This window comes from Porphyrobacter sp. TH134 (assembly GCF_002855495.1).
Classification (GTDB): Bacteria; Pseudomonadota; Alphaproteobacteria; order Sphingomonadales; family Sphingomonadaceae; genus Erythrobacter.
Genome location: NZ_PKRO01000013.1, coordinates 1 through 55932, shown reverse-complemented (window position 1 = coordinate 55932; position 55932 = coordinate 1). Strand labels below are relative to the sequence as shown.

General features: G+C 65.3%; 56 protein-coding genes (1 of these 56 only partly in view). 28 read left to right on the top strand and 28 right to left on the bottom strand.

Annotated features, from left to right (window positions below):
• Positions 1–968 carry the final stretch of a sensor histidine kinase gene (locus C0V72_RS07930; RefSeq protein WP_101793223.1) on the top strand. 1276 nt of this gene lie to the left of the window's left edge, so 968 of the gene's 2244 nt are visible here — the last part of the coding sequence; the start codon falls outside the window, past its left edge; its stop codon occupies positions 966–968.
• Here C0V72_RS07930 and C0V72_RS07925 read toward each other — a convergent pair.
• Together C0V72_RS07925 and C0V72_RS07920 are read right to left on the bottom strand one after the other, a co-directional pair.
• Positions 954–1589, bottom strand: a complete 636-nt coding sequence (locus C0V72_RS07925; protein ID WP_172438957.1) for a response regulator — start codon at positions 1587–1589, stop codon at positions 954–956. The genes C0V72_RS07930 and C0V72_RS07925 overlap by 15 nt on opposite strands.
• A gap of 105 nt (positions 1590–1694) precedes the next feature.
• The gene (locus C0V72_RS07920; protein ID WP_101793217.1) at positions 1695–1937 is read right to left on the bottom strand and encodes a hypothetical protein; all 243 of its coding nucleotides are present in this window, start codon (positions 1935–1937) and stop codon (positions 1695–1697) included.
• A 225-nt stretch (positions 1938–2162) separates the two neighbouring features.
• On the opposite strand from C0V72_RS07920, the gene C0V72_RS07915 reads away from it, so the two are divergent.
• Together C0V72_RS07915 and C0V72_RS07910 are read left to right on the top strand one after the other, a co-directional pair.
• Complete coding sequence (locus C0V72_RS07915; RefSeq protein ID WP_101793215.1) at positions 2163–4319, top strand: PAS domain-containing sensor histidine kinase; 2157 nt, start codon at positions 2163–2165, stop codon at positions 4317–4319.
• Entirely contained in the window at positions 4316–4693 is a 378-nt protein-coding gene (locus tag C0V72_RS07910; protein ID WP_101793212.1) for a response regulator, read from the top strand. Before C0V72_RS07915 ends, C0V72_RS07910 begins: the two co-directional genes overlap by 4 nt.
• Positions 4694–4738: 45 nt before the next feature.
• Here the strand turns inward: C0V72_RS07910 and C0V72_RS07905 are convergent, their stop codons facing one another.
• The 4 genes from C0V72_RS07905 to C0V72_RS07890 all read right to left on the bottom strand — a co-directional run bounded on the left by C0V72_RS07905 (position 4739) and on the right by C0V72_RS07890 (position 8446).
• On the bottom strand, positions 4739–5458 hold the full coding sequence (locus C0V72_RS07905; RefSeq protein WP_172438956.1) for a Crp/Fnr family transcriptional regulator: 720 nt from the start codon (positions 5456–5458) through the stop codon (positions 4739–4741).
• Positions 5459–5962: 504 nt separating this feature from the next.
• Positions 5963–6538, bottom strand: a complete 576-nt coding sequence (locus tag C0V72_RS07900) for a Smr/MutS family protein (protein ID WP_101793206.1) — start codon at positions 6536–6538, stop codon at positions 5963–5965.
• Positions 6535–7722 carry a murein transglycosylase A gene (gene mltA, locus C0V72_RS07895; protein WP_101793203.1) on the bottom strand — a complete coding sequence of 396 codons (1188 nt, stop codon included), beginning with the start codon at positions 7720–7722 and terminating at the stop codon, positions 6535–6537. The genes C0V72_RS07900 and mltA overlap by 4 nt, the downstream gene beginning before the upstream one ends.
• Before the next feature lie 37 nt (positions 7723–7759).
• Complete coding sequence (locus C0V72_RS07890) at positions 7760–8446, bottom strand: Tim44/TimA family putative adaptor protein (RefSeq protein WP_143704547.1); 687 nt, start codon at positions 8444–8446, stop codon at positions 7760–7762.
• Positions 8447–8689: 243 nt separating this feature from the next.
• On the opposite strand from C0V72_RS07890, the gene secB reads away from it, so the two are divergent.
• The 4 genes from secB to C0V72_RS07870 all read left to right on the top strand — a co-directional run bounded on the left by secB (position 8690) and on the right by C0V72_RS07870 (position 12704).
• Positions 8690–9235, top strand: a complete 546-nt coding sequence (secB, locus tag C0V72_RS07885; protein WP_101793200.1) for a protein-export chaperone SecB — start codon at positions 8690–8692, stop codon at positions 9233–9235.
• Positions 9236–9263: 28 nt separating this feature from the next.
• Entirely contained in the window at positions 9264–10829 is a 1566-nt protein-coding gene (gene murJ / locus C0V72_RS07880; RefSeq protein WP_101793197.1) for a murein biosynthesis integral membrane protein MurJ, read from the top strand.
• A 17-nt stretch (positions 10830–10846) separates the two neighbouring features.
• Entirely contained in the window at positions 10847–11881 is a 1035-nt protein-coding gene (trpS, locus tag C0V72_RS07875) for a tryptophan--tRNA ligase (protein WP_101793194.1), read from the top strand.
• A 148-nt stretch (positions 11882–12029) separates the two neighbouring features.
• Positions 12030–12704 carry a DUF4136 domain-containing protein gene (locus tag C0V72_RS07870; RefSeq protein WP_101793192.1) on the top strand — a complete coding sequence of 225 codons (675 nt, stop codon included), beginning with the start codon at positions 12030–12032 and terminating at the stop codon, positions 12702–12704.
• Between the two features lie 99 nt (positions 12705–12803).
• Here the strand turns inward: C0V72_RS07870 and C0V72_RS07865 are convergent, their stop codons facing one another.
• From C0V72_RS07865 to C0V72_RS07840, 6 genes are all read right to left on the bottom strand, one after another.
• A complete protein-coding gene (locus C0V72_RS07865) occupies positions 12804–13529 on the bottom strand; it encodes an RBBP9/YdeN family alpha/beta hydrolase (protein ID WP_101793189.1) in 726 nt (241 codons plus the stop codon).
• Positions 13530–13654: 125 nt separating this feature from the next.
• Complete coding sequence (gene dut / locus C0V72_RS07860; RefSeq protein WP_101793187.1) at positions 13655–14107, bottom strand: dUTP diphosphatase; 453 nt, start codon at positions 14105–14107, stop codon at positions 13655–13657.
• On the bottom strand, positions 14104–15801 hold the full coding sequence (locus tag C0V72_RS07855; protein ID WP_101793273.1) for a bifunctional phosphopantothenoylcysteine decarboxylase/phosphopantothenate synthase: 1698 nt from the start codon (positions 15799–15801) through the stop codon (positions 14104–14106). The genes dut and C0V72_RS07855 overlap by 4 nt, the downstream gene beginning before the upstream one ends.
• A gap of 71 nt (positions 15802–15872) precedes the next feature.
• Entirely contained in the window at positions 15873–17024 is a 1152-nt protein-coding gene (locus C0V72_RS07850) for a hypothetical protein (RefSeq protein ID WP_143704546.1), read from the bottom strand.
• Complete coding sequence (ubiB, locus tag C0V72_RS07845; RefSeq protein ID WP_101793181.1) at positions 17021–18577, bottom strand: 2-polyprenylphenol 6-hydroxylase; 1557 nt, start codon at positions 18575–18577, stop codon at positions 17021–17023. Before ubiB ends, C0V72_RS07850 begins: the two co-directional genes overlap by 4 nt.
• A gap of 4 nt (positions 18578–18581) precedes the next feature.
• A complete protein-coding gene (locus C0V72_RS07840) occupies positions 18582–19337 on the bottom strand; it encodes a class I SAM-dependent methyltransferase (RefSeq protein ID WP_101793270.1) in 756 nt (251 codons plus the stop codon).
• A 125-nt stretch (positions 19338–19462) separates the two neighbouring features.
• Between C0V72_RS07840 and mutM the strand changes: the two genes are divergently transcribed.
• The 5 genes from mutM (at position 19463) to C0V72_RS07815 (ending at position 24062) form a co-directional block, all read left to right on the top strand.
• Entirely contained in the window at positions 19463–20278 is an 816-nt protein-coding gene (mutM, locus tag C0V72_RS07835) for a bifunctional DNA-formamidopyrimidine glycosylase/DNA-(apurinic or apyrimidinic site) lyase (RefSeq protein WP_101793179.1), read from the top strand.
• A 168-nt stretch (positions 20279–20446) separates the two neighbouring features.
• A complete protein-coding gene (gene rpsT, locus C0V72_RS07830) occupies positions 20447–20707 on the top strand; it encodes a 30S ribosomal protein S20 (RefSeq protein ID WP_101793176.1) in 261 nt (86 codons plus the stop codon).
• 514 nt (positions 20708–21221) lie between these two features.
• The gene (gene dnaA / locus C0V72_RS07825; protein ID WP_101793268.1) at positions 21222–22625 is read left to right on the top strand and encodes a chromosomal replication initiator protein DnaA; all 1404 of its coding nucleotides are present in this window, start codon (positions 21222–21224) and stop codon (positions 22623–22625) included.
• Positions 22626–22872: 247 nt separating this feature from the next.
• Positions 22873–23292 (top strand): DUF983 domain-containing protein, encoded by a 420-nt coding sequence (locus C0V72_RS07820; protein ID WP_101793173.1) that lies wholly within the window; start codon positions 22873–22875, stop codon positions 23290–23292.
• Positions 23289–24062: a HesA/MoeB/ThiF family protein gene (locus C0V72_RS07815; RefSeq protein ID WP_101793171.1), complete on the top strand. Its 774-nt coding sequence runs from the start codon at positions 23289–23291 to the stop codon at positions 24060–24062. Before C0V72_RS07820 ends, C0V72_RS07815 begins: the two co-directional genes overlap by 4 nt.
• Here the strand turns inward: C0V72_RS07815 and C0V72_RS07810 are convergent.
• A complete protein-coding gene (locus C0V72_RS07810; protein WP_101793168.1) occupies positions 24051–24761 on the bottom strand; it encodes an NAD-dependent deacylase in 711 nt (236 codons plus the stop codon). The two genes, C0V72_RS07815 and C0V72_RS07810, sit on opposite strands and share 12 nt — an antisense overlap.
• Before the next feature lie 100 nt (positions 24762–24861).
• Here C0V72_RS07810 and dapB point away from each other — a divergent pair, with 100 nt between their 5' ends.
• From dapB to C0V72_RS07785, 4 genes are read left to right on the top strand one after another with little or no spacing between them, the layout of a single operon-like run.
• Positions 24862–25590, top strand: coding sequence for a 4-hydroxy-tetrahydrodipicolinate reductase (gene dapB, locus C0V72_RS07805; protein WP_101793165.1), 729 nt, complete (start codon positions 24862–24864; stop codon positions 25588–25590).
• A 10-nt stretch (positions 25591–25600) separates the two neighbouring features.
• Positions 25601–26275: an endonuclease III gene (nth, locus tag C0V72_RS07800; protein WP_101793162.1), complete on the top strand. Its 675-nt coding sequence runs from the start codon at positions 25601–25603 to the stop codon at positions 26273–26275.
• 58 nt (positions 26276–26333) lie between these two features.
• Positions 26334–26747, top strand: coding sequence for a hypothetical protein (locus C0V72_RS16395; protein WP_172438955.1), 414 nt, complete (start codon positions 26334–26336; stop codon positions 26745–26747).
• An 18-nt stretch (positions 26748–26765) separates the two neighbouring features.
• Positions 26766–27320 (top strand): hypothetical protein, encoded by a 555-nt coding sequence (locus C0V72_RS07785; protein WP_101793156.1) that lies wholly within the window; start codon positions 26766–26768, stop codon positions 27318–27320.
• Here C0V72_RS07785 and C0V72_RS07780 read toward each other — a convergent pair.
• Positions 27317–28645, bottom strand: a complete 1329-nt coding sequence (locus C0V72_RS07780) for a dicarboxylate/amino acid:cation symporter (RefSeq protein WP_101793153.1) — start codon at positions 28643–28645, stop codon at positions 27317–27319. The two genes, C0V72_RS07785 and C0V72_RS07780, sit on opposite strands and share 4 nt — an antisense overlap.
• A gap of 26 nt (positions 28646–28671) precedes the next feature.
• Positions 28672–29823 carry a succinyl-diaminopimelate desuccinylase gene (gene dapE, locus C0V72_RS07775; RefSeq protein WP_101793150.1) on the bottom strand — a complete coding sequence of 384 codons (1152 nt, stop codon included), beginning with the start codon at positions 29821–29823 and terminating at the stop codon, positions 28672–28674.
• A gap of 29 nt (positions 29824–29852) precedes the next feature.
• Between dapE and C0V72_RS07770 the strand changes: the two genes are divergently transcribed.
• On the top strand, positions 29853–30320 hold the full coding sequence (locus tag C0V72_RS07770; RefSeq protein WP_101793147.1) for a cupin domain-containing protein: 468 nt from the start codon (positions 29853–29855) through the stop codon (positions 30318–30320).
• Positions 30317–30952, top strand: coding sequence for a LysE family translocator (locus C0V72_RS07765; RefSeq protein WP_101793144.1), 636 nt, complete (start codon positions 30317–30319; stop codon positions 30950–30952). Before C0V72_RS07770 ends, C0V72_RS07765 begins: the two co-directional genes overlap by 4 nt.
• Positions 30953–30997: 45 nt before the next feature.
• On the opposite strand, the gene C0V72_RS07760 is transcribed toward C0V72_RS07765, so the two are convergent.
• The gene (locus tag C0V72_RS07760) at positions 30998–31660 is read right to left on the bottom strand and encodes a glutathione S-transferase family protein (protein WP_101793141.1); all 663 of its coding nucleotides are present in this window, start codon (positions 31658–31660) and stop codon (positions 30998–31000) included.
• A 109-nt stretch (positions 31661–31769) separates the two neighbouring features.
• On the opposite strand from C0V72_RS07760, the gene C0V72_RS07755 reads away from it, so the two are divergent.
• The 6 genes from C0V72_RS07755 (at position 31770) to C0V72_RS07730 (ending at position 42063) form a co-directional block, all read left to right on the top strand.
• A complete protein-coding gene (locus C0V72_RS07755; protein ID WP_101793138.1) occupies positions 31770–32189 on the top strand; it encodes a VOC family protein in 420 nt (139 codons plus the stop codon).
• Between the two features lie 98 nt (positions 32190–32287).
• Positions 32288–33283, top strand: coding sequence for a DUF11 domain-containing protein (locus C0V72_RS07750; protein WP_101793135.1), 996 nt, complete (start codon positions 32288–32290; stop codon positions 33281–33283).
• 56 nt (positions 33284–33339) lie between these two features.
• Positions 33340–33831 carry a hypothetical protein gene (locus tag C0V72_RS07745; protein WP_101793132.1) on the top strand — a complete coding sequence of 164 codons (492 nt, stop codon included), beginning with the start codon at positions 33340–33342 and terminating at the stop codon, positions 33829–33831.
• A 71-nt stretch (positions 33832–33902) separates the two neighbouring features.
• On the top strand, positions 33903–34937 hold the full coding sequence (locus tag C0V72_RS07740) for a DUF11 domain-containing protein (RefSeq protein ID WP_101793129.1): 1035 nt from the start codon (positions 33903–33905) through the stop codon (positions 34935–34937).
• A gap of 44 nt (positions 34938–34981) precedes the next feature.
• Complete coding sequence (locus C0V72_RS07735) at positions 34982–40111, top strand: hypothetical protein (protein ID WP_233999841.1); 5130 nt, start codon at positions 34982–34984, stop codon at positions 40109–40111.
• Positions 40112–40113: 2 nt separating this feature from the next.
• A complete protein-coding gene (locus C0V72_RS07730) occupies positions 40114–42063 on the top strand; it encodes a CshA/CshB family fibrillar adhesin-related protein (protein WP_172438954.1) in 1950 nt (649 codons plus the stop codon).
• 303 nt (positions 42064–42366) lie between these two features.
• On the opposite strand, the gene C0V72_RS16390 is transcribed toward C0V72_RS07730, so the two are convergent.
• Positions 42367–42519 (bottom strand): hypothetical protein, encoded by a 153-nt coding sequence (locus C0V72_RS16390; RefSeq protein ID WP_172438953.1) that lies wholly within the window; start codon positions 42517–42519, stop codon positions 42367–42369.
• Between the two features lie 306 nt (positions 42520–42825).
• On the opposite strand from C0V72_RS16390, the gene C0V72_RS16200 reads away from it, so the two are divergent.
• A complete protein-coding gene (locus C0V72_RS16200; protein ID WP_143704545.1) occupies positions 42826–43242 on the top strand; it encodes a hypothetical protein in 417 nt (138 codons plus the stop codon).
• 63 nt (positions 43243–43305) lie between these two features.
• Here C0V72_RS16200 and yihA read toward each other — a convergent pair whose 3' ends face one another.
• The 6 genes from yihA to C0V72_RS16775 all read right to left on the bottom strand — a co-directional run bounded on the left by yihA (position 43306) and on the right by C0V72_RS16775 (position 48102).
• Complete coding sequence (gene yihA / locus C0V72_RS07720; RefSeq protein WP_101793121.1) at positions 43306–43983, bottom strand: ribosome biogenesis GTP-binding protein YihA/YsxC; 678 nt, start codon at positions 43981–43983, stop codon at positions 43306–43308.
• A gap of 135 nt (positions 43984–44118) precedes the next feature.
• Positions 44119–45861 (bottom strand): membrane protein insertase YidC, encoded by a 1743-nt coding sequence (gene yidC, locus C0V72_RS07715; RefSeq protein ID WP_101793118.1) that lies wholly within the window; start codon positions 45859–45861, stop codon positions 44119–44121.
• Between the two features lie 65 nt (positions 45862–45926).
• Positions 45927–46136, bottom strand: a complete 210-nt coding sequence (gene yidD, locus C0V72_RS07710) for a membrane protein insertion efficiency factor YidD (protein WP_101793116.1) — start codon at positions 46134–46136, stop codon at positions 45927–45929.
• Positions 46133–46525, bottom strand: coding sequence for a ribonuclease P protein component (gene rnpA, locus C0V72_RS07705; RefSeq protein WP_101793113.1), 393 nt, complete (start codon positions 46523–46525; stop codon positions 46133–46135). The genes yidD and rnpA overlap by 4 nt, the downstream gene beginning before the upstream one ends.
• A gap of 286 nt (positions 46526–46811) precedes the next feature.
• Positions 46812–46946 carry a 50S ribosomal protein L34 gene (gene rpmH / locus C0V72_RS07700; RefSeq protein WP_036801591.1) on the bottom strand — a complete coding sequence of 45 codons (135 nt, stop codon included), beginning with the start codon at positions 46944–46946 and terminating at the stop codon, positions 46812–46814.
• A 94-nt stretch (positions 46947–47040) separates the two neighbouring features.
• Positions 47041–48102 (bottom strand): hypothetical protein, encoded by a 1062-nt coding sequence (locus C0V72_RS16775; RefSeq protein WP_101793110.1) that lies wholly within the window; start codon positions 48100–48102, stop codon positions 47041–47043.
• 242 nt (positions 48103–48344) lie between these two features.
• On the opposite strand from C0V72_RS16775, the gene C0V72_RS07690 reads away from it, so the two are divergent.
• Both C0V72_RS07690 and C0V72_RS07685 read left to right on the top strand, forming a co-directional pair.
• A complete protein-coding gene (locus C0V72_RS07690) occupies positions 48345–49835 on the top strand; it encodes a YifB family Mg chelatase-like AAA ATPase (RefSeq protein ID WP_101793107.1) in 1491 nt (496 codons plus the stop codon).
• A gap of 125 nt (positions 49836–49960) precedes the next feature.
• Positions 49961–50755 carry a hypothetical protein gene (locus C0V72_RS07685; protein WP_101793104.1) on the top strand — a complete coding sequence of 265 codons (795 nt, stop codon included), beginning with the start codon at positions 49961–49963 and terminating at the stop codon, positions 50753–50755.
• Here C0V72_RS07685 and recQ read toward each other — a convergent pair.
• The gene (gene recQ / locus C0V72_RS07680) at positions 50752–52548 is read right to left on the bottom strand and encodes a DNA helicase RecQ (protein WP_101793101.1); all 1797 of its coding nucleotides are present in this window, start codon (positions 52546–52548) and stop codon (positions 50752–50754) included. The genes C0V72_RS07685 and recQ overlap by 4 nt on opposite strands.
• Before the next feature lie 62 nt (positions 52549–52610).
• Entirely contained in the window at positions 52611–53177 is a 567-nt protein-coding gene (locus tag C0V72_RS07675) for a winged helix-turn-helix transcriptional regulator (protein WP_101793098.1), read from the bottom strand.
• 206 nt (positions 53178–53383) lie between these two features.
• On the opposite strand from C0V72_RS07675, the gene C0V72_RS07670 reads away from it, so the two are divergent.
• Positions 53384–53728 (top strand): CC_3452 family protein, encoded by a 345-nt coding sequence (locus tag C0V72_RS07670; protein WP_101793095.1) that lies wholly within the window; start codon positions 53384–53386, stop codon positions 53726–53728.
• A 123-nt stretch (positions 53729–53851) separates the two neighbouring features.
• On the opposite strand, the gene C0V72_RS07665 is transcribed toward C0V72_RS07670, so the two are convergent.
• The 3 genes from C0V72_RS07665 to galE form a co-directional block, all read right to left on the bottom strand.
• Positions 53852–54454: an HAD-IA family hydrolase gene (locus C0V72_RS07665; RefSeq protein ID WP_101793092.1), complete on the bottom strand. Its 603-nt coding sequence runs from the start codon at positions 54452–54454 to the stop codon at positions 53852–53854.
• 99 nt (positions 54455–54553) lie between these two features.
• Positions 54554–54679, bottom strand: coding sequence for a type B 50S ribosomal protein L36 (gene ykgO / locus C0V72_RS07660; RefSeq protein WP_017666014.1), 126 nt, complete (start codon positions 54677–54679; stop codon positions 54554–54556).
• Between the two features lie 104 nt (positions 54680–54783).
• Entirely contained in the window at positions 54784–55797 is a 1014-nt protein-coding gene (galE, locus tag C0V72_RS07655; protein ID WP_101793089.1) for a UDP-glucose 4-epimerase GalE, read from the bottom strand.
• Between the last annotated feature and the right edge of the window lie 135 nt (positions 55798–55932).

The following is a 55932-nucleotide window of genomic DNA, read 5'->3' as shown; positions in this document are numbered from 1 at the left end:
AAGACCGCAAGATCGCGCTGGCCGCCGTCGACAACCAGAACGCCCTGCTGCACGCATCGGGACATGACAGCAAACAGGTAATCCTGGCGCTGAATAGCGCAATTACGGTCCTGAAACGGCAGGATACCGCCGGCGCGCATCACGATTTGACCGCAATGCTGCAAAGCTCGGTCGATTATCTGAGCGAAATTGCCGCCACCACCATGTCGGGCGCTGCGATGGTCGGCAGCGGGCGCCATTTCCATGCGCTCAGCGCGTTCCGGGGCGAGAACCTGCTGGAACCGCTGCTGATGATGTTCAAGGCACCGTTTGCCGGCAAGGGGCTGACGCTGACGGCTGAGACCGACCGCGAGGTGACGATCATCTCCGACCGCCCCTTGCTGATGCGCGCGCTGGCCAATCTGCTCAGCAACAGCCACCGCCACACGCTGGCAGGCGGCGCGCGGATGATGCTGGGGATTGATGGGGGCGCGGCGGTCATCACCATCGCCGACACCGGCACCGGCATCCCGGATGCGGTGGCGCGCGAACTGCTGCGCGCCGATCCGCCGCGTCTGCGCGCCGGAGACAGCAGCGCCGGGACCGGATCGGGGTTCCGGTCAGCGCGGCGGATCATCGAAGGTCTGGGCGGCACGCTCACCATCCCATCCACCGGCCCCTCGGGCACCACCCTGCGGATAAGCCTGCCATGCGCCCACCATACGGTCGCGCCCTGCACGCCCGCCGATCTGGCTGCGCTGCTGAACGGTCAGAACATCGCCGATTTCGACCGCCGGGCAGAATTCGATGCGGCGATTGCGCAGGCAGGCAGGGCAGCGACCACGCGGCTGATCGCAGCCACATACGACGACACTTCGGTCACCCGCGAAAGACTGAGCGAGGCGGTCGCGATGATGCTGATCAAACCCCTGTGCCGCGAAATGGCCGATCACCCCGCCTTGCAGGCCTGCCTGTCAGATCAGGCGTAGCGCCTGCGCGCGTTCGATGATCTTGCGATTGCTGGCAACGCCCAGCTTGCGGCGCAATTCGCCTATGTGAAAGGACACGGTCGGCTGGGCAATCGCCAGCCGATACGAGATTTCCTTGTTGGTTTCGCCCTGCGCCAGATAATGCAGGATCGCCATTTGCCGTGACGATAGGGACGTGGGCAGCTGTTCGATCGTGCTCAGGCCGCTGCGCATACTGGCCGAGATATAGACCTCGCCTGCCAGTGCGGCCTCGCAGGCGGCGATGATTTCATCCGGGGGATCAGCCTTGCTGACCACGCCGCGCGCGCCCAGTTTCAGGGCATAGTCAATCTCGCCAAACTGCCTTTCGCCGGTCAGGATGATGACTGTCATGTCATGCGAGCCGACGATTTCGGCAAGGATATCAACCCCGCGCACATTGGGCATGTTGAGATCAAGCAGGACGATGTCGACCGGCTGCGCCTTGATGAAGGCCGTGGTGATCTCGCAGCGGTCAAGCGCGCCGACCACCTCATATTCAGGGTATTGCGAAAACAGCAGCCGCAGGCCGCTGTGGGTCAGGGGGTGATCGTCGACGATCAGGATCTTGTGACGGCTGGATCGGGTCGCATCGCTGGCCATTCGGGTCTCCCGCCTGTTCCACTGGCGAGGCACAGCTTGCATGGCAATCACGCCAGCGTGCAACCCTAATGATTCTTGGCAGCGGGCTCGTGCCGGGGGCGGCGGTCAATAGGTGGACGGCGGATCGCTGGCAGGAAAGCTCTGGTCGCTGGCTTCATCGACCGCCGACCAGGGTTCGCTTTGGGGATCGCGCATCGCCTGCGGGCCGGCATCGCGGACAGGATTGGCGGCTAGATCGGGCTGATCATCGGCAAAGGCCGCGCGGCCTTGATGGCCCGGCCCTGCGCCGCGCCGGGTAACAGCATAAGCGGCAACGCCGATCGCCAGTAGGCCAAGGAAAACACGCATAGGTCAGCTCCTTTACGGGCGAGCTGTGCGCCGGCATCACAATGATCGGGTCGCAAAGCCCGGCCCCCTGTCGGCCTCCCATCCTGTGATGTCCCTATCCTGCATCAGGGCCAGAGCCGCACGCGGGGCAAGACTCGACGGGACGGGGCTGCGGGGCGGCACAATCCATGTTAGTCAGCTTTTGCGCCCGCGCCGTTATCTTGCGCGGGCAGGAGTGATGCGCGCATGGCCGATTTTTCTCATGACCCCATTGAGAGCCTGTTCCATGCCGCGTTTCGCGCCTTGCCCGATGCTGCCTGCATTCTTGAGCCCATCGGCGGCCCGGGCGATGAACTGAGTGATTGGCGCTATCTTGCCAGCAATCCGGCGCTATGCCGGCTGATCGGTATTGACGACCCCACCGGACAGCGGCTGGGCCACCATCATCCCGAAGCCGCCCGCCAATGGGCGCAGGATTTCCAGCGGGTGTTGCAGCGCGGCACCCCCGAAGTGCTGGTCCGCCAAAGCAGCCGCTACCCGCAAGTCTACGAGGTCTCGCTGGTTCCCCTCGTCGAAGGCGGACGCCGGGCGATCATGGCCCGCATCCGCGATATCAGCAGCGAACATTTCGCCCGCGAACGGCGGCGCGAGGCCGATGCCCGCTACGAACGGTTGTTTGACGCCATCGACGAAGGTTTCTGCATCATCGAAGTGATCTTTGACGATACCGGCAAAGCCACCGACTACCTGTTCATCGAAGCCAACGAACCCTTCGTCCAGCACACCGGCATCAAGTCTCCGGTGGGCAAGACCATGCGCAGCTTCCAGCCCGATATCGAGGACGCCTGGGCTGCAACCTATGGCCGGATCGCGCTGTCGGGCGTTCCCGAAAGGTTTGAAAGCGAGAGCATCGCGATGGGCCGCTGGTTCGATGTGTTCGCCTTTCCCATCGGCGAAAAGGCGCCCTTCCGGGTGGGCATCTTGTTTGAAGATATCGGGCAGCGCAAGACGATGGAACTGGCCCTGCGCCACAGCGAGGCCCGGCTTCAGTCGCTGATCGAAGCCACCTCGGACATGATTTTCCGGATGAACCCGCAAGGCACTCTGGCGCGGCAGGTGGGCGGCAAGCCCCTGCTTGGCGAGGTGGGTGAAGAAAGCAACTGGGTTGAAGAATTCGTGCCCGACAGCGACCGGGCGATCGTGCGCGCCGCGCTTGATGATGCGATCCTCCGGCGCGTGCCGATTGCCATCGAACACCCTGTGCGAACGATCGATGGCACGGTCCGCTGGCTCCATTCGCGCGCTGTGCCCGTGCTCGACGATCAAGGCGCCATTACCGAATGGTTCGGCATGTCGACCGATATCACCGAACGGCGCAGCACCGAACACCAGCTTATCCGCGGCGCACAGATGCTGCGGGTTGCCAGCGAAATCGGCAAGGTCGCGATCTGGGACTGGAATGTCGAAACCGGCGAATTGATCTGGTCGGACGAGCATTTCCGCATCGAAGGCTACGAGCCCGGCGAAGTCGTGCCCACCTTCGAACTCTGGGCCGAACGTGTGCACCCCGAAGACCGGGCCGAAGCCGACCGCAAGGTCGAGCAGGCGATGGCCAGCGGTGAGGATTACGTCAACGAATACCGGCTCATTCAGCCAAGCGGCGATATGCGCTGGGTTTCGGCACGGGGGCGTTTCATCTATAGCGACAAGGGCGAGCCGTTGCGGATGCTGGGCGCCATGATCGATATCACCCAGCGCCGGCGCGAAGAGGAATGGCAACGTCTGCTCGTGGCAGAATTGCAGCACCGGGTGCGCAACCTGATCGGCATGGTCCGCTCTGTCGCGCGGCTTTCAGCCCCCAGCCACCGCAACGTGAACGAATATGTCGATCACCTGATCGGCCGGTTGCAAGCCATGGGACGCACGCAAAGCACGCTGACCCGTTCGCCCGGAAGCAGCGTCGATCTGGCAGAACTGGTGCGCGAAGAACTGGTCGTCCACGCCGTGCAGCCCGATCTGTGCATGGTCGATGGCCCGGAACTGGCGCTCTCCCCGCACGCGGCCGAAATCGTGACGCTCGCGATCCATGAACTCGCCACCAATTCGGTCAAATATGGCGCGCTGGGCGATACCGGCTATATTCGCATCATGTGGACGACGCATGAGAAAGACGGCAAGCCATGGGTCAGTCTGCGCTGGCAGGAAACCGCCGCGACACCCCGACCAAAGAACAAGCGCAAAGGCTTCGGGCGCCGACTGATCGAAGAGCGCGTGCCTTATGAGCTGGGCGGCGATGGACGGTTCTTTCTGTACGACACCGGCGTGCTGGTCGAACTTGAATTCCCGCTGACGAGCGGCGGCAGCATTCTTGATACGCGCTCGTCAGCGTCAGGCCTGCTATGATCGGGCGAACGCTGCGCGGCCGCCGGATCGTCATTCTCGAAGACGATTACTTTCAGGCCCATGATTGCAAAGCTATGCTTGAACAGGCTGGCGCTGTGGTGGTGGCCGTGTCTGCGACCATTCCCAGTCTGGACGGTCTGCTGGCCAAGGGCCCGATTGATGCAGTGCTGATCGATATCAACCTGGGCGACAGCGTGTCCTTCGACTTCGCGCGCCTGCTGGTGTGCAATGCGATCCCGTTTGCGTTTCTGACCGGCTATGATGCGGCCATGCTGCCCGATGATCTTGCCGGCCGCGCCTATATCAGCAAGCCGGCCGATCACGCCCGGGTGCGCGCCGTGCTGGCGGAGATTATCGCCAGCCGGCCCGGCTGAGCGGTCGCCGCCAGAGGGCGGGGCCGACGGTCTCGCCGCGCGGGTTCAGGCAGCCGCCGCGTTAGGCCGCTGGCGCGGCACCTGCCGGCGCGGCGCAAGATACGCGCTGTCAAACCCGGCGATCTGTTGCAGGCTGCGCAGATCATGGATGGTGAGCTGCTTTGAACGCAGCACGATGAGCCCGTCCTGCCGCAATTGCTGGAGTTTGCGGTTGATGTGCACCGGGGTCAGCCCCAGCACATCGGCAAGATCGTCCTGCGTCAGCGGAAACGGCATTTGCTGTCCCAGCTGCGGATCCACCTGCGACAAGCGAAAATGCGTTTCGCAAATCAGGTGCGCCATGCGTTCAAGCGCATCGCGGCGCCCGACATTGACGACCCAGGATGACAGCACGGCATTTTCCATGCAGCCATAATTGCGCAGCGCTTCGCCCACGGCGGGAAAGCGTTCGATCAGCCGCCGCATGTCGCCGCGCTGGATGGTGGCGATCCGGCAAGGGCTGAGCGTGATGACTTCCTCGACCGCAAAGCCATCGGGCGAGCCTTCAAAATAGAAGGCGTCGCCGGGCAGCAGCAGCCGCGTGATCTGGCGCGCGCCATTGCGCAGGATCTGATACCGCGCCGCCCAACCGCTGAGAATAACCGGGAAGGCAGCCATTTCATCGCCTTCACGCCAGAGATATTTCTTGGCCGCAACATCCCGGGACGAACGGCACAGGTCGTCCAGCGCGCTCAATTCCTGATCGCCCAGGTCGCCAGCTTCCATCAACCGTAGCAAAAAGGCGTTTGTCACAAGCATACTCCTCGGGAGCGTTGCATAAATTGCACTCTCAATCAACGGCAGCACTTTTCCCGATCGGAGGTTAAACCACACGCCGGGTCAACCTCGGATCTTCCAGTAAAGAGCAGCACGCCTGAAAAAGTTCCATCAGTGCGCGGGGCCCGGCCCCACGCAATCATGTCCAAGGTAATGCTCTGACCGCGCGAGGGCTGCGCGGCGTTCGTCTGACCTTGCCTGCTTGTATTCGCTCGGCAATTAGCCCCTCGCATAGACTAGCACACCTTCCAATTCTCGCAGATACAACTCAGGTTAGAGCGTGCAGGGAATCGGTCGGGTAGATGTCAGCGGTCGCCAGGTATCCCGATCCCGGCGACGATGTATTGGTCTGGCGTAAGTTCGGTTTCCAGTTTGCCAGGCCATTGCCCCAATGACTCCCCGCCCAGCGATGGGCGGGGTTTTTTGCATCTAACGCGGCATTCGCCGCGCCGATCAGTTCCGGCGTTTGAGAATGAGGTACAGCGCGCCTTCGCCCCCGTGGCGGATATGCGCGCGGCGCACCGCGGTGATCGCATCGGCATGGCGACTGGCAGCCAGCCAATCCAGCAGCTTGGCGCGAATCGCCCCGCGCTTGGCCATGCGGTCAGCCGGATCGACCGGCCGTTCGCGTCCGGCCACCACCAGCACCACCCGCGCCTGCATCGCCCGCGCCTGATCGAGCGCGGTCATCACCCGGTCATAAGCGGTATCAAGCGTATGGCCGTGCAGGTCGAGCGTCAGGTCAGGCTCCAGCCGCCCCGCCTTCATCCGCCGGTCCCAATGCGAATCGAGGCCCGGAGCAACGGGCGGCGCTGGCAGCGGCGGCGGCGTCCGGATCGCGGGTGGACGCGGTTTGGCCATCGGCTTGGGCAGCTTGGCAGGCGGGGCCGGTTTGGGCGGCGCGGGTGCAGGGGTCTTGGGAGCCGCCGGAGCCTCGGGACGGCGCTTGCCCGGCAGCGGCTTCACGCTTGCCGCCAGATGCGCCCATGCCGCCTGCTCTCCGGTGCTCAGCCCGCGCGGGGCTCTCACTGCGGCCTCGCGCCCAGCCGGGCGGCAGCGGCGCGGGGGATCAGCACATAGGCGCGCCCGCGCCCGCTCATGCCGCCGGCAATCCGGCGCGCGTCTTCGCCTGCTCCCCAGAAGGTATCGAACCGGTTGGCGCCCTTGATCGCGCCGCCGGTGTCCTGCGCCACCCACAGGCCCGCCGCCTCGCGCCGGTCAAGATCCAGCCACACCGGCGCGCCAAGCGGGACAAAGGCCGGGTCCGCCGCGACCGAGCTTTCGCGCCGCACCGGCACGCCCAGCGCGCCCAAGGGCCCGTCCCCCTTCAGCTCGGTAAAGAAAATCCAGCTTTTGTTGAGGCGCATCAACTCGCGCCCCTCTGCCGGGTTGTCGCGGATATAGGCCATGATCCCCTGCATCGAGCCGGAATATTTGCCCGGCCCTTCGCCCAGCAATCCGCGCTCGCGCATCACGCCGCCGATGCCAACATATTCGCGTCCGTTCTGGCCGGCATAACCGATCCGGATCACCTCGCCTTCAGGGGTGCGCAAACGGCCCGAGCCCTGGATCTGGAGGAAGAAGAACTCCACCGGATCGGCCGCCCAGGCGATGACCTGCGCCCTGCCCGCCAGGGCCCCGTCCTCGATCGCTGCGCGGTCGTGGTAGAGCACGAAGCGGCCCTGATCGTCATACCGACCGAGCGGAGGGCGGCCGGTGCGCTCGGATGGGGCAACATCATCGGGCCAGCCGCGCACAAGATCGCTCGGCATGGCATAAACCGGCACTTCAAAGCCGGGGCGGCGGGTGCGGCTGCCGGCGATCTCGGGTTCGAAATAGCCGGTGGCAAAGGCCTTGCCATCGCCGATCTGAACGGGGGTGAATTGCTGCGCGAAAAACTCGCGCGCACGGGCCGGGGCGGTGGTGCGAGCCGCGTCGCACACGCCGCGCCAGTCGTCCGGCCGGGTCAATCCGCTGGCATCGTCGCGCGACAGCAGGCGCGGGCAGGATTCGATGAAGCTGGACAAAGCCCCGCTGGCGTCAGCCTGCGACACACCCAGCGCGGCAAAGGCGGGCCCAGCCGCCACCCCTGACAGCACCGCATTGGCCGCCGCCGAAGCGACCGGCGCCGGTGCCGTCACAGCCGGAGGCGGCACCGCGCGGCCGCACGCGCCAAGCGCCAGCATCGTGGCCAGAACAAGCACCGCGCGCATCGTCAGCTCCTCGGCATGCGGTTGCCCGGCCCGGCGATCAGCCTTCGTCGGTTTCGTCGAGCAGCCAGTTGGGATCGCGCGCGGCGACATTGCGCGAGAACGTCCAGACATCGCGGCTTTCGATCGCATCGTCGAGCGAACCGGCAATGACGGTGCCATCCTTGTCGCGCGTCACAGCGGCGATATCGGCCACGAACAGCAGCGCGATCCGGGCGGTCTTGCCGTCAAGCGAGGCGGAATGGATCCGCATATCCTCGATCCGGATCAGCGTGTTGTCGACCGTTTCGCCCGCGGCATCGCGCGCATCGATCGCGGCAACGAAGCCTGCGTAAACATCATCATCGCATAGCTCGCGCAGGGTTTCCTTGTCGCCCTGCCAGAACGCTTCGAGGATCATCCGGTATGCGCCGCGCGCACCATCGAGGAACTGGACGAGATTGAACTTGCTGTCAGCGCCCGCGATGTCGCGCAGGGCCCGTTCCACCGCCGGCATCACGCCTTCAATCTCAGGCGCGCGCGGGGCCGCAGCGGCAGCCGCCACGGGCGCCTGGCGCAGCTGCGGCTTGTCGTCGGCTTCAAACCGTTGCACCGCCGGCTCTTCTTCATGCTCGGCCCGGCGACCCAGCACCGAGTACAGGCGCAGGCCGAGGAACGCGGCCACCATGGCAAGGAGAACGATTTCGAGCACAGCAACACTTCCGATCTTCGTAACGGGCAGGAGCATAGATACGCGGCAGCAGCTCCCGAGGACGCCACCCTGCCTTAAATGGGTATCGATTACAATTCGCCAACGCCCAATAGGTTGCCGCGCGGGTCGAAACCCGGTCGGGCAGGCGATCAGACAAGTCCGCGCGCGCGCAGTTGCGAGAGGCCTGCGCCCCTGCTAGGCGCGCGATCAAGCAGCGCTGACGCCCTTCTGGTGCGCCGGACGCATGATCTGTTACCTAGTTTGAAAGATACTTGCAGCATGGCCGAAGAAGAAGGCGTCCTCACCAATCTTGATGCGACCGGCGGCAATGAACCGCAGCCCAATGGGGCCGATACGCTCCCGGCGGTGGGGATCATCACCCAGTATGTGAAAGACCTGTCGGTCGAAAACCCCAATGCGCCCGACGCCTTCCAATGGCCCGAACCGCCGCAGGTCGATGTCCAGTTCAACATCGCAGCTGAAGTGACCGCACCCGACGTGCACGAAGTCAGGCTCAAGCTCACCCTGACCGCCTCGTCGCAGCGCGGCACGATCTACATCGTCGACCTTGCCTATTGCGGTCTCGTCGGGATGCGCAACGTGCCGGAAGATCAGGCCCACGCCTTCCTTTATGCCGAAGCGCCGCGCCTGCTGTTCCCCTTTGCCCGCCGGGTGGTGGCCGATGCCGTGCGCGATGCCGGGTTCCCGCCGCTGATGGTCGATCCGGTCGATTTCAACGGGATCTACGCCCAGCAGCTCGCCGCGCGCCGCGCGGAAGAAGCCGCCGGCGGCAAGCCGATTTCGCCAGTCACGGGCAACGCCTGATCCAAGGCCGGTAACGGGCCGTCAGACCATGAGCCTGCTGAAAAACGTCGGCACCATCGGCGGGTTGACGCTGGTGAGCCGCCTGTTCGGCTTTGCCCGCGACATCCTGCTCGCCCGCGTGCTCGGCGCGGGCGGCGTGGCCGATGCCTGGCAGCTGGCGTTCCAGCTGCCCAACCTGTTCCGCCGCCTGTTTGCCGAAGGCGCCTTTGCCAGCGCCTTCGTGCCGCTGTTCAACCGCCACATGGCCGAGGACGAAAGCGAGGCCAAGCGGTTCGCAGGCGAGGTTCTGGCCGTGTTGCTGCCGATCCTTGTCGTGTTCGGCGCGGTCATGATGGTGGCGATGCCGTGGGTCTTGTGGGCCTTTGCCAATGAAGACCTGCGCGGCGACGGCGCGACGTTTGGCCTGGCGGTCACGATGGGCCGGATCGCCTTTCCGTACCTCATGTTCATGAGCCTTGCGACGCTGGTGGCAGCGATCCTCAATTCGCTGTCGCGCTTTGCGGCGGCGGCCGCCGCGCCGATCCTGCTCAATATCTGTCTGCTGACCGCGCTGGTGTGGGGCGCTTTGCAAGCCCCCGGCGAAGCGACGCGGGCAGCAACCGGCGTGGGACTTGCCATCGCGGTATCGGTCAGCGGGCTGCTGCAATTGCTGTGGCTACACTGGTTCATGCGCCGCGCGGGCTTCCGCATCCCGCGCCTCACCCCGCGCGTCACGCAGCGCGTTAGGGAAATGGGCGTGTTGATCGTGCCGGCGGTGTTCGGGGCGGGCGTTTACCAGATCAGCCGCTTCATCGATCTCGCCTTCTTCCGCGCCCTGCCCGACGGCAGCCTGACATACATGGCGATGGCCGACCGCTGGAACCAACTGCCGCTCGGCATCATCGGCATCGCGCTGGGCACGGCGATCCTGCCGGCCCTGTCGCGCTATATCGCCAAGGCGGAGGACGAGGAGGCGGTGCGCCTGCAAGCCAACGCGGTCGAGCTTGCGATGCTGCTGACCCTGCCCTGCGCGGTGGCGCTGTTCATCACCGGGTTCGCCTTTGTGAAGGCCTTCATGCAGGGCCAAGCCTTCACCGCCGAGGATGCACGCATCACCGGCATGGTCACATCGGCCTTGGTGGTGGGCCTGCCCGCCTATGTGCTGGTCAAGGTGCTGACCCCCAATTTCTTCGCGCGGTCCGATACCAAAACGCCGGTCTATACCGCAGGCGCATCACTGGTGGTGACGGTGGCCTTGAACTTCGCGCTGGTGCCGATCCTCGGCGTGGTCGGCCTCGCGCTGGCAGGCGCGGTGGGCGCGTGGGTCAATATTGCGCTGCTGGGCGGCATTCTGGCGCGGCGCGGGTTTTTCCGCCTGCCCGCCCGCGTGCTGGGCCGGATCGGGCGGATTGCGCTCGCTTCGGCGCTGATGGGCGCGGCGCTGGTGGGGCTGATGCAGGTGGTGACACCGTGGCTCGACGGGCCGTTCAGCTTGCGGCTCGCTGCGATTGGCGCGATCATGGCGGTCAGCCTTGTCACCTACGGCGCGGCGACCGTGCTGCTGGGAGTGCTCGACAAGGCGACCGTGCAGCGCCTAATGCGCCGTCAGAACTAACCAATCAGGATCATTCCATGCGCGTCGTCTCCGGCATTCAGCCCACCGGCAAGCCCCACCTTGGCAACTACCTGGGCGCGATCCGCAATTATGTGGCCTTGCAGGACGATGCCCATGCCAAGGGCGGCGAGTGCCTCATCTTCATCGCCGATCTCCATGCGCTCTCGATGCCCCACGATCCGGCCGAGCTGCGCGCCTCGACGCTGGAACTGGTGGCCACGCTGGTCGCCTGCGGACTCGACCCCGACAAGGCGATCCTGTTCAATCAGGCACAGGTACCGCTGCACCCCGAACTGCAATGGCTGCTGAACGGCACCGCGCGCATGGGCTGGCTCAATCGCATGACCCAGTGGAAGGACAAGGCGGGCAAGAACCGCGAGGGCCAATCGGTCGCGCTGTTCACCTATCCCGTGCTGCAAGCCGCCGACGTGCTGCTCTATCAGGCAACTCACGTGCCGGTGGGCGAGGATCAGAAACAGCATCTGGAACTGGCGCGCGACATCGCACAGAAGTTCAACAATGATTTCGCGCCCAAGAATCCGGATGGCTCAGACGCCCCGATCTTCACCCTGCCCGATCCGATCATCCCCAAGGAAGCCGCCCGCATCATGTCGCTGCGTGACGGCAGCGCGAAGATGAGCAAGTCCGATCCCAGCGACATGAGCCGCATCAACCTGTCGGACGATGCCGACACGATGGCGCAGAAGATCAAGAAGGCAAAGACCGATCCCGAACCGCTGCCCTCGGAAGAAGCAGGGCTGGCCGACCGGGCCGAGGCGAAAAACCTCGTCGGCATCTATGCTGCGCTGGCCGGGCAATCGCAGGCCGAGGTGCTGGCGCAGTATGGCGGACAGGGGTTCGGCAGCTTCAAGCCAGCATTGGCCGATCTGCTGGTTGCCAAGCTCGGCCCGATCCGCGACCAGTTCGTGGCGCTGAAGGACGATCACGAAGCGCTCGACGCGATTCTCGCGCGCGGCGCGGCCAAGGCGCGGGAACGCGGCGCTCCGACACTGGCCGCCGTCTACAGCGCGCTGGGGCTGGTCCGGCACTGAGCCCCCGCAGAGGGCCACGCCTCACAATTGCGACCAGCCGAGCCGCTGGGGCGGCGAATATTCAATCGCCGTTCATGCCCGTGCAATATGCTATCGCGGGTAAACGCCGTTGCTGCGATTGCAATGGTAACCAGACAAGGGTTGTGTCATGTTGTCTCCTATGTCTTCGATCAAGTCTTTGACCCGCCTCGCTTTGCCAGTTGCGCTCGTTATCGGGCTGTCGGCCTGTGCCACCCCGTTCAAGGCCGATGTGTCGCGCTTTGCCGTGCCGCTTCCGGCGCCGCAGGGCCAGACCTTTGCCGTCGTGGCGGAAGATCCCAAGCTGGCCGGCGGGCTTGAATTTGCCACCTACGCCAATTCGGTCGCAGCCGAGATGCAGGAACTGGGCTATGTCCGCGCGGCCACGCCCGAAGCTGCCGATCTGCTCGTCCGGTTCGATTACCGCGTCGATGGCGGCCGCGAACGGGTGCGCACCGACTTTAACGGTGTGGGCTTTGCCGGACCCGGCTGGGGCCGGTGGGGCGGCTGGGGCGGCGGCGGCTTTGGCGCCTGGGGCTTTGGCTTCAACGATCCGTTCTTCGGCGGGCCGGACGTGCGCAGCTACACCATCTATACCAGCGGCATCGACCTGAAGATCGACCGCGCAGCCGATGGCCAGCGCCTGTTCGAAGGCAAGGCCGAAGCGGTGTCGCGCTCCAACCGCCTGCCGCGTCTGGTGCCCAATCTGGTCGATGCAATGTTCACCGGTTTCCCCGGCAATTCGGGCGAGACGCTCCGGATCACCATCCGGGATGACGAAAAGACCGTGCGCAACGCCGATTGATGGTGTAGACCGCTCGGCAAGAGACCCTTGGACGGGAACAAGAAGGCGGCGCCAGGGGATCGGTGCCGCCTTTTTTGTTGCCTGAAGAGGGCGCGCACCTCACCAATCGCGCGCGCGCCGCCCACCCAGGTTCTCGAACGCCCAGGGCCGGGGCATCTGGCCCGACCGGGCGAGGTGACGCCTGAGCGAACCGCCGTCCCGGCCCCTGCCCTCCCCCTCACCATCCCCCGACCGGCTGTGATGCTCGCGGATCAGTTGCCCCAGCAGCAGCTGGCCGAAATCCCAGTCACCGATGCGCGAATCGGCGTTGATGTGGCCGATTGATCCGGCATAGGCGAAGGTCGCCCCCCAGTCCGTCGCCAAACTGCGCGCGACCCGCAGGCTGCACCACGGATCATTTTCACTCGCGGTCAGGAACGAAGGAAAGGGCAGCGTGCGGCGCGGCGCGGGGGCAAACCGCGCAAGCCGCGCGTCGGCGCCCGGGCGCTCCACATCGGGCGGCGCGACCAGCAGGGCGCCCACCACCGGGTTGCCTTGCACGGGCTGCTCGTATTCTGCCCACCATGCCACCGCAAGGCAGCCCAGGCTGTGCGCAACAAGGATCACAGGCCGCTGCGCGCGGTGCACCGCAAGGTTGATCTTGTTGACCCAGGTATTGCGGTGCGGATCATCCCACATCCCCAGGTCCACCCGCTCGCAATCCGGCAGCTTTGCCTCCCAATGCGATTGCCAGTGGCGGGCATTGCTGTTGCCCAGACCGGGGATGATGAGGATGAGCGGATCACCGCTCAATCGGTCAGTGTCGAGTTCAAGCTGATGGGCCATTGTCTGCTCCTGTAAGGGCGTAAACGGCCGTCCATTGGTATGGTCCGACAGCAGCAGAAATAACTCAACCGTTTCGATTGACAATAGGCAGGCGGCCAATCGTGCGATTTTTCCCGCCGAGCCGATCAGAGCGCGGCGTGCCCCCCGGTCGAGCCAAAGCCGCCAGCGCCCCGCTCCGTCGCGTCCAGTTCCGCCACTTCGTCCCACGCGGCCTGCACGACCGGGGCGAGCACCAGCTGCGCCACGCGGTCGCCGCGCGCGACCGCGAAGGGCTCCGTCCCGAGGTTGATGAGAATCACCTTCAATTCGCCGCGATAATCGCTGTCGATGGTGCCGGGGGTGTTGGGCACCGTGATGCCGTGCTTCAGCGCGAGGCCCGAACGCGGGCGCACCTGAATCTCGTAGCCTTCGGGGATTGCCATCGCGAGACCGGTGGCGACCGCGTGGCGCGCACCCGGAGCAATCGTCACGTCCTCGGCGCTGACCACATCCATCCCGGCCGCGCCCGCCGTGGCATAGGCGGGCAGTGGCAGGCCTGACCCGTGGGGCAGGCGCTTCACTTCGACCGGAATACTCATTCCGCCGCCTCCGCGCGCAGGCTGGCGGCGATCCGCTCGGCCAGCGCCATTGCCACGGCGGCCTTGGGCATGTCGTCCAGCACCTCGATCCCCTCGCCGCTGACGATGGTCACCCGGTTGCGGTCGCCGCCCATCACGTCACCGCTGACATCATTGGCGACGATCCAGTCCGCGCCCTTCCGCTTGCGCTTGGCCTTGGCATATTCGAGCATGTTTTCGGTTTCGGCGGCAAAGCCGATCACCAACTCGGGCCGCCGGGGTGCGGCGGCCACATTGGCGAGGATATCGGGATTTTCCGTCAGCATCAGCGCAGGCGGGGCATCGCCGCGCTTCTTGATCTTTTCCCCGCGATATTCCTTGGGCCGCCAGTCGGCGACCGCCGCCACCATCACGGCGACATCAGCCGGCAGCGAGCGTTTGACCGCCTCGGCCATCTCGCGCGCGCTTTCGACATCGATGCGGCGCACACCGGCCGGGGTCTTCAATGCCACCGGCCCGGCCACCAGCGTAACCTGCGCGCCCAGCGCGGCCGCGGCAGCGGCAATGGCAAAGCCCTGCTTCCCGCTCGACCGGTTGGCGATGTAACGCACCGGATCAATCGCTTCCCACGTTGGCCCGGCAGTGACCAGCACATGCCGTCCGGCGAGCGGACGGTGCGTCGGCGCAACGCCGAAGTCCGCGCCTTCGGCCACTGCGCCAAGATCGGCCTCGATCGCATCGGGCACAGCAGGCGCCATCACTTCGGGCGGCGCCTTGCGCGGGTCGATCACATGGTTGATCGCGGCCAGGTCCATCGGCGGCGCGGCATTGGCCTTGCCCTTCTTGGCCAGCAGGGGCCCGCTGAAGTCAGGGGCAAAGTCAGGCACGACATCGGGCAGGGGCTGATCGGCCAGCGGATCGTCCAGCGGCGCGAAGTCGGCCAGATCCTCGTATTCGGCCTCGATCTCGTCATGGCTGCGCTTGGCCGTGGAGCGCGGGATGATGCGCGCAAAAAACCCGCTGAACCCGCCCGCGGGCACCGCCGCGCCGCCATCATCCTCGTCCTCAGGCTCAAGCGCTTCGACTTCGAATGCGGGCGCTGTCAGCTGGCGCGCCGGTGCCGCCAGCGCGGCCTGCGGCTCGGGCACTACCATGCCAAAATGACGCGCGATTTCGCGCCAGATCGCCTCAGGCTCGGGCAGGCGGCCATAACCGAACTCGCCGCAGGCCATCGGGCCTTCGTCGGGCTGGAGCACGTTGACCCCGGCCGCCTTCAGCAGCGCGATATTGCGCTGGGTGGCGGCGTGTTCCCACATCCGCACGTTCATGGCAGGCACGGCCATCACCGGCTTGTCCGTGGCCAAAATCAGGGTGGTGGCCAGATCATCGGCGATCCCGGTCGCCATCTTGGCGAGCAGATCGGCGGTCGCCGGGCACACCACCACCAGATCGGCCTCACGGCTCAACTGGATATGCCCCATCTCGGCCTCGTTCTTGAGGTCGAACAGGTTGGTGTAGACCTGATTTTCGCTGAGCGCGGCCAGCGCCATGGGCGTGACGAATTGCTGCCCGCCCTTGGTGACAACGCAGGTCACCTCGGCCCCGCCCTTGCGGATCAGGCGCACCAATTCGCAGGCCTTGTAGGCCGCAATCCCGCCGCCTACGACCAGCAGGATGCGGGGGGTTTGGCCCGCGCTCGCCGCCTGTACGCTCATCTCGATCTTGCCTTTCGCGCCGCGATCCGGGTGTCTGACATAGTGCAAGCTGCACCCATCGCAAAGTTTGGTTAAGTTTGCCTTGAAGCCCGGCCTGCCGCGCTGCGCCACAGTTCCAGCAATCCGCGCGGCGCAAACGCCAGACCAAGGCCATAGGCTGGCATGGTAAGCTGCACCCAGTAGAAATTCTCGGGCCGCGCGAACAGCGCCACCATCGTGAACATGCCCACAAACCAGACCACGGCAAACAGACCGAGCCGCCCACCGATCGCCGCCCAGCCGACCAGTGGCAGGATCGCCAGTGGCGCGGCCAGCCAGACGGGCACCAGCAGCAGCCCGGTCAGCCGTGCCATCGCCATCAATGGCAAGGCATAGCCCGCGCGCGAATTCCATCCCTGCGAGACCGGATCGCCCGGCAGCCGCATGCTTTCGACGCCGAGATAATGCAGCGCCATGCCGCCCGCAAACACCGCCAGCAGCGCGCCCACTGCCGCCGCTTCGCGCCAGCGCCGCCCGGCAAGAGCAAACACGAGCCACAGCAGCACGAACGGCACCGCCAATTCGCGCACGGCCAGCGCGCAGCCCGCCGCCAGCAGGGCAAGGCCCCAGCCACCGCGCCGGTGCAGCAGCAGCGCCAGTGTCAGCAGCAGACCGGCCAGCACTTCATGAAACAGCGCCGCCGACGGCGCCCCCACCGCCGCGCCGCTGATCGGCAGAAGCACCAGAGCGGCTATCCGCTCAGGCATGGCGGTCAATCCGGCAAGGGCGCGCGGCAATGCCAGCAGGCACGCAAACAGCAGCGCCATCAGCAGATAGCCCACACCCGCCGGTGTCATCGCAAGGTGCAGGTAGGCCAGCGTCGGCAGGCGTACGGTGACGAACGGACGGGTGGGATAACCGGCGCGCCGCTGTTCGTCGGTGGCCACGGCATAATAGCCCTCGCCCGCTGCGACCCGCGCGGAAATGCGCGAATAGAGCGCAATGTCACCCTGCCCCTTGTCCTTGCCCGGGGCGCCGGCGGCTGTCACCGATGGGCCGCTGCGCGCCTGTTCAAGCCGATGAACGTCCCCGGTCACGCTCGCGCTCCACGCAGTGACCGCGACCAGCAGAGCCAGCACCAGGCCCGCGCCCCAGCGCGGCAACTGCGCAAACGGGCGGCCGGTCGCCTCCCACCAGCCGAGCAGAGAGCCGCCCGGCGCCCCCCAGCCCAGTGGCCGCATCATCCGATCCAGCCGAGTGCCATCGCGCCCCACAGCGCACCTGCACCGCCCAGCGCTGCCATCAGATAGCCCGGCCAGCTGCGGCCCGTGCGCCTGTCAGTGATGAGCGGAATGTGCGGCAGCGGCGGGGTTTCCGGCGCGCCGCCCTTGGGCGGGAACATTTCCTCCACCCGGCGGAGCAGGCCGGGCAGGCGCAGCAGCGTGTCGGTATCGTCCTTGATCCGCTGGGCGAGCGCGGCTTCCGGCCCCAGCTCATCGCGGATCCAGCTGCGCACATAGGGCGCGGCGGTGTCCCACATGTTGATGTCGGGGTTCAATTGCGTGGCGATGCCTTCGACCATCACCATCGTCTTTTGCAGCAGCAGCAGGTGCGGCTGGGTCTGCATGTCGAAATCGCGGGTGATCGCGAAGAGCCCGTCGAGCATCTGGCCGACGCTGAGTTCCTTCACCGGCTTGCCGCGCATCGGCTCACCCACGGCGCGCAGCGCGGTCGCGAATTCGCCGACCGAATGGTAGCTGGGCACATATTGCGCCTCGAAATGGATTTCGGCGACGCGCTGGTAGTTGCCCGTCGTCAGGCCATAGAGGATTTCCGCCAGCCATTGCCGCGCGCGGCGGTCGATCCGGCCCATGATCCCGAAATCGATCGCGACGATGGTGCCGTCATCCTCCACGAACAGATTGCCCTGATGCATGTCGGCATGGAAGAACCCGGCGCTGATCGCCTGGGTGAGGAAGCTGATGACGAGCCTTTCCGAAATCGCATCCAGATCATGCCCGCGCGCGCGAAGTTCGTCGATCCGGCTGATCTTGACCCCGTCGATCCACTCGATGGTCATCACCCGGCCATTGGTGCGGTCCCAGTCGATGCCCGGGATGCGGTAGCCGGGCACGCCGGCCATCTGTTCGGCCAGTTCGGAGGCCGAGGCCGCCTCGCGCCGCAGATCAAGCTCGGAAAAACTCCAGCGCTTGAAATTGGCGATGGTCAGGCGCGGGCGCAACCGGCTGGCCTCCCCGCCCATCGCCTCGACATGGGCAGCCGCCCATTCATAGGTCTGGATGTCGCGCGCAAACTTTTCGCGGATGCCGGGGCGCAGCACCTTTATGGCGACGGTGCGGCCCTGCGTGGTGACGCCCTTGTGAACCTGCGCAATGCTGGCCGCGCCCACCGGATCAGGATCGATGCTGGCAAACAGCTTTTCGATCGGCTGACCGAAGCTCGCCTCGATGGCGGCCTTGATCTCGGCGAAGGGCACTGGCGGCAGGCTGTCTTGCAAGGACAGCAGATTGTTCGCCGCTTCATCCCCCACCAGATCGGGCCGGGTCGCAAGGCTTTGCCCCAGCTTGATCGCCGCCGGACCGATGGCGCGGAAAGCGCCCGCATAATCGCGCGGGCCGTTCTTGCCGGTCAGCGTGGCGATCCGCGCCAGCCGAACCAGATTGCGCAAGGCCGCAGGCGCATTGGGATCATTCTCGATCCCCACCAGCGCACGGCGGCGGGCCAGCGTGACGCCCCAGCGGGCCAGCCGCGACAAATGAACAATCGACGCGGTCACTGGGTCAGATCTTCCACCCCGAGTGGATCGCAACAGCACCGCCAAGGATAATCTCGGCCTTGGTGTTCACAAACCCGGCCGCGCGGATCATCCCTTCGAACTCGGCGGCACGGGGGAACTTGCGGATCGATTCTGCCAGATAGCGATAGCTTTCGGCATCCCCCGCAATGGCCTGCCCCATGCGCGGCATGACATGCATCGAATAAAGGTCATAAATCTCGCGGAAGCCCGACCAGTCCGTGACTGAAAACTCCATGCAGAAGAACCGTCCGCCGGGCCGCAGCACGCGGTAGGCTTCGGCCAGTGCCTTGTCCTTGAAGGTGACGTTCCTGATGCCGAACACGATGGTGTAGGCATCGAAGGTGTTGGCGGCGAAGGTCACACTTTCCGCGTTCTGGTGCGAGAAGACGAGACTGCCCGCGCCTTCGGCCTCATCGCGCTCCATCGCCCGCTCGGCGCCCACGTCCAGCATGTCCTGATTGATATCGGCCACGGTCACATTGGCGCCGCGATCCGCCATCCGGAAGGCGATGTCGCCGGTGCCGCCCGCCATATCCAGAATGTTTTCGCCCGGCTGCGGTTTGACGCGCCTCACGAACCGGTCTTTCCACCCGCGATGCATGCCAAAGCTCATCGCGTCATTCATGATGTCGTATTTGCGCGCGACGCTGGAGAAAACCTCGCCAACCTTGCGGGTCTTTTCTTCCGGCGTGACCTCGGTGAAGCCGAAGGAGACGGTCTCGTCAGTGCTTTGTGTCATGCCCGGTTCCTTAGGGAAGTTTGGCGAGGTGGCAAACACTTGAATATCTCTGTCATGCCAGCGAAAGCAGGCACCCCAAGCGGCCCCAGGCCCCGGCTTTCGCCGGGGTGACAAAAACAGGTCTTATGCCAGAGCTACCAGAAGTAGAAACAACCGTTCGCGGCCTTGCAAAGTTCCTCGAAGGCGAACGGATCACGCGGGTTCAGCTCAATCGCGCAGGGCTGCGCCGCCCCTTCCCCGCCGATCTGGTGCAGGTGATGACCGGCGCGACGATCAGCGCCCTGTCGCGGCGCGCCAAATACGGGCTGATGCATCTGGACCGGGGGGCGACGATGATCTTCCATCTGGGCATGAGCGGGCGCTGGCGGATCGACCCCGAAACCCCCGAGACCCACGATCACCTGCTGCTGGAAACCGCACACCACCGCTTCGCCCTGTGCGATCCGCGCCGCTTTGGCTCGGTCGATCTGGTGGAGACCGGCGGGCTCGACCGATGGCCGCAATTTGCAGCGCTGGGGCCGGAGCCGCTGGGGCCGGGCCTGACACCGGCGCATCTCAAGGCGGCACTGGCGGGCAAGACCCAGTCGATCAAATTGTGCCTGCTCGATCAAAGGATCGTGGCTGGCTTAGGCAATATCTATGTGTGCGAAGCGCTGTGGCGCGCGCAGATTCGTCCGACCAAACCGGCAGGCAAGGTGACGCAGGCGCAGCTGGCCCGGCTGGTCCCCGCGATCGTCGCCGTGCTCGAAGCCTCGATCCGCGACGGCGGCTCCAGCTTGCGCGATTATGCCGCGCCGTCGGGCGAACTGGGGTATTTTGCCAGCAATTTCGATGTCTACGGGCGCACCGGCGAGCCGTGCCACCGCGATGATGGCGGCATGATCCAGCGCATCGCCCAAGGCGGACGCAGCACGTGGTATTGCCCGGTCTGCCAGAAGTGAGGGAATCATTGACCTTGCGCGCCGTTCTGACTATGCGCGCCTCTTTCCGGCGGTTGGGCCATGCGTCCGCTCGCCCATCTTCGAGCAGACCGTCACCAATTTGCCCGGTGTCACCATTTTCCCGGCTGCCCCAAGCGGCCTGAACCAAACGCGAGACAGAACCGAATTATGGCCAACACGCCGCAAGCCAAGAAGCGCATCCGTCGCAACACCGCCCGTGCCGAAATCAACGGCGCGCGCATCAGCCGTATCCGCAGCTTCATCAAGAAGGTCGAATCGGCCTGTGAAGCTGGCGACAAGGATGCGGCCGCTGCTGCGCTCAAGGCGGCTCAGCCGGAAATGGCCCGCGGCGTTGCCCGCGGCGTGCTGCACAAGAACACCGTGGCCCGCAAGATGTCGCGTCTGACGCGCCGAGTCGCCACGCTCTGATCTGATTCGCTGGCGTCCCGAAGCCCTGCCAGGCGCAGGTTTCCGGTTGCACAAGAATACCTAAACACAACGGGCCGCGCTCAACCAGCGCGGCCCGTTTTCGTTTGTGACCATTGCAACAAACAGCACTCAGATAAATGTCAGGAATCCCGGCGATTCGCAGCCTGCCAATCGGCTTTTTCGTTTGAAATCAGGTATTTCAACGCAAGCCTGCGGGTCATGGTGAGTCAACCTGATTATTTCACTTTTTTTAAAAGTCCGCGCTTGCGCAAATGCCGCCAGCGCTCTTTACATCATTGCAGCCCGGCGCCGCGCGCAGGGCGATTTTAGAGACTGGCTGACAGGGGGGTGCCCGGGATCGTCGATTCCGCGGGCTTGAAAGGCAGTTCCTGTCGCAACGGGATGGATGGCCAGCGCGTCCTATGATCACGCAGGCCGAAAGTGGATTGGGGAAGAGCTTGTGCACAGGACTGACAAGGCGCGAACGGGGGGCCGCCCGGCCGACGAACATCTGATGGAAGATGCTGACGCTGTAAATCTCGCTGCCGATTGGTCCGATATCAGTCAGGGCCTGCGCAAGGATCTGGGACACCAATTGCACAGCCAGTGGATCAAGCCGATCCAGCTGGGCGCGCTCAACCCCGAAACCGGCGCGCTGGATCTGTATCTGCCTACCGAGTTTTCGGCCAACTGGGTGCGTGACCGGTTCCATGACCGCTTGCAGCTTGCCTGGAGCATCGCGCGCAGCGAAGTGCGCAAGGTCAACATCATCGTTCACCCGGGCCGCCGCCAGCTGCCTGACCTGCGGCTCGATGATGGCCGCCGCCCGGCCAATGATGGCGCCAGCGCGATTGCGCTGGCCGCCGGCGCGCTGGGCGATGCGACCTTCACTTCGTCAATCGGGCTTGATCCGTCGCTGACCTTCGCTGCCTTTGTTACCGGCGAGGCCAATGTCCTTGCCTGCAACGCCGCCCAGCGCATGGGCGCGCTGGAACAGCCGCAATTCTCGCCGCTCTATCTCAAGGCGGCGACGGGTCAGGGCAAGACGCACCTGATGCATGCGATCGGCCATGCCTATCTGCAAGCCCATCCGCGCGCCCGCATCTTCTACTGTTCGGCCGAACGCTTCATGGTCGAATTCGTGCAGGCGCTCAAATCCAGCCAGACCATCGAGTTCAAGGCGCGGCTGCGCAGTTTCGATCTGCTGTTGGTGGACGACATCCAGTTCATCATCGGCAAGGCGAGCGCGCAGGAAGAACTGCTCTACACCATCGATGCGCTGCTGGCGGAAGGCAAGCGGCTGGTCTTCGCCGCCGACCGCGCGCCGCAAGCGCTGGACGGGGTTGAACCGCGCCTGCTCAGCCGCCTGTCGATGGGTCTGGTGGCCGATATCCAGCCTGCCGATATTGAACTGCGCAAGAAGATCCTCGTCTCCAAGCTCACCCGCTTTGCCGCGATCACCGTACCGGAAGACGTGGTCGAGTTTCTCGCCCGCACCATCACCCGCAACGTGCGCGAGCTGGTGGGCGGCCTCAACAAGCTGATCGCCTATGCCCAGCTGACCGGGCAAGACGTGTCCTTGCAGCTGGCCGAGGAACAGCTGACCGATATCCTCAGCGCCAACCGCCGCCGGATCACCATCGACGAAATCCAGCGCACCGTCTGCCAGTTCTACCGCATCGACCGCGCGGAAATGAGCAGCAAGCGCCGCGCCCGCGCCGTGGTGCGCCCGCGGCAGGTGGCGATGTATCTGTCCAAGGTGCTGACCCCGCGCAGCTACCCCGAAATCGGGCGCAAGTTTGGCGGGCGCGATCACTCGACGGTCATCCATGCCGTCCGCCTGATCGAAGACCTGCGCCAGCGCGACGCCGATATGGACGGCGATGTGCGCAGCCTGCTGAGGCAGCTGGAGAGCTAGGTCTTTCAGTGCCTCCCCGTTCCGCAGGAATGGGGAGGGGGACCGCCCGCAACGCGGGTGGTGGAGGGGTTCGGGCTAGCCGCATCACCCCTCCGTCAGCCGCCTGCGGCGTCTGCCACCTCCCCATTCGCACGCGAACGGGGAGGGACTTGCACGCTCCGCGTCCCCACAAACCATCCCCGCAGTTTCGACAGGCTGGTCCACAGCCCTGTCGACAGGCGGTGCACAGGCTGTAAACAGCCTTTCCATGCCTTCCCAACGCCTTTCCCCCGAACTTGTCACACTGCCCCAAGGGTGGATTCCCGCCCTCGTGCGGGGTGCCAAATGCCGCTGCCCGCGCTGCGGCGCGGCGGCGCTGTTTCGCAAGTGGCTCAAGCCGGTTGATCGTTGCGGGCATTGCAAACAGGATTGGTCCTTGCAGCAAGCCGATGATTTTCCCGCCTATATCGGCATCTTCGTGGTCGGCCACTTGCTCGCGCCGGTGGTGATTGCGATGATTTCCGGCGGCATGTCGGCCTGGCTCACACTGGCAATCCTGCTGCCCGTGTCCATCGCCATGCTGCTCGCCATGCTCCAGCCGACCAAGGGGGCGGTGATCGCGTTCCTGTGGTGGCACGGCATCGGCGCCTTCAAGCAGGAGCGCCGCGCACCCGAGGATCAGCCGTGAGCCTCTCGCCTGCCCGCCTTGAACGCTTCGCCCGCCATATCGTGCTGCCCGAAGTTGGCGGCGCAGGGCAGGTGCGGCTGGCGGAGGCCAAGGTTGCGGTGATCGGGCTGGGCGGGATCGGTAGCCCGGCCCTGCAATATCTTGCCGCCAGCGGCATCGGGCGCCTCGCGCTGGTCGATAGTGATGTGGTCGATGTGTCGAACTTGCAGCGCCAGACCATCTTCACCACCCGCGATGTGGGCTATGGCAAGGCGGTCTCGGCCCGGCGCTGGCTCGCCAATTTTGACGATTCGCTCGCCGTCGATGTGTCCGACGCGCGGATCACGGCTGACAACGCTGCCGGCCTGATCGCGGGCGCCGACGTGGTGCTGGACGGGACCGACAATTTTGCCACCCGCCTCGCCGTCTCGGATGCCTGCGTGGCCGCCAGCATTCCGTTGCTGTCAGCTGCCGTGGGCCGGTTTCAGGGTCAGGTCGCCGCCTTTGCCGGGCACTTGCCGGGTGAGGCCTGCTATCGCTGCTTTGTCGGCGATGCCTTCGATGCCGAAGACTGCGATACCTGCGCCGACGACGGGATGCTCGGCGCGATGGCCGGGTGGGCGGGCACCTTTGCCGCGCTGCAAGCGGTCAAGGTGCTGCTGGATGGCACCGCCATGCTCGGCGATCCGGGCTGGGGCCGCCTCCACATTCTTGATGGTCTGGCGCCGGGGATGCGCACGATCCGGATCGCCAAAGACCCGACCTGCCGGACCTGCGGTTCAACCGCCTAGCACGTCTGCCACCCAGCGCGGCACCAGCTCGCTTGCCGGGCCAAGCCGCGTTTCATGGAAGCAGCGCGATCCTTCGCTGTAATCGAGATTGAGTTCCAGGCACCGCGCACCGGCCCGGCGCGCTTCCTGCACGAACCCGGCGGCCGGATAGACCGCGCCGCTGGTGCCAATGCTGACGAACAGATCGCAGCTTTCAATGGCGCGATAGATGCGATCCATCTCGTAAGGCATCTCGCCAAACCACACGACATCGGGCCGCAAGCTGGGGACGCGGCAGACCGGGCACGGCGGGCGGTCCAGCATCGGGGCCTCCCAGCGGGTGCGCGTCTCGCAGGATGCGCACAGCGCCGATTTCAGCTCGCCATGCATATGCAGCACGCGGGCGCTGCCGCCGCGTTCGTGCAGATCATCGACGTTCTGCGTTACCAGCAGCAGATCGCCGGAAAACTCGCGCTCCAGCCGCGCCAGCGCTTCGTGCGCGGGGTTCGGCACGACATTTGCCAAGGCCGCGCGGCGCATGTCGTAGAAGTTCAGCACCAGATCGGGGTCGCGCGCAAAGCCTTCGGGCGTGGCGACATCCTCCACCCGGTGCTGTTCCCAAAGCCCCCCTGCGGCACGGAAGGTGTCGATCCCGCTTTCGGCAGATATGCCTGCGCCGGTGAGGATGACGATGCGATCCAATTTTGCGTTCACATCCATCACCGTTCGTCCTGAGCTTGTCGAAGGACTGCCTTTCCCTTTACGGCAGTAGAAGAAAGGGCAGGGCTTCGACAAGCTCAGCCCGAACGGAGGTTTGGTAATGCTGCAATTCGGGGTGATCGGGCACAAGGGCCGGATGGGGCAAGCGCTGGAGACGGCGATTGCCGATGCGGGGCACAGCCTGTGCGTCGGCGTCGATGCGGGGGGCAGTATCGCAGCCCATGCCGCACAATGCGATGTGCTGATCGATTTCTCCGCGCCGGACGCGCTGGCCGCCAATCTTGCGGCGGCCCAGGCGGCGGGCAAGCCGATCGTGGTCGGCACCACCGGGCTGGAGGAGGAGCACTTCGTCAGCCTCGCCCACGCCGCCAAGGCCGTGCCGGTGCTGCAATCGGGCAATTTCTCGCTGGGCGTTACGCTGATGGCGCATCTGGTGCGCGAGGCGGCGGCAAGGCTGGGGCCGCAGTGGGATATCGAGGTGCTGGAAATGCACCACCGCCTGAAGGTCGACGCGCCCTCGGGCACCGCCAAGCTGCTGGGCGAAGCCGCCGCCGCCGGGCGCGGCATCACGCTGGCCGACAATATGGAAAGCGGACGGCACGGGATGACCGGCAAGCGCGCTGAAGGCGCGATCGGCTTTGCCACCTTGCGCGGCGGTACCGTGGCGGGCGAGCATTCGGTGATCTTTGCCGGTAGCGAGGAACGGCTGACCCTGTCGCACTCAGCCGAAAACCGCATGATCTTTGCCCGCGGCGCGGTGGCAGCCGGCGCATGGCTGGTTGCCCAGCCTGCCGGGCGCTACACCATGAACGACGTTTTGGGGCTGTGACGCTGCAACAATGAACAAGGCCCAGATCTTCGAGTTCTTCCGCCGCTTGGCCGAGGACAACCCTGCCCCCCAGACCGAGCTGGAATACGGCAATGCCTATCAGCTGCTCGTCGCGGTGGCGCTATCGGCGCAGGCGACCGATGTGGGCGTGAACAAGGCAACTCGCGCGCTGTTCGCCAAGGTCGCAACGCCGCAAGCGATGCTCGATCTGGGCGAGGCGGGGCTGAAGGAACACATCAAAACCATCGGCCTGTTCAATTCCAAGGCCAAGAACGTGATCGCGCTGTCCCGCATTCTGGTGGACGAACACGGCGGCGAAGTGCCCGATACCCGCGAGGCGCTGGTGAAGCTGCCCGGCGTCGGTCGCAAGACCGCCAATGTGGTGCTCAATTGCTGGTTCGGGCAGGAAACCTTCGCGGTTGATACCCATATCTTCCGGGTCGGCAACCGCACCGGCATGGCCAAGGGCAAGACGCCGGATCATGTCGAGGCGAAGCTGGAAAAGCGCGTACCCCAGCCCTTCCGCCGCGATTCGCATCACTGGATGATCCTGCACGGCCGCTATGTCTGCAAGGCGCGCACCCCTGAGTGTTGGCGCTGCAAGGTGGCGGACCTGTGCAGCTTCAGAAAGAAGGTGCTGGAGGCGCCCAAGGCGCGCAGCGCGCAGGGTATCGGCGAGGATTAAGGCGCGGTTCAAACGCCGGGGCGATGATGATGATGCCTTTTACTGGTGGAGAGATGCCATGACCCTGCGCCTTCTTGCTCTTGCCTCCCTGCCCCTCATCCTTGCCCCCTGCGCCGGGACTGATCCTGCCACCGAAGCCGCCCGCGCCGAGGCCGCCATGGCCGCCGCGCCCGAGGCCCGCGCGACCGGGCCGGGGCAAAACTGCATCAACCGTTCGCAAGTCCGTCAAAGCGTGGTGCGGTCCGACCGGGTGATCGATTTCGAGATGGCCGGCGGCAAGGTCTATCGCAGCACGCTGCCGGGTCGCTGCATCGGGCTGAATTTTGACCGGGCGATCACCTACGAAACCTCGATCGATCAGCTGTGCACTCAGCAGATCGTCTATACCTTGCAAAACATCGGCGGCGTCCCGCAACGCGGTGCAGGCTGCGCGCTGGGCGAATTTGTGCCGGTGGAATATGTGAAGGAGTAGGCGGGAAGCCGGGGGGCCATGACCTGGACGATCTATGCGCGAAAGACCGCGGCGGCGATCCTGTTCATCGCAGGCTTCCTGTGGTTTCTCGTCACGCTGGCCTTCACCTTTCTGCGCTATGGCTTGCCGCCCTGCGAGAGCGACGAGCCTGTGTTTTGGGCCATGGGCGGGTGTGCGGTAGGGCTGATTGCCGGAGGCGCCGTTCTGGCTTGGCCGCAGCTTCGGATCATGACCCGCGCCGCGCTGGCAGTCGGGGCCCCGGCGGCGATGTTCGCCATTTTCTATCTCGTGATCGCCGCCAATGACGCGCGGCAGGCGTCCTGCGCCGCCCGCTCGTTACCCGAGGCGTTGGCGGCTTGCGGCGCTGTTGCGAGCCACTATCGCTCCGCCACCAGCGAAGGGGGCTATCCGACGCTCACGCTGGTCGCGCCGGGCGCGACTGATCGCGCATGGAACTGCCTTCATAACTGGTCCCGGCATGCCGATGGCGCACCGTCGTTGATCGTCGATGAGAGCGTTTACACCGCCTATCGCGCAAAGGTGGAGGCAGCCCGGGGCACCCCTGCTCCCTAGCGCCCATCCTCATAGTTGCTCTCGTCCAGCTCCAGCCCCGCGCGGCCATCGGCGGCGGTGTGGGCAGGGGCGTGGGCCAGCTCGACATATTCGGGCTCTTCGACCTCCAGCATCCCTTCCCACTTGGTGATAACCGCGGTCGCCACCGCGTTGCCGACCACGTTGGTCGCGGTGCGGCCCATGTCGAGGAACTGGTCGATGGCGAGGATGATCGCCACGCCTTCGACCGGAAGGCCGGACATCGCCAGCGTGCCGGTGATGACCACAAGGCTCGCGCGCGGGACAGCAGCGATGCCCTTGGACGAGATCATCAGCGTCAGCAGGATCATGATCTGCGTGCCGATCGAGAGCTCGATGCCGTAAGCCTGCGCGATGAACAGCGTGGCAAAGCTCATGTACATCATCGAGCCATCGAGGTTGAAGCTGTAGCCCAGCGGCAGCATGAAGCCCGAAATCCGGCGCGGCACGCCGAAGCGGTCGAGCTGTTCGAACAGCTTGGGCAGCGCGGCTTCGGACGACGCGGTCGAAAAGGCGATCATCAGCGGCTGGCGGATGTACCGGATCAGCGCCCAGATGCGCCGCCCCAGGAACACCGCGCCCGCCCCCAGCAAGATCACCCACAGCAGCAGCAGCGAGAAATAGAACTCCACCAGCAGCGTCAGATACGTGCCAAGGATCGCCAGCCCGCTCGCCGCGACCACATTGGCGAGCGCGCCGAACACCGCGATGGGCGCGTAACGCATCACGTAGCCGGTGACTTGCAGCATCATTTCAGCCAGCGCATCCGCGCCTGTGACCAGCGCCTTGCCGCGCTCGCCAATGGCCGACAGGGCGACCCCGGCGAAGATCGAGAACACCAGGATTTGCAGGATATTGTTGGTCGCCAGCGCCTCGACCGCGTTCTTGGGGAAGATCGACAGGATGAAATCGGTCGCCTTCAGTTCCTTCACCTCTCCCACTGCGGCGGCGGCTTCAGCCACGTCGGGGATCGGCGCACCGATACCGGGCTGGAACAGGTTGACCAGCACAAGGCCAAGGCCGATCGACACAAGGCTTGCCGTGATGAACCACGTCAACGCGCGCACACCGATGCGGCCCAGCGCCGCGCTGTCGCCCATATGCGCGATGCCGACGACGATGGTGGACAGCACCAACGGGGCAACCAGCATCTTGATAAGGTTCAGGAAGATGTCGGAGAGCAGCTTGAACCACGGTGCGATCGATTGCTTGATCACATCGGCGGGCACCAGCTGGTTCAGCAACTGGCCAACGATCACGCCCAGCACCATGCCGGCTAGGATATAGAGGGTCAGCTTGCGGTCCATATTCGCTCCCGTCCGCGTGCGTGCGGTTAGATTTCGGTGTCGTCCAGCGCCAGCGCAGCGCGGGCGATGCGGGCATAGATGCGCGTCAGCACGGTCAGATCGGGGATCGCCACCGCCTCGTCACGCTTGTGCATTGTCGCATTGCACAGGCCGAATTCGATCACCGGGCACACTGCGCGCAAGAACCGCGCGTCCGATGTGCCGCCCGTCGTGCTGAGCTCGGGCGTGATGCCGGTTTCGGCCTCCACGGCTGCGCTGACCAGCTTGGAAAAGGCCCCCGGCTCGGTCAGGAACGGCTCGCCCGAGATCACGGGGCGCGCCTTGCCGCCGTGCCTTTCGGCGATCGCCATCACCCGTTCGGACAGGCTGTGGCCGGTGTGCAGATCGTTGAAGCGGATCGAGATGCGCGCCGTGCCCGCCGCCGGGATCACATTATGCGCGCGGTTGCCGACATTGATATCGGTGATTTCGAGGTTGCTGGGCTGGAACCACCGGGTGCCGGTATCCAGCATCAGCGCATCCAGCTCCGCCAGAATCGCCACCAGCTTGGGCAAGGGATTATCCGCGAGGTGCGGATAGGCAACGTGGCCCTGCGTGCCGGCAACGTCGATAAAGATATTCACCGAGCCGCGCCGCCCGATCTTCACCATATCGCCGAGCCGGTTCACCGAGGTGGGCTCGCCCACCAGGCACAGGTCGGGCTGGATACCCTCGGCGGCCATATGGTCGATCAGCGCGCGGGTGCCGTGGAGCGCGGGGCCTTCCTCGTCGCCGGTAATGATGAAGCTGATCGTTCCAGAGTCCTGCGGCACATCGGCGACAGCGGCGACCATCGCGGCAATCGCCCCCTTCATGTCGACAGCGCCGCGCCCGTGGAGCAATTCGCCGCGTTCCTGCGGGGTAAAGGGATCGGAAGCCCAGCCTTCGCCCGGCGGGACGACATCCAGGTGCCCGGCAAAGGCGATATGGCGTGAACCTTCCGGCCCGCGGCGCAGCGCGAACAGGTTTTCGACCGGGGCCTCGTCGCTCCCCTCGGGCCCGTCGCCCCGCACAAAGCGATGGACGGCAAACCCCAGGGGCGTAAGCATCGCTTCGAGTTCATCAAACACTGCGCCGGTCGCAGGCGTCACGGAAGGCGCGGCAATCAGGCGCTTGGCAAGGTCGAGAGGATCCAGCATCCCCGCAGGCCTAGCAGGAGTTGCCGCCAATGCCCAAGCTTGAACTTACCGCGATTCCCCAGACCAATGCGACCGGCTATCCGCCGCCCTACAATGCCGAGGTGCAGGATCGCTGGTATCGGCGCCTTGGCCCGCCTGCCGGGCTGACGCTGATGGGGGCCAGCCATTGCACGCTGCTGCCCGGCGCCTTTTCCTCGCACCGCCACTGGCACCGGGGGCAGGACGAGCTGGTGGTGATGCTGGCAGGCGAAGCGGTGCTGATCGACGATACCGGCGAAACCCCGGTCGGACCGGGCGACATCCTCGCCTTCCCCGCGGGCGAGGCCAATGGCCACCACATGCACAACCGGTCAGACAGCCCGTGCGTCTTCGTCGCCATCAGCGCCGGCGGGCGAGAGGCTGACAGCGGCGTATATTCCGATATCGACATGGTGTTCGACGCCGAAGGCTACGCCCGCAAGGACGGCACCCGTTACGAGACCCAGCGCCTGCCGTGATCGACCCGGCAGTCAATTGGGCCGGGTTTGCCCTTGCGGTGTTGCTGATCGAGCTGACGCCCGGCCCCAATATGGGCTGGCTGGTGACGCTGACCTTTGCCGAAGGGCGGCGCGCCGGGATGGGCGCGATTATCGGCATTGCCCTGGGCCTCGCCGCCAATGCCACGTTGAGCGTGCTGGCGGCCAGCATCATCCTGGCCCAGGGCCCGGCGCTGGCGCAGGGCGCATCGCTGCTGGCGGCGGCGATGATGGCGTGGCTGGCGTGGGAAGCTTGGCGCGGTTCCGGGAGCGATGCGGGCGAAAGCTCACCTGCCGCCGCGCCGCGCGCTGGTACGCGGCGGCACGCGCTGGCGGGCTTTGCGATCAACCTCATCAACCCCAAATCGGCGCTGTTCTTCATCACGGTGATGCCGCAGTTCATTCCCGGCGGGCAGCCGCGCTTTGCCCAAGGCCTGACGCTGGCGGCTATCAGCGTCAGCATCGCCACGGCGATCCATCTGGCGCTGGTCATCGGCGCCGCGCGTGCCCGCGGCGTGCTGATGGCCAAGGCCCGCACGCAAGCGGTGCGGCGGGTGCTGGCGCTGGCCATGCTGGGGGTCGCCGCGTGGTTCGTGGTCAAGGCGCTGGGGTAGCGCCGGTCCCGCCCCCAACCTTGGCCCCAACCTTGGCCCCAACCCTCAGGCCATTACTTCATATTGTTCGATCACCCACTGTTCTTCCTCGGCCGCGCCGATCCATTCGCGCATCCAGTCATGTTCACCAATCGCCTCCATATAGGCCTGCGCAAAGCCGGGGACACCGATGCCATAGGTGACAAAGCGGGTAACGATCGGCGCATAGAAGATGTCGGCGGCCCCGAAGGTGCCGAACAGATAGGGCCCGGCGCTGCCATGCCGCGCGCGCGCTTCGGCCCAGAGGGTGAGAATGCGCACGATATCGTGCCGGGTCGCATCCGACAGGCCTGGCAGGTCCACCCGGCGGCGGATGTTCATCGGCAGTTCGCGCCGCAGCGACTGGTAGCCCGAATGCATCTCTGCCACCATCGCCCGCGCCATCGCGCGCGCCGCGTCATCCTTGGGCCAGAACCGTTCGCGCCCGACCTTGTCCGCGCAATATTCCATGATCGCAAGGCTGTCCCACACCACCGCATCCCCATCCCACAGGATCGGCACCTTGCCGCTGGAGGGCTGCACTTCGCCCATGTCCTGCTTCAGCCGGTCCCATTCCTCGCCCATGATCGGCACGGTGAGTTCGTCGAAATGCAGGCCCGACTGCTTGACCGCGAGCCAGCCGCGCAAGCTCCAGCTGGAATAGTTCTTGTTGCCGATGATGAGTTTCATGAGTCTGCGCTCCACCTTGCGAGACGGGTTAAGGGGCTCCCCTAGATATTCAGGCTTTTCCTGTCGAGGCTGAACGGTCTATCACGGTCGCGCAAGCAGGAGCCGCCGCATGACCCTACCCCCCTTCCACCTCGCTTTTCCGGTTGACGATCTGGCCGCCGCGCGCGCCTTTTATGGCGGCGTCATGGGCTGCGCTGAGGGGCGGTCATCGGACGAATGGATCGATTTCGACTTCCACGGCCACCAGATCGTCGCGCATCTGGCACCGGGGCAGGCAGGGGATCGCGCCAGTAATCATGTGGACGGACACGGCGTGCCGGTGCCGCATTTCGGGCTGGTGCTGGGGATGGACGAATGGACAGCTCTGGCCGAACGGTTGCGCGCGGGCGGCGCAGATTTCGTGATGGCGCCAACCATTCGCTTCAAAGGACAGCCCGGCGAACAGGCCACCATGTTCCTGCGCGACCCATCCGGTAACGCCTTGGAGTTCAAGGCGTTTGCTAACCCGGCTAACCTGTTTGCTACCTAATTGGACTAGGTACCTATACCAAAGAGATCGGTTGCTATCCGAAATGATCATGGGATGGATAACGAAATCCTAACCAATACCCCGTAGTTCTCCGTGGCATGAAAACACATGCCCACCTTTATGCTTCGTTCGCGACCGTTCTCGTCCCCGCCATGCTGGCCGGCGTTTTTGCGCCTTCCGCCGCCTTGGCCGGAGGGGTGACTGCGGGGACGCTGATCGAAAACACCGCTGTCGCCAACTTCGACGAAGCCGGTGTGCCGCGCAGCATCAACTCCAACACCGTGACCGTGCGGGTCGATGAGCTGCTTGATGTGACGCTGACCTCGCTCAACCCCGGCCCGATCACCGCGGGTGCCGGAACGACGGTGCTGACCTACGAGTTAATCAACCAGGGTAACGGCCCCGAAGCCTTCCGCCTGACCCCCAACACCGCTGTCGCGGGCAATGATTTCGACGTTTCTTTTCGCGCCATTGCAATCGATAGCAATGGCAACGGCACCTATGACGAAGGCGTGGACCAGATCCTCGCCCAGCCGCAAACCACCGACGTTCTGGCCGCCGATGCACGCCTGACGGTGTTTGTGCTGGTCGACATGCCGCAAGGCACGGCCGACGGGCAGAACAGCAATGTCGAACTGACCGCGCAGGCCGTCACCGGCACCGGCAGCCCCGGGACTTCGTTCAGCGGCGCGGGCGTAGGCGGCGGCTTCGCGATTGTCGGCACCACCGGCGCGCAGGCCAATGCGCGCGGCGCACTGGTCAATGCGGCGGCATCGCTGCAACTCGTCAAATCGGTGTCGCTGCGCGATCCCTTCGGCGGCACCAGCGCGGTGCCCGGCACGATTGCCACCTTCACCATCGAAGCCCGCGTCAGTGGAACCGGCGCCGTCAGCAATCTGGTCGTGACCGACGCCATTCCCGACGGCACCACCTATGCGCCGGGCACACTGGCGCTTGACCAGGCAGCGCTGAGCGATGCGGCCGACGGCGATGCCGGCACCGCGTCGGACACCAGCGGGATTGCTGTCACCCTTGGCAACGTTCCGGCGGGCACCACCCGCGCGGTCACGTTCGATGTCGTCATCGACAAATAGCATCTTACTGAAATTTCATACCAAACCAAAAAACAACACACACTTGGGGCATAACAATGAAGACGATCAACACGCTGATGCTTGCGTGCGCTGCCATGGCCACGCTGGCCCTGCCTACCCTGCCGCTGGCAGCGCAAACCGCCGCCAGCCCCATCGCGCTGACGGGCGACGTGAAGGCCGAAAAGGTTGTCACCGATGCGGACGGCAAGCAACGCACCGAACTGGTCGAGCCGACCACGATCGTCCCCGGCGATCGCCTGATGTTTGGCACCGATTACGCCAATCGCGGCGCCGAGCCGGTCAGCAACTTCGTTGTCACCAACCCGCTGCCCGCTGCGGTCCGGCTCGCGCCTGATGCCGATGCCGCGCTTGAGGTGTCGGTTGACGGAGGCAAGACCTTCGGCGTGCTGGGCGCGCTGACCTTTACCAATTCAGACGGGACCACGCGTCCCGCCGCCCATGCCGACGTCACCCACGTCCGCTGGGTGCTGGCGAGCATCGCACCCGGCGCATCGGGGCGGCTCACCTATCCGGCCATCATCCGCTGACAAGCGGGCGATAACCGCCACGTCCTGCGGGCGGCACAAGTGACGCGGGACTAACACTCGGGACCAGACCAATGAAAACCACCAAGCAGTTGCTGGGTGCGGTGAGCGCGCTTGCGCTCGTCGCGATGTCCAGCGCCCCTGCACTGGCCGAAGGGACCAGCGCAAACACGACCATCACCAACAACGTCTCCGTCACCTATAATGTCGGCAACGTTACCCAGAATGCCGAGACGGCAAGCAACAGCTTCACCGTCGACCGGCGCGTGAACGTCAACGTCAACTATATCGGCCCGGCCACCTCGGTCTCGCCGGGTCAGCAGAACGCACCGATCGCGTTTGACGTGACCAACCTGTCGAACGACACGGTCGATCTCGATCTTACGGCCGCCTTGCGCAACGGCACGGCTGCCAACATCGCGAACTTCCAGATCTATCGCGACAACGGCAACAACATCTTCGATGCAGGCGACACGCTGGTCACCTACCTTGATGAAGTTGCTGAAGATGCGACCGTTCGCGTCTTCGTGATTGCCGACATCGGCCTCAATGCGGTCAATGATGACGTCTTCGATGTCACGCTGACAGCCAATGCCCATGCAGGCGGCGTGGTCGGTACTCGCGGCGCCGAACTGGTGGCCACCGCGGGCGCGAACACCGCAGGCGTTGACACGGTGCTGTTCGACGGCGCGGGCGATACCGATGCGGTGCGCGATGGCGCGTTCTCCGACACCGGCACCTACGAGGTGGCCGGCGCCCTGGTGACGGTGACCAAGACCAGCCGTCTGGTCAGCGATCCGGTCAACGGGACCACCAATCCCAAGGCCATCCCGGGCGCAACGGTTGAATATTGCATCACCGTCGCGAACGCTTCGGGCGCGGCCACCGCGACCGACGTGAATGTGACCGATGACCTGCCATTCGACGTCAGCTATGACGCCGCTTTCGGCATCTTCATCAACGGCAATGCCAGCTGCACCGGCGGTACCGCCGGCGGCACCTACAGCCCCACATCGGGACCGGGCGGTGAAAACCAGATCCTTGGCGATCTGGCTGATGTGGCTGCCGGGCAGACCCGGTCGCTCTACTTCCAAGTCACGATCGACTAATCGGTCGGGACCGGGTCTTGCGTGTTATTCCCTCTTTGCGGCGCGTGGCAGCGGCACTCTTTGCAGTGCTGCTGCCATTCGGCGTGCCGCAAGAGGGGGTAAGCGCTCAGACTGATACCGGTGATGTGCTGCGCACCGTCACCAACATTGCCGAAGCGACCTGGGATACCAACGCAGCGCCGCTGCGCGTGACCAGCAATCCGGTCACTTTCGATGTCAGCCCTCTGCCGCCCACCATTGCGGTGTACCGCCGCACCACCGGATCAGGCTCAGAACTGGCATACCGCGCTCCGCAATGCGGCCCGGCGACCGGCCCCGTGCAGCAATTGCGCGCCACGGCCACCGCTGGCGCTACGCCCGGCGATACCGCCACCTCGGCGGTCACCACCGCCAAAGTCCAGCAGACGGACGAGCTGCGCGGCGGCGAGCCTTTGTTCTTTGAAGTCACCGCTGCCGGTGCCAACCGCAATTCGGCTGAAATCGACAGTCTGACCGTGACGCTGACCACCCCCGGCGGTGACCGCGAAACGATGACCGTCTTTGAAACGACGCCCGACAGCGGTGTGTTCGTCGGCGTGGTCAATACCCTGCGCATGCCCCCGCCGCTGGTGCAGGAAGACTGCCGCCTGAGCGTGGGCGAGGATTCGCGCATCACCCTGTCGGCCATGCGTCCGGGCCGTGACACCATCATGGTGTCGGCCGAAGTCACCGTGCTGGTCGATCCGTTCGGCGTGGTGTTCGACAGCGAAACCGGCGCGCCGGTTGATGGTGCGCGCGTGTCGCTGGTCAATGCTGATACTGGCCGCCCTGCGGTGGTCTTTGCCGAAGACGGCGTCACCACCTGGCCTTCCAGCATGATCTCCGGCGCGGCGGTGACCGATGGTTCGGGCCGCACGGTGCCGATGGGGCCGGGCGAGTTCTGGTTTCCGCTGACCGCCGAGGGCCGCTACCGCCTGGTAGTCGAGCCGCCCCAGCCCTACACCGCGCCCTCTGCCGCCCCGCGCGAAATGCTGGCGCGCGTCAGCCGCCCTGATGGCACCCCTTATGTGATCCGCGAAGGATCCTATGGCGATGCCTTCGTGCTCGACAGCCCGGTGCCGTTTGAAATCGATGTGCCGGTCGATCTGCCGGTGGCGCAGCTGACCCTGACAAAAACCGCCTCGCGCACGCAGGCTGTGCCGGGCGATGTGGTGTTCTACACCGTCACCATCGGCAATAATGACGCCGCCCGCATCCGGCGCGGGATCACGGTGATCGACACGCCGTCGCGCTGGCTGCGGCTGCGCCCCGACACGATCCGCGTCAACGGCGCGCCCGCGCCTGACGCGGTGACGATTTCGCCGGACGGCCGCGTGCTCACCATCGCGCTGGGCGATCTGCCCGGCGGCACCACCGCCCGCGTCACCTATGGCATGACCGTGCGCCCCGATGCGCCTCCGGGCCGGGCACTGAACGAAGCGCTCGCCCGTGACGCCCTGAACCGCGAGGCGCGCACCAGCGTGGCGATCGACCTGCTGCGCGATGGCATTGCCGACCGCATGACCATTATCGGCCGGATCACCGACGGGGCCTGCACCCTTGCCGAAGCCGACCGCCGCGGCATTCCCGGTGTGCGCGTGATGCTGGAAGATGGCAGCTTTGCGATCACGGATGCCGATGGCCGCTACCACTTCGAAGGCGTCGTGCCCGGCACCCATGTGGTGCAGGTCGCCCGCATGACCCTGCCCGAAGGCGCGCAGATGATCGATTGCAGCGCATCGACCCGCAATGCCGGCAGCACCTTCTCGCGCTTTGCGATCGGTCAGGGCGGTAGCCTGGTGGTCGCCGATTTCCACGCGATCCTGCCGCAAGCTGCCGCACCGCTGGCCCCGGCTGAACCGGCCCCCGCGGCGATCGCCAAGCCCAAGGACGCGCCGCAGGACGCTGCGCCGGCCGTCACCGATTACCTCAGCCTTGGCGATGGCGAGGATGGCTTTGTCGCCCCCGCCATCGACGCCAACCCGCGCGCGCCTGCCATCCGGGTGGCGATCCGCCACCGCCGCGGGCAGAGCGTCCAGCTGTTGGTCGATGGCAAGCCGGTCGATCCGCTCGCCTTTGACGGGACGCAAAACCCGGACAAGGGCAAGTTCGCCATCAGCCAGTGGCGCGGCGTTCCGCTGCCGGGCGAACGCACCGTGCTGGAAGCGCGCATCGTCAATTCCTTTGGCGAAGTCGCCAAGACCTTCACCCGCGAAGTGTTCTTCACCCGCGCGCCGGCCAAGGTCGAATTTCTGCCGGAACAATCGCAGCTGATCGCCGATGGCCGTACCCGCCCGGTGGTGGCGATCCGCGTGCTTGACCGCAATGGCCGCCCCTTGCGCGAAGGCATGTCGGGCAACTTCACCCTGAACGCGCCCTACCAGAGCGCGGAACAGATCGATCGCCAGCAGCTCAACCAGCTGACCGGCACCGCGCCCGTCGCCGCGCGCTGGGTGGTCGAAGGCGCCGAGGGCATTGCCCGCATCGCACTCGCCCCCACCATGGTCAGCGGCTCGCTGCGCCTCGCCTTCGCGTTCGACGATGGCGAGATCACCCGCCGCCAGGAGCTGGAAGCGTGGGTTGAACCGGGCGAGATCGAATGGACCATCATCGGCCTTGCCGAAGGCACCGCCGGTGCGCGTTCGGTTGCCGATAACATGGAACGCGCCGGCCAGTTCGACAGCGATCTGGGCGAAGACGCACGCGTCGCGCTGTATGCCAAGGGCCGGGTGCTGGGCAAATATCTGCTCACCCTCGCCTATGACAGCGCCAAGCAGCGCGAAGACCAGCGCGTGCTCGGCGCGATTGATCCGTCGGCCTATTACACCGTGTTTGGCGATGCCTCGGCCCGCCAGTTCGATGCTGCCAGCCGCGAAAAGCTGTATGTCCGCGTCGAAACCGCGACTTTTTATGCACTTTACGGCGATTTCCAGACCGCCTTCAATCAGACGCGTCTCGCCAATTACAACCGCACCGCCACCGGCGTGAAGGGCGAAGCGCGCGTCGGCGCGGTCAAGGCGCAAGGGTTCGCGGCCGAGATTTCGAGCCGGTTCCAGCGGCAGGAAATCCAGGGCCAGGGCATCTCCGGCCCCTACAGCCTCGCCAGCCGCCGCATTCTGGCCAATTCGGAACGCGTCACCATCGAAGTGCGCGACCGGTTCCGTTCGGAACAGATTGTCTCGTCGCGCCAGCTGACCCGCTTTACCGATTACGACATCGATCTGCTGTCCGGCACGATCCGCTTTGCCGCCCCGGTGCTGAGCCGGGACGAAAACCTCAATCCGCAATTCATCGTCATCGAGTTTGAAACCGATGGCACGGGCGCGGCTGAAATGAACGCCGGGGTGCGCGCTGATTGGACGAGCGAAAGCGGCGCGATCCGCATCGGCGCGAGCGCGATCACCGACGCCGGGCTGGAAGGCGCCAATGGCGAGACCCAGCGCACCGATATCGGCGCCGTCGATCTGCTCGCCCGCCTTGGCGAAAACACCGAGATCCGCGCCGAACTGGGCGTCAGCCGCCGCGAAGGCGATGCCGCGACCGGCTGGCTGGTGGAAGCCCAGCACCAGACGGGCAGTATTGATGTGCTGGCCTATGCCCGTTCGATCGATACCGAATATGGCATCGGCCAGCAAAACGCTGCCGAACGTGGCCGCCGCAAGGTGGGCGTGGATGGCCGGGTGCTGCTGGCGCAGGATTTCAGTTTTGTCGGCAGTGTGTGGCAGGACGAAAGTCTGGCCGACCCCACCCGCCGCCGCGCCGCCCAAGGCCAGTTCGCGCTGACCCGGCAGCGCACCGACCTGCGCCTTGGCGTGGTGCGGTTCGATGATCGGCTGGCCACCGGCGGCTCGGCCACCTCGACCGTGCTGGAAGCAGGCGCGACCCAGCGGTTGTTCGACAACAAGCTGGAATTGTCGGCTGGCACTGCGATTGCGCTCGATCAGGCGGAAAGCCTTGATCTGCCCGCGCGCCACCGGCTTGGCCTGCGCTATGCGATCACGCAAAGCGTGCGGCTGGTGGGCACCTATGAACTGGCCGATGGCAAGAACCTGCAAGCGCGCCAGCTGCGCGGCGGGATCGAAGTTGCGCCCTGGCAGGGTGGGCAGGTCGTCACGTCGCTGGGCGAAGAAACCATCGGCGAGAACGGCACCCGCAGCTTTGCCGCCTTCGGCCTGTCGCAAAGCCTGCAAGTCACGCCTGCGTTGACGGTCGATGCCACCATTGATGGCAACCGCACGCTGGGCAGCCGCGCCAGCAATGCCGCGCTGGAGCCGGGCGTGATCAACCCCGCGCAGCCCGCTGCCAGCGGCGGCCAGCTGACCGGCGGCCTGTTGTTTGAAGATTTCACCGCCGCGACCATTGGCGCGGCCTGGCGCAAGGACCGCTGGAGCGTGACCGCGCGCGGCGAAGTGCGCGATGGCGAAGTTGCCGACCGCAAGGGCGCGCTGCTCGGCGCGATCCGCCAGCTGGGCGAAGGCAGCCTGGTGGGATCGGGCATGACCTGGACCCGTTCGGAAACCGCAGGCGGGGCCAGCGCGGAAATCATCGATGCCAGCATTGCCTTTGCCCACCGCCCGGACGGATCACCGCTCGCCATGCTGGGCCGGCTCGAATATCGCAGCGACCAGATCACCGGCGCGCTTGGCGGCGAAATCGGCGGGATCGCAGCCATCGGCGGCGGCGCCGGACGCACCGCGCTGACTGTGGACGGCGATGCCACCTCGCGCCGCCTTGTCGGCAGCCTGTCGACCAATTTCAGCCCGCGCGGTCACGTGGGCGGGGCCGAAGTGCGCCGCCACGAAATCGCGCTGTTCCTGGGCGCGCGGCACAATCTCGACGAGTTTGAAGGCATTGAATACACTGGCACTTCGGTGTTGGTCGGCGGCGATGCGCGGCTTGGGATCGGCGACCGGATCGAAATCGGCGCAAGCACCACAGTGCGCAGCAACCTTGATGATGATGTGACCAGCTTCTCCTATGGCCCCACCATCGGTCTGGTGCCGCTCGACGGGATGCTGGTGACGCTCGGTTACAATGTCGAAGGCTTCCGCGACGGCGATTTCCGCGCGGCCCGCAACACCGACAAGGGCGTGTTTGCCGCGGTGCGGATGAAGATCGACGCCGACAGCTTCGGCTTCCTCGGGCTGGGGCGCTGATGATGGCGCAGGCCGATCAACAATCGCAGCGGCCCGGCGGGTTTGCTAACCGGCTGTTTACCACGATTTCCTATGCGGACAGAATGAAGGCAGGGGGACGATTGCTGCGCAGGCTGCTGGCTGTGATGCTGCTGGCGTGCGGCCTGTTGTGGGCCCCGGCGGCGCAGGCGCAGAATTGCGGACAGGCCACCGGACAAGGCACCGCGCCCGCCAGCTGGCAAACCTATTGCTGGCTGAACCTGACCAATTACAACGATGCCACCGCCCGGTCGGCTTCGGGCCAGAACCTCAGCTTTACTCTGCCGGATGGATCAACGCTCACCTTCAACGCGCGCGTTACGGGGACAAACCCGGCCTATAATGCTCAGACGGCTCCATCATGGACCGGGGCTGCGGTCGGTAACTCCGCCTTCACCGGCATTCCGGGCCGTCCGGTGCTTTACAGCACGCAGGCCGGAACCAGCCGGATCGCCTTGACCAACATTTCCATCACCCCGCCAGCGGGGGGCGGCGTGACGGTCTATTCCTTCGTCGTGGCCGACGCCGAATCCAGCAATGATGGCGAAGCGCTGCGCTTGTCGACCAATGGCGGCAGCTGGCAATTGCTCGATACCGTTCCGCCGATCAGCGGATCAACCTTCCCGACGATTACAGGGGTGGGCAGCAGCAATGTCACCATCACCGGCGTCCCCGGCACGGTCGGCGCGCATATCCTTGGCAGCAACAGCCCCACGAGCGTCACGGTAGAAACCCAGTCGGGCGGCCTTCAGGGGGTGATGTTCGCCATCCGGTTTGCGACCATCCGGCTCCAGACCCAGATCCTTGGGGCGCGGGTCAATGCCGCTGACCAGTTCCAGTTCCAGATTGCCTCGACCGCCACCAGCGCGGCGATCAGCAGCGGGACGACAAGCGGCACCGGCAACGGCCCCTTCACCACCAATCCGCTGAGCATGTCAGCCGGGATCCCGATCACACTGCGGATCGCCATGGCCGGCGGCAGCAGCAACGCGCTGACCGCCTATGCCGCCAACCTGACCTGCGTGAACAACGCCGGGGCGACGCGCGGCACCTTGCCGAACAATCTGTCCACCACCAGCACCGATATCGGCCAGTTGCAATTCGGCGAATCGCTGGTGTGCACCTATGCCGTGGGCGCGCAGCCCCGCCTGCGGCTGCGCAAGCAGCTGGGCTCAGGGGGCCGGCGGTTTGATGGCGACCAGTTCACGGTGCGGATCATGGACGGCTCCACCGTGTTCGCATCCTCCACCACCACGGGCACCGGCGGCACCGTGAACAATGGCGACACCACCCTGACCCAGGTTGTCAACGGGCGCACCTATACCCTCAACGAAATCGCCGCCGGGACCGCCAATCTGGGCAATTACAATGCCACCATGGCCTGCACCAATGCGGCAAGCGGGGGTTCAACCACTGCTCTGCCGAATGCAGTGGGCGGGTCGATTACCTTGCGACCGGGCGATGCGGTCACCTGCATCATCACCAACACCCGCCGTCAGACAGCGGTGCTGGTGATCGAGAAAAACAGCGCGGTCATCTCCGATCCGGTCAACGGCACCACCAATCCCAAACTGATCCCGGGCGCGATCGTCGAATATGCGATCACCGTGCGCAATGTCGGCACCGGCACGGTCGATTCCAGCTCGATCATCATCATCGATGCGATGCCGGCCAACATGGCCTTTGCCACCGGAACGCCGGTGACCTTCACCAATGGGTCCACCACCAGCGGATTGAGCCCCTTCAACGCCGGAACAATGGTGCGCTATTCCTCGGCCGCGGGCGGGGCTGCGCCCTATACCTACACGCCAACCGGCAGTTTCGATGCCAATGTGCGCGGCATCCGCATCGCGCCAACCGGAACGATGAGCGCCGCGACCAGCACCACCGCCCAGCCCAGCTTCACGATCCGGTTCCGGGCACGGGTGCAATAGGCTACCGGGGCAAGGCCTGCCTTGCTGCCAGCGCCCCGGCGGCGCGCTGGGGGCCGGACGCAGCATATCCCTGCGGGCGCGGTACATCATCGAATAAGGCGGGGCCGAACGGGCACGTGTGTACGGCCGGATTGCCTTGATCTTGCCGGTCTTGGTCTTCACCACGCGGAGCCGACGGCAGCTATTGACCAGCACGGGCACGAATAGCTAGCGCGGCGTCTGGATCATATTCCGAGCACGAGTGCACGCAGTGCAGGATCGCCGCTGAACTTCATCGGTCCAGATCGCACCTATGCGCCACCACTATTTGCGAGCGTTCGCCAGCGCGGCATAACCCAAAAACACGAAGGCAAGCGCCAGCAGGGCCGACGCCAGAGGCTTCAAGCCCCCATCTTCAAACTGCTGCTGCAACATGAAGCCGCCTGCCATCATCAGGGCCAAGCTGGCAATCAGCATGCGGCGATCTTTTACTTTTGACATGGCGTGTTTCCCTTGCTTTTCGGTGATGAGGTGACCGCCCGGGGACGGTCACCTCGTGTTGCGTCAGTCACCAGTCTCAGACAGAACCGCAGCTGCGATCAGCGTGGTCGAGGCAACGGCGAAAAACCCCGCTGCAACCGGGAGCAACCCTACGGTCGCTGCCGCCCCCCAAGAGTCGCAAAGCCAGCGCTTGCCTCAACGAGGCGGCTGCTGGTCTTGCGGGCGCCATCGACGAGATCAAGCTCGCTCGGGGTAAGATCCCGAATTTGGTCATTTTGCTTCATGATTATTTCCCCCTCAATCGCCATCAACGGCAGCAACAAGCAATGCAACACCAGCAACCGCGCCGAAAGCGGCTGCGGCCGGAAGAGCGCCCCCAGCAGCGCTGACACCAGCAGCAATACCCGCACCGCCTGCGATCCACCGGGCCGCATTGCCGATCCGTCCGGCGCCATCGATCATCTCGATTTCAGCAAAACTCAATTCTATGATGGATCGCCCAGGAGTAACCCCGGCTTCACACATATAGTTCATAACGTTCCTTTCAAAGTAATGGACCACATTGGTAGCCCTTCAAATGAAAGCATCGTCACAACAAAACATTTACTTGTCGCCCCGCAGCAGCAATGCCCGGTAACAACAGCCGCAAGCACTTCGGCTCGACCACTTCAGTTTTTCTGTATACCACACCAGCACTAGTCATTCTGGACTAGCCACAAACCGCACACTTGGTTTGCCCGGGATCACGAGAGCAATGGCACTCTACCCCGCCCAGCCTTCGCCCAGCGCATCGCCCACCACGGCGGCGCGCAAGGCTTCGATCCCCATGCCCTTCTCGCTGCTGGTGAGGTGCAATTCGGGATAGGCGGCGACATGCTTGCGGATCTCGGCGGTGGTCGCCTGCGCGACCGTGTCCAGCTCGCTCGCCTTGATCTTGTCGGTCTTGGTCAGCACCACGCGGTAGCCGACGGCGGCTTCATCAAGCATCTTCATCATGACCCGGTCGACGTCCTTGATGCCGTGGCGGCTGTCGACCAGCACCAGCGTGCGGACCAACACCTGCCGCCCGCGCAGGTAGGAATTGACCAGCGCCTTCCACTTTTCGACCACCTTCACCGGGGCCTTGGCAAAGCCGTAGCCCGGCATGTCGACCAGCCGGAACAAGGGCAACGCGCCCTCTTCTTCCGGGCGGCCGACATCGAAGAAGTTCAATTCCTGCGTCCGCCCCGGCGTCACCGAAGCGCGGGCAATCGCCCGGCGGCCGGTCAGCGCGTTCAACAGCGAGGACTTGCCCACATTCGACCGCCCGCAAAAGGCAATCTCGGGCACCGCCGGATCGGGCAGGAATTGCAGCTGCGGCGCGGACCGCAGGAAATCAACCGGCCCCGAAAAGAGCCTGGATGCCGCTTCCTCGCGGGCTTGCTGTTCAATTTCGTCCATAACCAACACCGTTCGGGCTGAGCCTGTCGAAGCCCTGCACTCTCTTTGCAAGCCACGAAGGGAAAAGAAAAGTACGGCCCTTCGGAAGCGAAGCTGTTGCGCAGCAACACCGGCTCAGGGCGAACGGATCAAGCGCTAAGTCTTCTTGTCCGCCGCCGCGTTCGCCGCCTTGAGCTGCGGATGGCGCGAATAGAGATAGCTCTGCTGCGCGACCGTCAGGATGTTCGAGGTCACCCAGTAAAGCAGCAGACCAGCCGCAAAGGGCGCCATCACGAACATCAGGATCCACGGCATGATGTCGAACAATTGCTTCTGGATCGGGTCCATCGCGGCCGGGTTCAGCCTGAAGGTCAGCCACATGGTAATCCCCAGCAACACCGCCAGCGGGCCAATCGCCAGGAAGCCCACCACTTCGTAAGGCAGCAGCCCGAACAGGTTGAGGATATGCGCGGGATCGGGCGCGGACAGATCCTTGATCCAGAGGAAGAACGGCTCGTGCCGCATCTCGATCGCGAGCACCAACACCTTGTACAGCGCAAAGAAGATCGGGATCTGGATCAACATCGGCAGGCAGCCCGCCAGCGGGTTGACCTTTTCATCCTTGTAAAGCTTCATGATTTCCTGCTGCTGGCGCGGCTTGTCATCCTTGAAGCGTTCCTGAATCTCTTTCATCTTTGGCTGGACAGCCTTCATCGACGCCATTGAGGCAAAGCCCTTTTGCGCAATGGGGAACATCAGCCCGCGGATGATAAGGGTGAGCAGGATGATCGCCACGCCGAAATTGCCGACCAGCCCGTTCAAGGTGCGCAGCAGCCACAGGATCGGCTTTTCGACGATTTCGAACCAGCCCCAGCTGATCGCCTTGCCGAAATAGGTGATCCCGGCGTCTTCATAGGCATCGAGGATGTGGCTGTCCTTGGCCCCTGCATACAGGCGCGTGTCCTGTGTCACCGTGCCGCCGGCGGGCACTGTGCTGGCGCCATAGAGCAGATCGGCGCGGAACAGCGTACCCCCAAGCGAACGGAAGCCCGCATTATCGGTGGTCACCTTGCCCTTGCCATCGCCGGGCACCAGCGCGCCCAGCCAGTATTGATCGGTAAAGCCCAGCCAGCTTGGCGCGCCTTCGGGGCTTTCGCCGCCCAGTTCGGCCAGTTCCGGATAGGAATGCGGATCCCACAGCGTCCCGCCAAACACCCCGACCGGGCCGGAATGCGCCACGAACTGATCGATGGTGGCGTTGGTGCTGGTGCGCTTGATAAGCGCAAAGGGCTGCACCACCGCGGGGGCGGTGCCGGCATTGGTCACGGTCTGGCTGGCGGTGATCATGTAATTGGCATCGACCGCGAAGCGGATCGCATAGGTCACGCCGGTCGCATCGGTGCGGGTCAGTGTGACCGGAGTGGTCGGCGTCAGCTTCGTGCCATCGGCCTGCCACAGCAGGTTGGACGGCTGACGCGCCCCGCCGCTGACAAAGCCGAATTCGGCGAAATACTGCCCCGGTGTGCCTTCGGGCGCGAACAGGCGGACCGGGCCGGAATCCTTCTTCACCGTCTCGCGGTAATCCTTGAGCACGATGTCATCGATCCGCGCGCCCACCAGGTTGATCGATCCGGCAAGGCGCGGGGTATCGATCGCCACGCGGTTGCCGCTCGCCAGGGCCGCTGCCAGATCGACCTTGCGCACCGCAGCGCCATCAGCCCCCAGGGAACCCGCACCCGCCGCGGCTGGCGCAGCGCCCGCTGCCGCCGGCACGGGCTTGACCGGATCGGCTTGCGCGGAAAGCGCCGCCTCGGGGTAGAAATAGCGCATCCCCAGATCCCACCCGAGAATGAGCAGGCCCGAAAGCACGACAGCGAGCAGAAGATTGCGATTGTCCAAGTGTAAGCCCCGAGAGAATGCCAAGACAGGTGTATTATGGGGTTAAGGCGGTCCCGTTTAAAGCCCTAGGGCACCGGATCATGACCGTGCCCACCCCATGGGTGGCAGCGCATTAGCCGCTTAAATGCCATCCATCCACCCTTGAGCGCACCATACTTGCCAATCGCCTGAATCGCATATTCGCTGCACGAGGGCGCATAGCGGCAGGACGGCGGCAGAATGCGCGACGGACCCAGCTGCCAGCCCCGCGCGATGAGGATGAGGAGCTGCTTCATTTGCGGCGATCCCCCTTCCTTGGCCGCCGCCCGCCCGCAGGATCGCCGCGCCCTTCGCGCGCGCGTTCGAGCGCTTTGGCGAGTTCCTCGGCCATCAGGTGGAAATCCCGCTCCACCCCGCCCGCCCGGCCGATCAGCACATGATCGTGATCGGGCAGGCCCTGCGTGGGCAGCGCCGCGCGCAGCAGTTCGCGAAAGCGCCGCTTCATGCGGTTACGCACCACGGCATTGCCGATCTTCTTGGTGACGGTGATCCCGAAGCGGATGCCCTTACCGCCATCGGGCCCGTCATTGGGGCGGGTCAGCAGCACGAATCCGCTGCGCGCATTGCGAAGGCCGGAATTGGCGCGAAGGAAATCGGCACGCTTGGTCAGAACGGAGAGAGTCATTTGTTTACGCCCTCAAACGCCGGGCGGCGGACATCCGTTCGCCTTGGCATCCGCCTTGGCTTTGGCCTGCCGGCCGGCGCGCAGTCGCGCTTGCGAACCGCTGACGCGGTTCGGAAAATGCCACACCGCCAGCAGCCAAACACAAATCGGCTCAGAACGGAGGAGGCGATAAACGTCAACGGGCTCCCAAGGGGAGCCCGCAAGGCCGACCGGCCGCCCGCAGCGATGGGGCCTTCGGGCCCCATAAGCGAGGAAATCGCACCCGCGCAGGCGGGTGCGCAAACAATTACGCGCAGAGCTTCTTGCGGCCGCGGTTGCGGCGGGCGCGGAGCACCTTGCGGCCACCCGGGGTCGCCTTGCGCGCGAAGAAACCGTGACGACGAGCGCGCACGAGATTGCTGGGTTGGAAGGTCCGCTTCATAAGTTCCTCGAAAAAATGACCGGCTGGCTTGTTCGGGTTCACCCCCAAACCAGACGGGGCCACCCACCGGCGACCGCAAATCAGACCGGGGCCGTTATGGGAAAGCCGCCCCTGAGTCAAGCAAACCTGCGCCCAGATCGGCATAGGCCAGCCGGGGTGCAGGACGGGCATGATCCCATAGGCGCGCCAGCAAGCCGGCTGCTGCCATAGGCCGGGCCAGAATGGCCGGCTTGATCGTATCAGCCGACGCCCGCATGGCCTGCGCCGCCAGATCGCCTGACCGCGCCAGCGCCAGTCGTAGCCCGGTTTCGAGCCGCGGGTCCAGACTGCGGGTCGCAGGGATCCGTGGTTCGGGCGCAATCCACTGAGCCATTTCTGCGCCTTGCAGCCACAATGCGCCCGCGTGCGGGACGGAATTGGTCATCGCATAAAAGGCGCGGGCCACATCGGCTGTCATGCCCATTTCGGCATAGTAATCGAGGTACAGGCGGTTTTCAGGGGCATCCAGCGCAAAGTCGGCAGGCTCGCGGCCCAGCTCATCGCGCCACGAATGCACAGCAAACAGGGCGCCCGGTTCGATCGTGCGGCGGGTTCCGGCCAGAAACAGCTCGACCGCGCCCGACCGCGCTGATCCGCCCGCTGGCACGTGGGTCGCAAGGCCAGCCGCGCGGATGGCACGGCCCAGCCTCAGATTGGCCAGATCGTGGCTGGTGCCCGGCGCATCGGCAAATTCGATCACTTCAAGCTGCGGGAAAGCGGCCAGCATCGCCGCAAAGGCCTGCGGGCTGGACGCATCGGTCGATGCCACGATCGCGGCGCGGCGGCTGTCGATCACGCGGAACGGGCCAAACCGGGCGATCCCGGCCGATGCGGCGGCCATCCGCTGCGGCTGGGGGATGAAGCGCACCGGCTGTTCGCTGATGGTTTCGGTGACGGTCACGCCGCCGCTGCGCACAGCGCTCGTGATCTGGTAGGCCGCCGGAGCGGGGGCCGCAGCGCTGTCGTCCACCCGAACCCAGGTGCCGGTGGCAGGATCCCATTCCTCGACCCAGCTGATGCGCTCGACCACGCGCGCGCCCGGTTGCCCGGCTGCCGCTACCGTGCCGGGCAGCAGCACCGCCAAGGCGGCTAACAAAAAGGCGAGCGCGCGGATCATGACCGGCAGTGTCGCCCAGCGCCGCCTGCCAAATCGCCAAGATTTATGCTTTAAAAAAACCTTAGGATTCGCCCGTAGGATCGCGGGACCGGCCCAGCGGTTGGAAATCCGCAGGCGCAATCCAACTCCGCAACGCGCGCTGTGGGCGAGCTTGGTGACCTTGCCAAACCGCAGCGAACCGCTCGACAAGCCCCTTAGAAGGCTGCACAAACAGACCCTTGGGGCGGTTGAGGGGCAAGCAGATGGTCGCGTTGGTACGAACGGTTGCCTATCTGGGGCTGGAAGCGCGCAGCGTTGAGGTGCAGTGTCAGGTCGCCCCCGGTATGCCGCGCTTCACGGTGGTCGGCCTGCCCGACAAGGCGGTCAGCGAAAGCCGCGAACGGGTGCAATCGGCGCTGTCGGCGATGGGGCTGGCGCTGCCGCCCAAGCGAATCACGATCAACCTGTCGCCTGCCGATCTGCCCAAGGACGGGTCGCATTACGACCTGCCGATCGCGCTCGCCCTGCTGGCCGCGATGGGCGTGACCGATGCCGAACAGCTGGGGGACTGGATCGCTGTGGGCGAACTGGCGCTGGATGGCCGGGTGGTCGCCAGCCCCGGCGTGCTGATCGCAGCGCTCCACGCCAGCGAGGCGGGAACGGGCCTGATCTGCCCGGCCGAACAGGGGCCGGAAGCGCGCTGGGCCAGCGGGGTCCCGGTGCTCGCCCCGCGCGATCTGATGAGCCTGTTGGGGCATCTGAAGGGCAGTCTGGTGCTGCCCGAACCTGCGCGCGGCGAGGTGGCCGACGCAGCGGCGGGCAATGATCTGAAACAGGTCAAAGGACAGGAAACCGCCAAGCGCGCACTCGAAATCGCAGCGGCAGGGGGCCACAATTTGCTGATGGTCGGCCCGCCGGGATCGGGCAAAAGCCTGCTGGCGAGCTGCCTGCCCGGCATCCTGCCCGACCTGACGCCGGGCGAAGCGCTGGAAGTGTCGATGGTGCAATCGGTCGCGGGCACGCTGGAGGCAGGCCGCATCAGCCGCGCCCGCCCCTTCCGCGCCCCGCACCATTCGGCCAGCATGGCAGCGCTCACCGGCGGCGGCTTGAAGGTGCGGCCGGGCGAGGTCAGCCTGGCGCATCTGGGCGTGCTGTTCCTCGATGAACTGCCCGAATTCCAGCGCCCGGTGCTCGATTCGCTGCGTCAGCCGCTGGAGACCGGCCGGGTCGATGTTGCCCGCGCCAATGCCCATGTGACATTCCCCGCGTGCGTGCAGCTGGTCGCGGCAATGAACCCGTGCCGCTGCGGTTACGCGGGCGATCCGGCGAGGAATTGCAACAAATACCCGCGCTGCGTCGGCGATTATCAGGCGCGGTTATCTGGCCCGCTGCTCGACCGGGTCGACCTGCATGTTCATGTCGGCGCGGTCAGCGCGATCGACATGGCGCTGCCCCCGCCCGCCGAAGGCAGCGCCGAGGTGGCACTGCGCGTCGCCGCCGCCCGCGCGCTCCAGACCGCACGCGGGGTCCGGTCGAACGCCGAGCTTGAGGGCGAACAGCTCGATCGATACGCCGCCCCGGACGAAGCGGGGCGCAAGCTGCTGCTCCAGGCCGCCGAAAAGCTGCGCCTGTCCGCGCGCGGCTATACAAGGATGCTGCGGGTCGCACGCACCGTCGCCGACCTTGCCGGGGCCGACACGATTGGCCGCGCCCACATTGCCGAAGCGCTATCCTATCGGCTGATGACAGGTTAAGGACCAGCCCAAGGCCGCGCATCCCCTCCCCCAACTCCCGCGCGCGGCTGACCAAAGGCGCATTGGCGATTTCGGACGATCCTGTAGTTTTGCCGAGAGAAGGCGTAGCCCAGCCGCCGCGCGGTTTGGCCGCGCTGCTGGCGGCGGTGCGCGATGCGCCGCGGCGACGCAAACTGGCGAGCCTGGCGATTGCGCTCGCACTGGAAGGCGGGATCCTGCTGTTGCTGCTGACACTCGGCACGCAGATCGCCGGGGTCGAAGACGGCGCAGAGGATGTGACCACCTTCGAGGCCATCGAATTTGCCGCCCCGCCCGAACCGGCAAGCGAACCGGCAGCCGAGGCCAGTGCGGCCGACACCCCGCAAGAGGCTCAGCCGACCCAAGCCCAGCCCGTACCGCAGCCGATGCGGCCATCGCCGCTGGCGCTCAACCCCGCCCCCGCGCCCGAACCGCCACCGCCTGCGCCGCCTCACGCACAGCAGCCGCCTCAACCCCAGCCCCAACCCCGCCCCGTGCCCAAGATCGGCGTACGGATCAGGCCGGGGCCGTCCGCTGGCCCCGCCGACACCGGCAATCCGCGCAGCGCGGGCGATAGCGAGCGGGTCGGCACGGCGCCCAATGGCGAGCCGCTTTACGCCGCGCGCTGGTACCGCGAGCCGACCGATCAGGAGCTGAGCGGCTATCTCTCCACCGCCAACGGCCCCGGCTACGCGCTGATCGCCTGCAAGACCGTCCCCGATTACTACGTCGACAATTGTGTTTTGGAGGGTGAAAGCCCGCAAGGCTCGATGATCGGCCGCGCGGTGCTCGCCGCCGCCTGGCAGTTCAGGGTCCGCCCCGCCCGCGTGGGCGGACGCGAACAGGTGGGATCATGGGTCAGGATCAGAATCACCTATTCGGTGAGCAAAGCGCGGCGCTAGGCCCGAAGGTGATCCTTCACCACCGCGATGAAATCGGGGCCCCATGTCTCAAGCTTTTTCGCCCCCACACCGCCAATCGCGCCGAGTTCGGCCAAGGTCTCCGGGCATTGATGGGCGATGTCGCGCAGCACCGAATCATGGAAGATGACATAGGCCGGCAGGCCGTGTTCGGCGGCGAGTTCCTTGCGGCGGGTGCGCAGTGCTTCAAACAGCGGATTGCCGACCGGATTGGACGCTTCATAGCCGCTGCGGGTGCGGCGGCTGCGGCGTTCGCGCTTGGGGGGCGGTTCGGCAATGCTGACCCCGGCCTCGCCCTTTAGCACGCCGCGCGCCTCTGGCCCCAGCATCAGCCCGCCATGCTCGGTCGCCGCCAGCATTCCGCGCGCCACCAGCGTGCGGGTGAGCGGCCTGAGCAGCGCCGCCTCGCCCGCGGCGACGATGCCGAACACCGATAGCTTGTCGTGCCCGCGCGACGTAATTCGCTCGTCACTGCTGCCGGTCAGCACCTTTTCGATGTGGCCGATGCCAAAGCTCTGGCCGGTGCGATAGACGGCGGAAAGCAGCTTGCGCGCCAGCACGCTCGCATCGAGCACCTGCGGCGGATTGTCGCAATTGTCGCAATTGCCGCAGCGTTCGGGCGGATGTTCGCCGAAATGCTTGAGCAGGATCGCGCGGCGGCAAGTCGGCGCTTCGACCAATTGCGCCAGCGTGTTGAGCCGTGCCTGCTCCCCCGCCAGCCGCTCGGGCTCGACATCGCCGAGCCACTGGCGCGCGCGGGCGAAGTCTGAGACGCCCCAGAACAGATGCGCTTCGGCCGGATCGCCATCGCGCCCGGCCCGGCCTGTTTCCTGATAATAGGCCTCGATCGATTTGGGCAGGCCAGCGTGGATGACGAAGCGCACGTCGGGCTTGTCGATGCCCATGCCGAAGGCGATGGTGGCGACCATCACCATGCTTTCGGACGCCACGAACTGCGCCTGCACCGCCGCGCGCCGTTCGGGCTCCAGTCCCGCGTGATAGAACGCCGCCTCGCGGCCCGTGCGGGCGATCTGGGCGGCGATGTCCTCGGTCGCCTTGCGGCTGGGCGCGTAGACGATACCTGCACCCTCCATCCGCGCCAGCACATCGGTGATCTGGCGCGGGCCATTGTCGCGCGGGGTGATGGCATAGCGGATGTTGGGCCGGTCGAACCCGGCAACGATCATCCCGTCTTCGGGAATGCCGAGCTGGCGCAGGATGTCGATCCGGGTGGCGGGATCAGCGGTGGCTGTCAGCGCGAGGCGCGGCACGTCCGGGAAGCGGTCGAGCACCGGGCGCAGCATCCGGTAATCAGGGCGAAAATCGTGGCCCCATTCGGACACGCAATGCGCTTCGTCGATGGCGAACAGCGATACCGGCGCACGCTCGATCAGGCTCTGGAAACCAGGCGTGGAGGCGCGTTCGGGGGCAACATACAGCAGATCAAGCGCGCCGCTGCGAAACGCCTCGGCGGTGGCGGCATTGTCGCTGTCGGCCGATGTCATCGAAGCCGCGCGGATGCCGGCTGCGGTAGCGGAACGGATCTGGTCGTGCATCAGCGCAATCAGGGGGGAGATGACGATTGCCGTGCCCTGACGGGCCAGCGCTGGCACCTGGTAGCACAGGCTCTTGCCCGCGCCGGTCGGCATCAGCGCCAAGGTGTGCGCACCGGCCATGACCCTGCCGATCACGGCTTCCTGCTGCCCGCGAAAAGCAGGATAGCCGAAGGTGCGGCGCAGGATGTCGTGGCATTCGGGCGGGGCGACCAGGTTCATGGCCGCAGCCCTAACCCATTGCGTCAGCGCAGGGCACCCGCCCGCGCAGCGCTATCGACCGATTATCGCGCTGCGGCGGCCTTGGCCTCGGCCAGATCGACCACGTCGCCCCTGCCAAGGCTGACGCCTTGCGATTCGCCGGGGGTGGCGATGGTGCCATCCGCACGGCGGCCCAGATTGGCGGGACGGGTCAGCCACAGATCCTGCGGGCCGAGGATGCGCCCGTCATGCGCAAGGATCGACACCGGGCCAATCGGCAAACGGTCGCGTTCATCGACCAGCACCGGGTCTTCGACCACGGTTTCACTGCCGTATTTCTGCCCCCACTGGCGCAGCGCCAGCATGGCAGGGAGCAGATCGAGACCCTTTTCGGTCAGGCGGTATTCGATCTTGCGGCGATCATCGGCGCAGGGCTCGCGCTTGAGGATGCCGTGTTCGACCAGCTTGGCGAGACGGTTGGACAGGATGTTGCGGGCAATGCCGAGTTCGCTCAGGAACTCCTCGAAGTGCTTGAGACCGTTGAAGCTGGCGCGCAGGATCATGAAGGACCAGCGTTCCCCCATCACCTCCAGCGCTTGCGGCAGACCGCATTCGATCAGTTCGCGCAGCGGTTCTCTCAATTCACCCATGATTTCTATCCCTTCCCCATCCGGGGACGTGTGTAACCGCTTTTGCAGGCTGTCACAAAAAATTTCAGTTTTCAGTTGCAACTCGCAACCTAGTTAGGTAGGTGGTGAATAGCAACTGGTTTCGATTCGAAATGTTGCATTGCAAAATATAGTGGCACAGACCATGGGGCGCAAAGGCCCTGACAAAAAAGGCAAAGGATACCCCGATGATCAAGACCCTCTCCCTCTCCCGCACTGGCAAGCTTGCCATCCTCGCGTCGGCCCTGGTTTACACCGGCGCCACCTTCGGCATCGCCACCAGCGGCGCTCCGCTGAACGCAGCCGGCACCCCTTATTACAGCGCCACGCTGACAGCGCCCGCAGGCGAAGCCCGCGCGGTTGCCGGCGGCATTGCCTGGACTTGCGAAGGCGCCACCTGCGTCGCGGGCAAGGCCAGCGCGCGCCCGCTGCGCATCTGCCGCGGCCTCAACCGTAAGTTCGGCGAAATCGCGACTTTCAAGGTCGAAGGCGAAGCGATCACTGCTGAAGAACTGGCCAAGTGCAACGGCTGACCCCGGCCTGACATCAAGTCCCTCTCGGTCCGGCACCTCTCCAGTTGGACCGAGCTGCTAACCCCCGGCGTGTCCCGGCGCCGGGGGTTGTTTTTTATGTTCGCTCGCCCCGGAGCGAGCCTCCTACAGCAATCCGGCCGCTATGAGCTGGGCCTCAAGGCTCTTCGCATCCGTAAACAGATGCGCGTCCCAGCCGCGGGCTTTGGCGGCGGCGATGTTGGCGGCGTTATCGTCGGTAAAGAACAGTTGCGCCCCAGTCCGCCCGCTGCGCGCCTCGACGATTTCGTAGATTCGCGCGTCAGGCTTGGCGACCTTCTCCGTGCCCGAAACGATAATGTCGGCGAAGTGATCGAAGATCGGCTGGACCGGGCGGAACATCGCGAAGAACTCGTCGCCGAAGTTGGTCAGGCAATAAAGCGGGACGCCCGCCGCCGCCAGCCGCTCGACCAGTGCGTGCGAGCCTTCGACCGGGCCGGGGATCGTCTCGTTGAACCGCTCGGCATAGGCGCGGATATGCGGTTCGTATTGCGGGTAGAGCGCGATTCGTTCTGGCACCATATCGGCCAGCGCGCGGCCGCGATCATGTTCGAAATGCCATTCTTCGGTCACGACATGGCTGAGAAACCAGTCAAGTTCCTGCGGGTCATCAATCAGTTTTTCGAACAGGGCGCGCAGCTCCCACTGGAACAGCACTCGCCCGATATCGAACACCACCGCCTTGCGCATCGCGCCCCTGCTCCCTTGGCCCCAAACGCTTGCGGCCCGCCCTCCGAAAAGGAGGCGGGCCGCGAAATCCATCAGCTGCCTGCGGGCAGCTGCGCCAGCTTAGCCCTGGCGGGCCTTGAAGCGGCGATCGGTCTTGTTGATCACATAGGTGCGGCCACGACGACGGATCACGCGGTTATCGCGGTGACGGCCCTTGAGCGACTTGAGGCTGTTGACGATCTTCATGGCTCTCAGCTTTCAAATGACAAAGCGCGCCGAACCCAAGCCGGCGCGCGCAAAAATGAAGCGTGCCGTTAGCGGGCAGGCACGGCGGCGTCAATGCGAGTCTGTTACGCGGAGCGGCGCAAATCGGGCAATTTGCGCTCCCACGCCAGCGCATGGGCAATGATTGTGTCGAGTTCGGCGTGCTGCGGCTGCCATCCCAGCGTCCGTTTCAGCCTTGCCGGGTCGGAAATCAGCGAATCGGGATCGCCGGCGCGGCGGCCTTCGATCCGGCGATCAAGCTGGCGATTCGTCACCCGGTCGACCGCATCCAGCACCTCGCGCACCGAAAAGCCGCGGCCATAGCCGCAGTTCATCGTCATCGAGCGCGCCGGATCGGCGATCAGCGCCTCCAGCGTCAGCACATGGGCTGCCGCCAGATCGCTGACATGGATGTAATCGCGCACGCCGGTGCCGTCGGGCGTCGCATAGTCGGTGCCGAACACGCTGACCGATTCGCGCAGACCCAAAGCCGCCTCGATCGCGACCTTGATAAGATGCGTCGCGCCTGCCGTGGACTGTCCGCTGCGCGCCTGCGGATCGGCGCCCGCGACATTGAAATAGCGCAGCACGCCGTAGTTCAGCCGGTGCGCGGCCGCGACATCGGCCAGCATCTGCTCGGTCATCAGCTTCGACCAGCCATAGGGGTTGATCGGGCGCTGCGGGGTATCCTCGCTCACAGCGGCGACATCGGGAATGCCATAGGTCGCTGCGGTCGACGAAAAGATGAAATGCGGCACGCCCGCCTGCACCGCAGCAGCAATCAGCGCGCGGCTTTTGGCGGTGTTGTTATCGTAATATTTCAGCGGGTCGGCCACGCTTTCAGGCACCACGATGCTGCCTGCAAAATGCATGATCGCCGCCGTCCCCTGCTCGGCAAAGATGCGCGCCAGCAGATCGGCATCGGCGACATCGCCCTGGTATAACGGCACGTCGTCCGGCAGCGCAAAGCGAAAGCCGGTGGACAGATTGTCGATCACGGCAACCGGCCACCCGGCATCGCGCAGCGCAAGCACCGCGTGACTACCGATGTAACCCGCGCCGCCAGTGACGAGAACGGAAGGTTTGCTGGGCAATGTCATGATGCAGGCCTTACCACGCAATCCGCTTAGATTTTCTCAATAGACCTGTTGCGAAAGTGGGGATTAGGGGATTCCCGTTTGGCGTAAAATCTGATTCACGCTTTGGATGCAGAGGTTTTGCGCTGAGCGGCTGAT

Coding starts and splice junctions, on each gene's coding strand:
- mutM (WP_101793179.1), top strand. CDS start 19,463: ATGCCAGAGCTACCAGAAGTAGAAACAACCGTTCGCGGCCTTGCAAAG.
- mltA (WP_101793203.1), bottom strand. CDS start 7,722: ATGCGCGCGGTGCTTGTTCTGGCCACGATGCTGGCGCTTGGCGCGTGC.
- nth (WP_101793162.1), top strand. CDS start 25,601: ATGAACAAGGCCCAGATCTTCGAGTTCTTCCGCCGCTTGGCCGAGGAC.
- C0V72_RS07780 (WP_101793153.1), bottom strand. CDS start 28,645: ATGGACCGCAAGCTGACCCTCTATATCCTAGCCGGCATGGTGCTGGGC.
- galE (WP_101793089.1), bottom strand. CDS start 55,797: ATGACATTGCCCAGCAAACCTTCCGTTCTCGTCACTGGCGGCGCGGGT.
- C0V72_RS07855 (WP_101793273.1), bottom strand. CDS start 15,801: ATGAGCGTACAGGCGGCGAGCGCGGGCCAAACCCCCCGCATCCTGCTG.
- C0V72_RS07840 (WP_101793270.1), bottom strand. CDS start 19,337: ATGACACAAAGCACTGACGAGACCGTCTCCTTCGGCTTCACCGAGGTC.
- C0V72_RS07750 (WP_101793135.1), top strand. CDS start 32,288: ATGAAAACACATGCCCACCTTTATGCTTCGTTCGCGACCGTTCTCGTC.
- C0V72_RS07810 (WP_101793168.1), bottom strand. CDS start 24,761: ATGGATGTGAACGCAAAATTGGATCGCATCGTCATCCTCACCGGCGCA.
- dut (WP_101793187.1), bottom strand. CDS start 14,107: ATGAGTATTCCGGTCGAAGTGAAGCGCCTGCCCCACGGGTCAGGCCTG.
- C0V72_RS07760 (WP_101793141.1), bottom strand. CDS start 31,660: ATGAAACTCATCATCGGCAACAAGAACTATTCCAGCTGGAGCTTGCGC.
- C0V72_RS07905 (WP_172438956.1), bottom strand. CDS start 5,458: ATGGAAGCTGGCGACCTGGGCGATCAGGAATTGAGCGCGCTGGACGAC.
- rnpA (WP_101793113.1), bottom strand. CDS start 46,525: ATGACTCTCTCCGTTCTGACCAAGCGTGCCGATTTCCTTCGCGCCAAT.
- dapE (WP_101793150.1), bottom strand. CDS start 29,823: ATGCTGGATCCTCTCGACCTTGCCAAGCGCCTGATTGCCGCGCCTTCC.
- C0V72_RS16390 (WP_172438953.1), bottom strand. CDS start 42,519: ATGCTGATTGCCAGCTTGGCCCTGATGATGGCAGGCGGCTTCATGTTG.
- C0V72_RS07755 (WP_101793138.1), top strand. CDS start 31,770: ATGACCCTACCCCCCTTCCACCTCGCTTTTCCGGTTGACGATCTGGCC.
- rpsT (WP_101793176.1), top strand. CDS start 20,447: ATGGCCAACACGCCGCAAGCCAAGAAGCGCATCCGTCGCAACACCGCC.
- C0V72_RS16395 (WP_172438955.1), top strand. CDS start 26,334: ATGACCCTGCGCCTTCTTGCTCTTGCCTCCCTGCCCCTCATCCTTGCC.
- C0V72_RS07690 (WP_101793107.1), top strand. CDS start 48,345: ATGGTCGCGTTGGTACGAACGGTTGCCTATCTGGGGCTGGAAGCGCGC.
- C0V72_RS07740 (WP_101793129.1), top strand. CDS start 33,903: ATGAAAACCACCAAGCAGTTGCTGGGTGCGGTGAGCGCGCTTGCGCTC.
- C0V72_RS16200 (WP_143704545.1), top strand. CDS start 42,826: ATGATTATTTCCCCCTCAATCGCCATCAACGGCAGCAACAAGCAATGC.
- ykgO (WP_017666014.1), bottom strand. CDS start 54,679: ATGAAGATCGTCAACAGCCTCAAGTCGCTCAAGGGCCGTCACCGCGAT.
- C0V72_RS16775 (WP_101793110.1), bottom strand. CDS start 48,102: ATGATCCGCGCGCTCGCCTTTTTGTTAGCCGCCTTGGCGGTGCTGCTG.
- yihA (WP_101793121.1), bottom strand. CDS start 43,983: ATGGACGAAATTGAACAGCAAGCCCGCGAGGAAGCGGCATCCAGGCTC.
- yidD (WP_101793116.1), bottom strand. CDS start 46,136: ATGAAGCAGCTCCTCATCCTCATCGCGCGGGGCTGGCAGCTGGGTCCG.
- C0V72_RS07850 (WP_143704546.1), bottom strand. CDS start 17,024: ATGATGCGGCCACTGGGCTGGGGGGCGCCGGGCGGCTCTCTGCTCGGC.
- C0V72_RS07675 (WP_101793098.1), bottom strand. CDS start 53,177: ATGGGTGAATTGAGAGAACCGCTGCGCGAACTGATCGAATGCGGTCTG.
- C0V72_RS07730 (WP_172438954.1), top strand. CDS start 40,114: ATGGCGCAGGCCGATCAACAATCGCAGCGGCCCGGCGGGTTTGCTAAC.
- rpmH (WP_036801591.1), bottom strand. CDS start 46,946: ATGAAGCGGACCTTCCAACCCAGCAATCTCGTGCGCGCTCGTCGTCAC.
- C0V72_RS07785 (WP_101793156.1), top strand. CDS start 26,766: ATGACCTGGACGATCTATGCGCGAAAGACCGCGGCGGCGATCCTGTTC.
- dapB (WP_101793165.1), top strand. CDS start 24,862: ATGCTGCAATTCGGGGTGATCGGGCACAAGGGCCGGATGGGGCAAGCG.
- C0V72_RS07925 (WP_172438957.1), bottom strand. CDS start 1,589: ATGGCCAGCGATGCGACCCGATCCAGCCGTCACAAGATCCTGATCGTC.
- C0V72_RS07745 (WP_101793132.1), top strand. CDS start 33,340: ATGAAGACGATCAACACGCTGATGCTTGCGTGCGCTGCCATGGCCACG.
- C0V72_RS07910 (WP_101793212.1), top strand. CDS start 4,316: ATGATCGGGCGAACGCTGCGCGGCCGCCGGATCGTCATTCTCGAAGAC.
- trpS (WP_101793194.1), top strand. CDS start 10,847: ATGCGCGTCGTCTCCGGCATTCAGCCCACCGGCAAGCCCCACCTTGGC.
- C0V72_RS07820 (WP_101793173.1), top strand. CDS start 22,873: ATGCCTTCCCAACGCCTTTCCCCCGAACTTGTCACACTGCCCCAAGGG.
- C0V72_RS07865 (WP_101793189.1), bottom strand. CDS start 13,529: ATGGCCCATCAGCTTGAACTCGACACTGACCGATTGAGCGGTGATCCG.
- C0V72_RS07670 (WP_101793095.1), top strand. CDS start 53,384: ATGATCAAGACCCTCTCCCTCTCCCGCACTGGCAAGCTTGCCATCCTC.
- murJ (WP_101793197.1), top strand. CDS start 9,264: ATGAGCCTGCTGAAAAACGTCGGCACCATCGGCGGGTTGACGCTGGTG.
- dnaA (WP_101793268.1), top strand. CDS start 21,222: ATGGAAGATGCTGACGCTGTAAATCTCGCTGCCGATTGGTCCGATATC.
- C0V72_RS07920 (WP_101793217.1), bottom strand. CDS start 1,937: ATGCGTGTTTTCCTTGGCCTACTGGCGATCGGCGTTGCCGCTTATGCT.
- C0V72_RS07890 (WP_143704547.1), bottom strand. CDS start 8,446: ATGCTCCTGCCCGTTACGAAGATCGGAAGTGTTGCTGTGCTCGAAATC.
- secB (WP_101793200.1), top strand. CDS start 8,690: ATGGCCGAAGAAGAAGGCGTCCTCACCAATCTTGATGCGACCGGCGGC.
- C0V72_RS07770 (WP_101793147.1), top strand. CDS start 29,853: ATGCCCAAGCTTGAACTTACCGCGATTCCCCAGACCAATGCGACCGGC.
- recQ (WP_101793101.1), bottom strand. CDS start 52,548: ATGAACCTGGTCGCCCCGCCCGAATGCCACGACATCCTGCGCCGCACC.
- C0V72_RS07870 (WP_101793192.1), top strand. CDS start 12,030: ATGTTGTCTCCTATGTCTTCGATCAAGTCTTTGACCCGCCTCGCTTTG.
- C0V72_RS07665 (WP_101793092.1), bottom strand. CDS start 54,454: ATGCGCAAGGCGGTGGTGTTCGATATCGGGCGAGTGCTGTTCCAGTGG.
- C0V72_RS07915 (WP_101793215.1), top strand. CDS start 2,163: ATGGCCGATTTTTCTCATGACCCCATTGAGAGCCTGTTCCATGCCGCG.